General features: G+C 64.8%; 44 protein-coding genes (1 of these 44 running past the window's edge). 19 read left to right on the top strand and 25 right to left on the bottom strand.

From position 1 onward, the window contains the following. Positions 1-203 precede the first annotated feature (203 nt). From E3U47_RS12355 to E3U47_RS12340, 4 genes are all read left to right on the top strand, one after another. Entirely contained in the window at positions 204-851 is a 648-nt protein-coding gene (locus tag E3U47_RS12355; protein WP_134691720.1) for a FadR/GntR family transcriptional regulator, read from the top strand. 13 nt (positions 852-864) lie between these two features. After that, complete coding sequence (locus E3U47_RS12350) at positions 865-2,145, top strand: MFS transporter (protein WP_134691719.1); 1,281 nt, start codon at positions 865-867, stop codon at positions 2,143-2,145. A 105-nt stretch (positions 2,146-2,250) separates the two neighbouring features. Then, the gene (locus tag E3U47_RS12345) at positions 2,251-2,709 is read left to right on the top strand and encodes a nuclear transport factor 2 family protein (RefSeq protein WP_134691718.1); all 459 of its coding nucleotides are present in this window, start codon (positions 2,251-2,253) and stop codon (positions 2,707-2,709) included. 43 nt (positions 2,710-2,752) lie between these two features. Next, entirely contained in the window at positions 2,753-3,049 is a 297-nt protein-coding gene (locus E3U47_RS12340) for a GIY-YIG nuclease family protein (protein ID WP_134691717.1), read from the top strand. A gap of 37 nt (positions 3,050-3,086) precedes the next feature. On the opposite strand, the gene yejK is transcribed toward E3U47_RS12340, so the two are convergent. Then, positions 3,087-4,094 carry a nucleoid-associated protein YejK gene (yejK, locus tag E3U47_RS12335; RefSeq protein ID WP_134691716.1) on the bottom strand — a complete coding sequence of 336 codons (1,008 nt, stop codon included), beginning with the start codon at positions 4,092-4,094 and terminating at the stop codon, positions 3,087-3,089. A 391-nt stretch (positions 4,095-4,485) separates the two neighbouring features. Here yejK and E3U47_RS12330 point away from each other — a divergent pair, with 391 nt between their 5' ends. Then, positions 4,486-4,767, top strand: coding sequence for an HU family DNA-binding protein (locus E3U47_RS12330; protein ID WP_134691715.1), 282 nt, complete (start codon positions 4,486-4,488; stop codon positions 4,765-4,767). 47 nt (positions 4,768-4,814) lie between these two features. Here the strand turns inward: E3U47_RS12330 and rlmF are convergent, their stop codons facing one another. The 5 genes from rlmF to E3U47_RS12305 all read right to left on the bottom strand — a co-directional run bounded on the left by rlmF (position 4,815) and on the right by E3U47_RS12305 (position 11,306). Further along, positions 4,815-5,765 (bottom strand): 23S rRNA (adenine(1618)-N(6))-methyltransferase RlmF, encoded by a 951-nt coding sequence (gene rlmF / locus E3U47_RS12325; protein WP_134691714.1) that lies wholly within the window; start codon positions 5,763-5,765, stop codon positions 4,815-4,817. Between the two features lie 163 nt (positions 5,766-5,928). Continuing rightward, a complete protein-coding gene (locus E3U47_RS12320; RefSeq protein ID WP_134691713.1) occupies positions 5,929-8,775 on the bottom strand; it encodes a valine--tRNA ligase in 2,847 nt (948 codons plus the stop codon). 188 nt (positions 8,776-8,963) lie between these two features. Next, entirely contained in the window at positions 8,964-9,326 is a 363-nt protein-coding gene (locus E3U47_RS12315; RefSeq protein ID WP_134691712.1) for a DNA polymerase III subunit chi, read from the bottom strand. 5 nt (positions 9,327-9,331) lie between these two features. Beyond that, positions 9,332-9,760, bottom strand: a complete 429-nt coding sequence (locus tag E3U47_RS12310) for a DNA polymerase III subunit chi (RefSeq protein WP_134691711.1) — start codon at positions 9,758-9,760, stop codon at positions 9,332-9,334. 52 nt (positions 9,761-9,812) lie between these two features. Next, positions 9,813-11,306: a leucyl aminopeptidase gene (locus E3U47_RS12305; RefSeq protein ID WP_134691710.1), complete on the bottom strand. Its 1,494-nt coding sequence runs from the start codon at positions 11,304-11,306 to the stop codon at positions 9,813-9,815. A gap of 291 nt (positions 11,307-11,597) precedes the next feature. On the opposite strand from E3U47_RS12305, the gene lptF reads away from it, so the two are divergent. Both lptF and lptG read left to right on the top strand, forming a co-directional pair. Continuing rightward, positions 11,598-12,713: an LPS export ABC transporter permease LptF gene (lptF, locus tag E3U47_RS12300; RefSeq protein WP_134691709.1), complete on the top strand. Its 1,116-nt coding sequence runs from the start codon at positions 11,598-11,600 to the stop codon at positions 12,711-12,713. Beyond that, positions 12,706-13,767, top strand: a complete 1,062-nt coding sequence (gene lptG, locus E3U47_RS12295) for an LPS export ABC transporter permease LptG (protein WP_134691708.1) — start codon at positions 12,706-12,708, stop codon at positions 13,765-13,767. Before lptF ends, lptG begins: the two co-directional genes overlap by 8 nt. Positions 13,768-13,890: 123 nt before the next feature. Here lptG and E3U47_RS12290 read toward each other — a convergent pair whose 3' ends face one another. From E3U47_RS12290 to arcD (E3U47_RS12235), 12 genes are all read right to left on the bottom strand, one after another. Next, positions 13,891-14,379: an RDD family protein gene (locus E3U47_RS12290; protein WP_134691707.1), complete on the bottom strand. Its 489-nt coding sequence runs from the start codon at positions 14,377-14,379 to the stop codon at positions 13,891-13,893. 100 nt (positions 14,380-14,479) lie between these two features. Next, positions 14,480-14,692, bottom strand: coding sequence for a cold-shock protein (locus E3U47_RS12285; protein WP_134691706.1), 213 nt, complete (start codon positions 14,690-14,692; stop codon positions 14,480-14,482). A gap of 348 nt (positions 14,693-15,040) precedes the next feature. Beyond that, a complete protein-coding gene (gcvT, locus tag E3U47_RS12280) occupies positions 15,041-16,162 on the bottom strand; it encodes a glycine cleavage system aminomethyltransferase GcvT (RefSeq protein ID WP_134691705.1) in 1,122 nt (373 codons plus the stop codon). Positions 16,163-16,188: 26 nt separating this feature from the next. Then, positions 16,189-17,565, bottom strand: a complete 1,377-nt coding sequence (locus E3U47_RS12275) for an L-serine ammonia-lyase (protein ID WP_134691704.1) — start codon at positions 17,563-17,565, stop codon at positions 16,189-16,191. Positions 17,566-17,707: 142 nt separating this feature from the next. Continuing rightward, entirely contained in the window at positions 17,708-20,563 is a 2,856-nt protein-coding gene (gcvP, locus tag E3U47_RS12270; RefSeq protein WP_134691703.1) for an aminomethyl-transferring glycine dehydrogenase, read from the bottom strand. Positions 20,564-20,574: 11 nt separating this feature from the next. Continuing rightward, positions 20,575-20,958 (bottom strand): glycine cleavage system protein GcvH, encoded by a 384-nt coding sequence (gcvH, locus tag E3U47_RS12265; protein ID WP_134691702.1) that lies wholly within the window; start codon positions 20,956-20,958, stop codon positions 20,575-20,577. Positions 20,959-21,239: 281 nt separating this feature from the next. Continuing rightward, positions 21,240-22,748, bottom strand: a complete 1,509-nt coding sequence (locus tag E3U47_RS12260) for a sigma-54-dependent transcriptional regulator (RefSeq protein ID WP_134691701.1) — start codon at positions 22,746-22,748, stop codon at positions 21,240-21,242. 169 nt (positions 22,749-22,917) lie between these two features. Then, positions 22,918-23,283, bottom strand: a complete 366-nt coding sequence (locus tag E3U47_RS12255; RefSeq protein ID WP_134691700.1) for a DUF5064 family protein — start codon at positions 23,281-23,283, stop codon at positions 22,918-22,920. Between the two features lie 56 nt (positions 23,284-23,339). Beyond that, a complete protein-coding gene (arcC, locus tag E3U47_RS12250) occupies positions 23,340-24,269 on the bottom strand; it encodes a carbamate kinase (RefSeq protein WP_046854306.1) in 930 nt (309 codons plus the stop codon). 118 nt (positions 24,270-24,387) lie between these two features. Then, positions 24,388-25,398, bottom strand: a complete 1,011-nt coding sequence (locus tag E3U47_RS12245; protein ID WP_134691699.1) for an ornithine carbamoyltransferase — start codon at positions 25,396-25,398, stop codon at positions 24,388-24,390. Between the two features lie 71 nt (positions 25,399-25,469). Beyond that, positions 25,470-26,726, bottom strand: a complete 1,257-nt coding sequence (gene arcA / locus E3U47_RS12240; RefSeq protein ID WP_134691698.1) for an arginine deiminase — start codon at positions 26,724-26,726, stop codon at positions 25,470-25,472. A 33-nt stretch (positions 26,727-26,759) separates the two neighbouring features. Beyond that, positions 26,760-28,187: an arginine-ornithine antiporter gene (gene arcD / locus E3U47_RS12235; protein WP_134691697.1), complete on the bottom strand. Its 1,428-nt coding sequence runs from the start codon at positions 28,185-28,187 to the stop codon at positions 26,760-26,762. A 425-nt stretch (positions 28,188-28,612) separates the two neighbouring features. Between arcD (E3U47_RS12235) and arcD (E3U47_RS12230) the strand changes: the two genes are divergently transcribed. Next, positions 28,613-30,040, top strand: a complete 1,428-nt coding sequence (gene arcD, locus E3U47_RS12230; protein ID WP_134691696.1) for an arginine-ornithine antiporter — start codon at positions 28,613-28,615, stop codon at positions 30,038-30,040. A 29-nt stretch (positions 30,041-30,069) separates the two neighbouring features. Here the strand turns inward: arcD (E3U47_RS12230) and E3U47_RS12225 are convergent, their stop codons facing one another. The 7 genes from E3U47_RS12225 to gap form a co-directional block, all read right to left on the bottom strand. Then, complete coding sequence (locus E3U47_RS12225; protein ID WP_134691695.1) at positions 30,070-31,404, bottom strand: CoA transferase; 1,335 nt, start codon at positions 31,402-31,404, stop codon at positions 30,070-30,072. A 58-nt stretch (positions 31,405-31,462) separates the two neighbouring features. Further along, positions 31,463-31,876 carry a YbaN family protein gene (locus E3U47_RS12220; RefSeq protein ID WP_134691694.1) on the bottom strand — a complete coding sequence of 138 codons (414 nt, stop codon included), beginning with the start codon at positions 31,874-31,876 and terminating at the stop codon, positions 31,463-31,465. A 49-nt stretch (positions 31,877-31,925) separates the two neighbouring features. Next, on the bottom strand, positions 31,926-32,531 hold the full coding sequence (locus tag E3U47_RS12215) for a biliverdin-producing heme oxygenase (RefSeq protein WP_134691693.1): 606 nt from the start codon (positions 32,529-32,531) through the stop codon (positions 31,926-31,928). 189 nt (positions 32,532-32,720) lie between these two features. Beyond that, complete coding sequence (locus tag E3U47_RS12210) at positions 32,721-35,330, bottom strand: TonB-dependent receptor (RefSeq protein ID WP_134691692.1); 2,610 nt, start codon at positions 35,328-35,330, stop codon at positions 32,721-32,723. 125 nt (positions 35,331-35,455) lie between these two features. Next, positions 35,456-36,418 carry a FecR family protein gene (locus E3U47_RS12205; RefSeq protein ID WP_134691691.1) on the bottom strand — a complete coding sequence of 321 codons (963 nt, stop codon included), beginning with the start codon at positions 36,416-36,418 and terminating at the stop codon, positions 35,456-35,458. A gap of 93 nt (positions 36,419-36,511) precedes the next feature. Continuing rightward, positions 36,512-37,024 carry an RNA polymerase sigma factor gene (locus tag E3U47_RS12200; protein ID WP_134691690.1) on the bottom strand — a complete coding sequence of 171 codons (513 nt, stop codon included), beginning with the start codon at positions 37,022-37,024 and terminating at the stop codon, positions 36,512-36,514. A gap of 239 nt (positions 37,025-37,263) precedes the next feature. Then, positions 37,264-38,265 carry a type I glyceraldehyde-3-phosphate dehydrogenase gene (gene gap, locus E3U47_RS12195; RefSeq protein WP_134691689.1) on the bottom strand — a complete coding sequence of 334 codons (1,002 nt, stop codon included), beginning with the start codon at positions 38,263-38,265 and terminating at the stop codon, positions 37,264-37,266. Between the two features lie 265 nt (positions 38,266-38,530). On the opposite strand from gap, the gene edd reads away from it, so the two are divergent. The 11 genes from edd to E3U47_RS12140 form a co-directional block, all read left to right on the top strand. Continuing rightward, positions 38,531-40,357: a phosphogluconate dehydratase gene (gene edd / locus E3U47_RS12190; RefSeq protein WP_134691688.1), complete on the top strand. Its 1,827-nt coding sequence runs from the start codon at positions 38,531-38,533 to the stop codon at positions 40,355-40,357. Then, complete coding sequence (locus tag E3U47_RS12185; RefSeq protein WP_134691687.1) at positions 40,354-41,310, top strand: glucokinase; 957 nt, start codon at positions 40,354-40,356, stop codon at positions 41,308-41,310. The genes edd and E3U47_RS12185 overlap by 4 nt, the downstream gene beginning before the upstream one ends. A gap of 95 nt (positions 41,311-41,405) precedes the next feature. Then, positions 41,406-42,101 (top strand): response regulator, encoded by a 696-nt coding sequence (locus E3U47_RS12180; RefSeq protein ID WP_267967174.1) that lies wholly within the window; start codon positions 41,406-41,408, stop codon positions 42,099-42,101. Beyond that, positions 42,085-43,539 (top strand): ATP-binding protein, encoded by a 1,455-nt coding sequence (locus E3U47_RS12175; RefSeq protein ID WP_134691686.1) that lies wholly within the window; start codon positions 42,085-42,087, stop codon positions 43,537-43,539. The genes E3U47_RS12180 and E3U47_RS12175 overlap by 17 nt, the downstream gene beginning before the upstream one ends. A 122-nt stretch (positions 43,540-43,661) precedes the next feature. Then, a complete protein-coding gene (locus E3U47_RS12170; protein WP_134691685.1) occupies positions 43,662-44,879 on the top strand; it encodes an AGE family epimerase/isomerase in 1,218 nt (405 codons plus the stop codon). Positions 44,880-44,994: 115 nt separating this feature from the next. Beyond that, the gene (locus E3U47_RS12165; protein WP_134691684.1) at positions 44,995-46,281 is read left to right on the top strand and encodes an ABC transporter substrate-binding protein; all 1,287 of its coding nucleotides are present in this window, start codon (positions 44,995-44,997) and stop codon (positions 46,279-46,281) included. A 202-nt stretch (positions 46,282-46,483) separates the two neighbouring features. Then, positions 46,484-47,392, top strand: a complete 909-nt coding sequence (locus tag E3U47_RS12160) for a carbohydrate ABC transporter permease (protein ID WP_023630395.1) — start codon at positions 46,484-46,486, stop codon at positions 47,390-47,392. Then, positions 47,385-48,230, top strand: coding sequence for a carbohydrate ABC transporter permease (locus E3U47_RS12155; protein WP_023630394.1), 846 nt, complete (start codon positions 47,385-47,387; stop codon positions 48,228-48,230). The genes E3U47_RS12160 and E3U47_RS12155 overlap by 8 nt, the downstream gene beginning before the upstream one ends. A 3-nt stretch (positions 48,231-48,233) precedes the next feature. Next, positions 48,234-49,388, top strand: coding sequence for an ABC transporter ATP-binding protein (locus E3U47_RS12150; protein WP_134691683.1), 1,155 nt, complete (start codon positions 48,234-48,236; stop codon positions 49,386-49,388). Positions 49,389-49,431: 43 nt separating this feature from the next. Beyond that, positions 49,432-50,775, top strand: coding sequence for a carbohydrate porin (locus E3U47_RS12145; protein WP_134691682.1), 1,344 nt, complete (start codon positions 49,432-49,434; stop codon positions 50,773-50,775). 117 nt (positions 50,776-50,892) lie between these two features. After that, positions 50,893-51,544 carry the 5' portion of a D-hexose-6-phosphate mutarotase gene (locus E3U47_RS12140; protein WP_134691681.1) on the top strand. Its footprint extends 203 nt past the window's final position, so the window shows 652 of its 855 coding nt (coding positions 1-652); it begins with the start codon at positions 50,893-50,895; its stop codon lies beyond the right edge, outside the window.

Raw genomic sequence — 51,544 nt, 5'->3', positions numbered from 1 at the left:
CAGCGGTTTTTGCCTACTTTTGCCCGCGTGCAAAAGTAGGTCGCCGTAAGGGCGAAAAGGTGACTAACTGTCGACATAATCTTCGAATGATCATAAAAAAATCAAAACAATCGCTGTCGAACCCAAACCCAAACCCTTGCCTCCTCCCCCCCAACCCGCTATCGTCCCAAAAAATTCATCCGATGACTGGACGTTCCCGCTAAGTGTCTCAACTAACCAAGCGCTCCCTGGTAGAACAAGCCGTAGACCAGCTCCGCGACCGCATCGCCATGGGCACCTGGTCGGTAGGTCAACGTCTGCCCACCGAACCCGAGCTGGCCAGCGACCTGGGCATCAGCCGCAACACCGTGCGTGAAGCCATGCGCGTCCTGGCCTTCAGCGGCCTGGTGGAAATCCGCCAGGGCGACGGCAGCTACCTGCGTACCGTCTCCGACCCGCTGCAAGCCGTCCAGGCCATGTCCCGCTGCACCGTCGAACACGCCCGCGAAACCCGCCACATCCTCGAGGCCGAAGCCATCGGCCTGGCCGCCCTGCGCCGCACCGAGCACGACCTACAGCAACTGCGCGAAGCCCTGCAACACAGCGCCGCGCATTTTCACAGCGATATCCCCGCCTACGTCGCCTGCGACATCCAGTTTCACCAGCTGCTGGTCGACGCCGCCCACAACCCCGCGCTGAGCGAGCTCTACCGCTATTTCTCCGGCGTGGTGGCCGCCGCCCTGCAACACAACATGTCCACCGTTCCCCGCTGCCAGGCCGTGTTCGACCTGCACGCAGAGATCGTCGACGCCCTCGAACAACGTGATCCGGAACGGGCCAAGCACCTTAGCCGGACCCTCATCGAATCCTGACAGCGAGAAGGCCATGGCCGAACGAACGAACCACGACACCGCCCAGCGCGAGGCGGAACTTGAAGAGCTGTTGATCGACGCCGAAGCCGACGACGAGCAGGTCCAGCAGCAACCCGTTGTGCTGCGCCGGCCCTGGTTGCTGCTGCTGGGGCTGGTGCTGGTGGCGCTGAACCTGCGCCCGGCACTGTCGAGCATGGCGCCCGTGCTCGGCCAGGTCAGCGCGGGCTTGGGCCTGAATGCCTCGCAAGCAGGCCTACTGACCACCCTGCCAGTATTGTGCCTGGGGCTTTTCGCACCGCTGGCGCCGGTCCTGGCGCGGCGTTTCGGCAGCGAGCGGGTGATCCTCGGCATCCTCCTGACCCTGGCCCTGGGCATCCTGGTGCGCAGCACGCTGGGGAGCGCCGGGGTTTTCCTCGGCAGCCTGATGGCCGGGGCCAGTATCGGCATCATCGGCGTGCTATTGCCCGGTATCGTCAAGCGCGACTTCCCGCAGCACGCCGGTACCCTGACCGGGGTCTACACCATGGCGCTGTGCCTGGGCGCGGCCATGGCTGCCGGCGCCACCGTGCCCTTGACCCGGCACTTCGACGATAGCTGGGCCATTGGCCTGGGCTTCTGGCTGCTTCCGGCCTTGCTGGCGATGCTGGTGTGGTTGCCCCAGGCGCGCCAGGGCCACGGGCTGCACAAGGCCGCCTACCGGGTGCGTGGGCTGTGGCGCGACCCGCTGGCCTGGCAGGTCACCCTGTACATGGGGCTGCAGTCGTCGCTGGCCTATATCGTGTTCGGCTGGCTGCCGTCGATCCTCATCGGTCGTGGCCTGAGCCCGACCGAGGCAGGACTGGTACTGTCGGGGTCGGTGATCGTGCAATTGGTCAGCGCCTTGAGCGCGCCTTGGTTGGCGACGCGCGGCAAGGACCAGCGGCTGGCCATCGTGATCGTGATGCTGGTGACCCTGGCTGGGCTGTTCGGCTGCCTGTATGCACCGATCGAGGGCCTGTGGGGCTGGGCGATTCTGCTCGGGCTGGGGCAGGGCGGTACCTTCGCCCTGGCACTGACCCTGATCGTGCTGCGCTCCAAGGACGCTCATGTGGCGGCGAACCTGTCGAGCATGGCCCAGGGCGTGGGCTATACGCTGGCATCCATGGGGCCATTCGCGGTGGGGCTGGTGCATGATCTGACCGGTGGCTGGAGCGCGGTGGGCTGGATCTTCGCGGTGCTGGGTATCGGCGCGATCCTGTTCGGTCTCGGCGCCGTGCGAGCACTGCATGTGCAGGTCAGCAGCGAGCACGTTTAAGGAACTGGCTTGCCCCGTGATCGTCATTCACGAGGCGAATGGGCATGGTGTTGCGGGCATCCAGACAGTATCTTGCGGGTTTCGCACCTTGCGCAGGAACAGTCCATGAGCGATGCCAACAGCGCCCTGATCACCCGTTTCTACCAGGCCTTCCAATGCCTGGACGCCGAGGCCATGGTGGCCTGCTACAGCGATGATGTCGTCTTCAGCGACCCGGTCTTTGGCACTCTGCGCGGGCACGACGCGGGCGACATATGGCGGATGCTCACCACCCGCGCCAAGGACTTCACCCTGACCTTCGACGACGTGCGCAGCGATGGCGCGCACTGGGTGGCCACCTACCTGTTCAGCCAGACCGGGCGGGTGGTGGTCAACGATATCCAGGCACGCTTCGTGATTCGCGACGGGCTGATTTGCCAGCACGACGATACCTTCGACCTGTGGCGCTGGTCGCGCCAGGCACTGGGCATGCCGGGCGTGCTGCTGGGCTGGACGCCGATGTTACAGAACAAGGTGCGCCAGCAGGCGTTCAAGGGGCTTCGCGCATTCCAGCAGGCGCGCTGAGGCGTTAAGCTGGCGACCTTCTTCCGTTGCACCGAACCGAGCCGTGAGCGAAACAGCGCCTTCCCCCGACTGCAAACCCTGGTACGTCTACCTGGTGCGTGCCGCCAATGGCTCGCTGTACTGCGGTATCAGCGATGACCCGCAGCGGCGATTCATCAAGCACCAGAAAGGGCAGGGCGCCCGATATTTCAAGACCAGCCCGGCACAAGCGCTGGTTTACGTCGAGCAGTGGCCCGACAAGGGCGAGGCGCTGCGCCAAGAGCGGTTGGTGAAGAAGCTGCGCAAGGCGGCGAAGGAGGCGTTGGTGGTTGCTTTCGCCCAGACGCAGGACACCTTGTAGGAGCCAGCTGGCTCCCACAGGAACGGCAAGCGTCAGCTCAGTCCTTGCGGCGCTTGAGCTGGTCGATCAACTGGGTTGGCAGGCCCTTGATCACCAGCGTGCCGGCCTCTTCGTCATATTCCACCTTCGAGCCCAGCAGATGTGCCTCGAAACTGATCGATAGCCCTTCTGCGCGCCCGGTGAAGCGGCGGAACTGGTTGAGGGTGCGCTTGTCGGCCGGGATCTCCGGCGACAGGCCATAGTCACTGTTGCGAATGTGGTCGAAAAACGCCTCGGGGCGGTCCTCGTCGATCAGGCTGGAGAGCTCCTCCAGCGCCATGGGTTCGCCCAGTTTGGTCTGTGTGGTGGCGTAGTCGACCAGGGTCTGGGTCTTCTCCCGGGCGGCTTCTTCCGGCAGGTCTTCCTTTTCGACGAAATCGCTGAACGCCTTGAGCAGGGTCCGGGTTTCACCCGGGCCGTCGACGCCCTCCTGGCAGCCGATGAAGTCGCGGAAGTAGTCCGAGACCTTCTTGCCGTTCTTGCCCTTGATGAACGAGATGTACTGCTTGGAGTGCTGGTTGTTCTTCCACTCCGAAAGGTTGACCCGCGCCGCCAGGTGCAACTGGCCCAGGTCCAGATGGCGCGATGGGGTGACGTCCAGCTCGGCGTTCACCGCCACGCCTTCGCTGTGGTGCAGCAGGGCGATGGCCAGGTACTCGGTCATGCCTTGCTGGTAATGGGCGAATAGCACGTGCCCGCCGGTGGACAGGTTGGACTCTTCCATCAGTTTTTGCAGGTGCTCGACAGCGACACGGCTGAAGCTGGCGAAGTCCCTTTCCCCGTCCTGGTACTGCTTGAGCCAGCCACTGAACGGGTAGGCGCCGGACTCGCCATGGAAAAAGCCCCAGGCCTTGCCCTGTTTGGCGTTGTAGCTGTCGTTGAGGTCGGCCAGCAGGTTCTCGATGGCGTCGGAGGCTACCAGTTCGCTGTCGCGGGCATGGAGCACGGCGGGGCTGCCATCGGGCTTCTTGTCGATCAGGTGAACGATGCAATGACGGATTGGCATGGAATTCTCGGGGTAAAGGGCGGCATGGGGCCGCGCTGCAAAAGGCGTTAAGTTTACCTCAGGGGGAGGGCGGTGCAGTGGCCAGATGTTGGCGGAAATGCCGGTTGTTCGTTTTTTGTTCAACTTTTTGCGGTTTTTTCTGAAACCCCCGAAAAACCTGCACAAAATCAGTGTCGATAGCGGATATTTATCGATTCCTGTGGTAGCTTTGCGCGGTCTTGCGCCCCTTGGGTGGCGCATTGCTGGCAGATCGCTTGCGGGGTGTCGAACCAAACGCCGATTTGCGTATCTACATACGCGATCGACGCGGCCTCTGGAATGTCCCGGGCTGGCCCGACCACCGACAAGCACGCTGCACAACCTCTGAATTTGATAGGGAAGGAACACCACCATGGCACTGACCAAAGACCAACTGATTGCCGATATCGCTGAATCCATCGACGCGCCGAAAACCACCGCGCGTGCTGCACTGGAGCAACTGGGCCAGATCGTCGCCGACCAACTGGAAAACGGCGCTGAAATCACCCTGCCAGGCATCGGCAAACTGAAAGTCACCGAGCGTCCTGCCCGCACTGGCCGCAACCCTTCGACTGGCGCCGCCATCGAAATCGCTGCCAAGAAAGTCGTCAAGTTCGTTCCAGCCAAAGTGCTGACCGACTCGATCAACAAGTAATTGTTGATTTGACGAAACCGCGCCCGGCTTGCCCGGGCGCGGTTTTTTCATGCCTGCGATTTACGCAAGGCATGCCATTGCTGGCGTGCCGCGTCGTCATGGAAGCTCCAGGCGACCATGCGGCTCTGCTTCTGCCCCTGGCCCATCTCGACGATGCGCAGGGCCTTCACCCCGGTCTTCTTCAGGGCCGCCTCGATGCCCGGCAGGTTGCTGGCCTTGGATACCAGGCTGGTGAACCACAGCACCTGGGCCGCGTACTGCGCGCTTTCGGCGACCAGTTGGCTGACGAAGCGGATCTCGCCGCCTTCGCACCACAGTTCATTGTTCTGCCCGCCAAAGTTCAGTACCGGCAGCTTGCGCTTGGGGTCCTGCTTGCCGAGGTTCTTCCACTTGCGTTGGCTGCCGCGGGTGGCTTCCTCGCGCGAGGCGTGGAAGGGCGGGTTGCACAGGGTCAGCTCAAAGCGCTCGTCGGCCTGCAGCAGGCCGCTGAGGATGTACTTGCGCTCAGGTTGCAGGCGCAGGCCAATGGCCTTGTCGAGCTTGTTGGCCTGGACGATGGCCTTGGCCGACGCCAGGGCGACGCTGTCGATGTCCGAGCCCAGGAAGCGCCAGCGATAGTCACTGTGGCCAAGCAGCGGGTAGATGCAGTTGGCGCCGACGCCGACATCCAGCGCGCGGACCTGGGAGCCACGGGGGATTTCGCCGCGATTGTCCTCGGCCAGCAGGTCGGCCAGCACGTGGATGTAGTCGGCGCGGCCAGGGATCGGCGGGCACAGGTAATCGGCGGGGATGTCCCAGTGCTGGATGGCGTACTGGGCTTTGAGCAGGGCGCGGTTGAACACCCGCACGGCTTCGGGGTTGGCGAAGTCGATGCTGGGCTTGCCGTGGGGGTTGGTGATGGTGAAACGGGCGAGGTCCGGGTGGGCCTTGATCAGTGCCGGGAAATCGTAGCGGCCCTGGTGGCGGTTGCGTGGGTGCAGGGTGGGTTTGTTGGTCATGGTCGGATCCGGTGTTGCAGGCCCTGGGGCTGCTTTGCAGCCCTTTCGCGACACAAGGCCGCTCCTACAGGATAGCGGCGCCTCTCGATCCGGCGCCGTTCCTGTAGGAGCGGCCTTGTGTCGCGAAAGGGCCGCAACGCGGCCCCAGCGGTCTATCAGGTTGTTACAGCGTTGCAATCCGCGCGTGCTGCTCGGTGAAGTTGGCCAGGGCCTGCTCCGACTCGGCCAGCTTGGCACGTTCCTTCTCGATTACCGCCGGCGGGGCCTTGTCGACGAAGGCGGCGTTGGACAGCTTGCCGCCGACGCGCTGGACTTCACCCTGCAGGCGCTGGATCTCCTTGCTCAGGCGCGCCAGTTCCGCGTCCTTGTCGATCAGCCCGGCCATCGGCACCAGCACTTGCAGGTCACCCACCAGGGCGGTGGCCGACAGCGGCGCTTCGTCCTGTTCGCTGAGCACGGTGAACGATTCGACCTTGGCCAGCTTCTTGAGCAGGGCTTCGTTTTCCTGCAGGCGACGCTGGTCGTCGGCGTTAGCGTTCTTCAGGAACAGCGGCAGCGGCTTGCCTGGGCCGATGTTCATCTCGGCACGGATGTTGCGCAGGCCGACCATCAGCTCCTTGAGCCACTCGATGTCGCCTTCGGCGGCGGCGTCGATGCGCGCCTCGACGGCTACCGGCCACGGCTGCAGCATGATGGTCTTGCCGTCGATGCCGGCCAGCGGCGCGATGCGCTGCCAGATCTCTTCGGTGATGAACGGCATGAACGGATGGGCCAGGCGCAGGGCCACTTCCAGCACGCGCACCAGGGTGCGCCGGGTGCCACGGGCGCGCTCTACCGGGGCGTTCTCGTCCCACAATACCGGTTTGGACAGCTCCAGGTACCAGTCGCAGTACTGGTTCCAGATGAACTCGTACAGCGCCTGGCTGGCCAGGTCGAAGCGGAACTGCTCGAGCTGGCGGGTTACCTCGGCTTCGGTACGCTGCAACTGCGAGATGATCCAGCGGTCGGCCAGCGACAGCTCGTAGGCCTCGCCGTTCTGGCCGCAGTCCTCGCCCTTGTCCAGCACGTAGCGGGCGGCGTTCCAGATCTTGTTGCAGAAGTTGCGGTAGCCTTCGACGCGGCCCATGTCGAACTTGATGTCACGACCGGTGGACGCCAGCGAGCAGAAGGTGAAGCGCAGGGCATCGGTGCCGTAGCTGGCGATGCCCTCGGGGAACTCCGCCTTGGTCTGCTTGGCGATCTTTTCGGCCAGCTTGGGCTGCATCATGCCGCTGGTGCGTTTTTCCAGCAGGGCATCGAGGGTGATGCCGTCGACGATGTCCAGCGGGTCCAGCACGTTGCCCTTGGACTTGGACATCTTCTGGCCCTGGCCGTCGCGCACCAGGCCGTGCACGTACACGGTCTTGAACGGTACCTGCGGGGTGCCATCCTCGTTCTTGATCAGGTGCATGGTCAGCATGATCATGCGTGCAACCCAGAAGAAGATGATGTCGAAGCCGGTCACCAGCACGTCGGTGCTGTGGAACTTCTTAAGGAACTCGGTCTGTTCCGGCCAACCGAGGGTGGAGAAGGTCCACAGGCCCGAGCTGAACCAGGTGTCGAGGACGTCGTCGTCCTGGCGCAGCGCTACGTCGGCGCCCAGGTTGTGCTTGGCGCGCACTTCGGCCTCGTCGCGGCCGACATAGACCTGGCCGGCCTCGTCGTACCAGGCCGGGATACGGTGGCCCCACCACAGTTGGCGGCTGATGCACCAGTCCTGGATGTCGCGCATCCAGGAGAAGTACATGTTCTCGTACTGCTTGGGCACGAACTGGATTCGGCCGTCTTCCACGGCAGCAATGGCAGGTTCGGCCAGCGGCTTGGTGGAGACGTACCACTGGTCGGTCAGCCACGGCTCGATGACGGTGCCGGAGCGGTCGCCCTTGGGCACCTTCAGGGCGTGGTCGTCGATGCTGACCAGCAAGCCCTGGGCGTCGAGGTCGGCAACCATTTGCTTGCGCGCGACGAAGCGGTCGAGGCCGGCGTACTGGGTCGGCAGCGAGGTATCGACGTTCTCGTTGACGCTGCCGTCGAGGTTGAACGCCTGGACCGCCGCCAGCACGGTGGCGTTCTTGTCGAAGATGTTCAGCAGCGGCAGGTTGTGGCGTTTGCCGACTTCGTAGTCGTTGAAGTCGTGGGCCGGGGTGATCTTCACGCAGCCGGTGCCGAATTCGGGGTCGCAGTAGTCGTCGGCGACGATCGGGATGCGGCGGCCGACCAGCGGCAGTTCGACGAACTTGCCGATCAGGGCCTGGTAGCGCTCGTCGGTCGGGTTGACGGCAACGGCGACGTCACCGAGCAGGGTTTCCGGACGGGTGGTGGCGACTACCAGGTGGTCCTTGCCTTCGGCGGTCTTGGCGCCGTCGGCCAGCGGATAGCGCAGGTTCCACAGGTGACCCTTCTCGTCGTGGTTTTCCACTTCGAGGTCGGAGATCGCCGTGTGCAGCTTGGTGTCCCAGTTGACCAGGCGCTTGCCGCGGTAGATCAGGCCGTCTTCGTGCAGGCGCACGAAGGCTTCCTTGACCGCCTCGGAGAGGCCGTCGTCCATGGTGAAGCGCTCGCGGCTCCAGTCCACCGACGAGCCCAGGCGGCGGATCTGGCGGCTGATGTTGCCGCCCGATTGATCCTTCCACTCCCAGACCTTCTCCAGGAACTTGTCGCGGCCCAGATCGTGGCGATTCTGGCCCTTGGCTTCAAGTTGGCGTTCCACCAGCATCTGGGTGGCGATACCGGCGTGGTCGGTGCCCGGCTGCCACAGGGTGTCGCGACCCTGCATGCGGCGGAAGCGGATCAGGGCGTCCATGATCGCGTTGTTGAAGCCGTGGCCCATGTGCAGGCTGCCGGTGACGTTCGGCGGCGGGATCATGATGGTGTAGGACTCGCCTGCACCTTGTGGGGCGAAATAGTTCTCGGACTCCCAGGTGTTGTACCAGGAAGTTTCGATGGCGTGCGGCTGGTAGGTCTTGTCCATGCGCGGCGGGACCCTATGGCATTTGTTCGGGAAAGCCGGGAAGTATAACCAACGCAGGAGGTTGAGGCGACAGGCGCCGGGGCTGCTTTGCAGCCCTTTCGCGGCACAAGGCCGCTCCTACAGGGGAACGCGATCTCCTGTAGGAGCGGCCTTGTGCCGCGAAAGGGCCGCGAAGCGGCCCCAGAGAGTCACTCGGAACGCTTGAGCAACCGCTCCAGCCGCGCATCGAGGCGGCGCTTGATCTCGGTTTCGATATGCGGGGTGAAGTCGTTGATCACGTCCTGCATGATCTGCTGTGCGGCGGTGCGCAGCTCGGCGTCCAGGTGCAGCAGGGTGTCCTGGCGGCGGGTCTGGGCATCTTCTTCGGGCGCGGGTGCTGGCGTGGCGACCGGCGCAGTGCCGGCGGGTTCGTCGAGCAACAACGGGATCTGCTCCACCGTTTCGGTCAGCAGGGGCGGTTGCAGGTCGGCGTCACCCAGCAGCTCGCGAATCGATTCGAGGTCGTCGAGCAGGTGGGCGGAATGGGTGAGGGAGTTCAGCTGCTTGTCCATCGTCGTCAAAGTCGCTGTAAGCGGTGGTCTTGCAGAGCATAGCCCTGTTCGCGGTAGAAACGGAATCGCTCGCGGGCGGCCAGGCGGATGGCCGAGTCCTCGACGACGATCTCGGCGACCCGTTCGAACTGGCCGACGAAGGTGGGGACAGCGCCGCCCAGGTTGATCAGCAGGTCACGGTGTTCGCCGGCATCGCTGCCGATGCCCAGCGCGACAATGGCGTCCGGGTGTTGCTCGGCGGGGTCGTGCGGCACGAAGGCCTCGCCCTTGAACTGCCACAGGCGCAGGTCGAGTTCGCTGCGTTGCGCCTCGTCCTGGCAATGCAGGTAGACCCGATGGCCGAGGCGCCAGGCCTTTTCACACAATTTGCAGGCGAAATCCAGCCGCGCCGACAGGGCGTCGGTGGGCAGGATGTAGAAATCGACTTGGCTCATGATCGGTCAGTGCCCGCCACTGGCGCGCGAGGGCGCCAGCGGTGGGGCGCCATCAGGCGCCGGCGCGGTCCAGCAGGTACTGGGTGAGCAGCGGTACCGGGCGGCCCGAGGCGCCCTTGTCCTTGCCGCCGCTGATCCAGGCGGTGCCGGCGATGTCCAGGTGCGCCCAGTTGTATTGCTTGGCGAAGCGCGACAGGAAGCAGCCGGCGGTGATGGCGCCACCTTTCGGCCCGCCGATGTTGGCGATATCGGCGAACGGGCTGTCCAGTTGCTCCTGATACTCGTCGAACAGTGGCAGTTGCCAGGCGCGGTCGTCGGCGCGCTTGCCGGCGTCCAGCAGTTGGCCGATCAGCTCGTCGTTATTGCCCATCAGGCCCGAAGTGTGGCCGCCCAGGGCGACGACGCAGGCGCCGGTCAGGGTGGCGATATCGATGACGGCTTGCGGCTTGAAGCGCTCGGCGTAGGTCAGTGCATCGCACAGCACCAGGCGCCCTTCGGCGTCGGTATTGAGGATCTCGACGGTCTGCCCGCTCATGGTGGTGACGATGTCACCCGGGCGGCTGGCACCACCGCTCGGCATGTTTTCGGCGCAGGCCAACAGGCACACCAGGTTGATCGGCAGCTGCAATTCGAGCACCGCGCGCAGGGTACCGAACACGCTGGCGGCACCGCCCATGTCGTACTTCATCTCGTCCATGCCGGCACCTGGCTTGAGGCTGATGCCGCCGGTGTCGAAGGTGATGCCCTTGCCAACCAGCACGAACGGCTTCTCGCTCTTCTTGCCGCCCTGGTAGCTGAGCACGATCAGCCGTGGCGGCTGGTCGCTGCCCTGGCCCACGGCGTAGAACGCGCCCATGCCCAGGTCCTTGATCTTCTTCTCATCCAGCACCTCGACCTTCAGGCCCTTGTGCGCCTTGCCCAGGTCCTTGGCCTGCTCGGCGAGGAAGCTTGGGTGGCAGACGTTCGGCGGCAGGTTGCCCAGGTCGCGGGTGAAGGCCATGCCGGTGGCGATGGCGCTAGCGTGCTTGACGGCGCGCTCGACCTCGGCCTGGCCGGCCTTGGCGGTGAGCAGGGTGATTTTCTTCAGGGCGCGCGGTTCGGCCTTCTGGCTCTTGTAGCGGTCGAACAGGTAGTTGCTGTCGAGCAGGGTTTCGGCCAGCAGGCGGTACTTGCCGTAGTGGCCGTCACGGCCGCTGACGGCCAGGTCGTCCAGGGCCAGCACTGCGTCGCTGCCGCCCAGGCCCTTGAGCACACCGGCGACGCTGGCGGCCAGCTTGCGCCAGGTGCGGTCGCCGAGGGCTTCGTCCTTGCCGCTGCCCACCAGCAGCACGCGCTCGGCCTTCAGGCCCGGCAGGCTGTGCAGCAGCAGGGTCTGGCCCGGCTTGCCGGCCAGGTCGCCGCGCTTGAGCAGGGTGCTGATGGCACCGCCGCTGGCGTCGTCCACGGCCTTGGCAGTAGTGCCCAGCTTGCGGTTTTCGCCCACCGGCACGACCAGGGTGGCGGTCTTGACGGATACAGCGGCTACGCTTTTTACAACCAGTTCCATGTCTGGGGTCCCCGAATGATCTGTCAGTTGGCGCTGTCTTGTGAACGCGCCCGGAAAACCGCCCCGGCGACCTTCTGCCGGCCTGCGGAAAAGCTGCCAGTTTGAGCCTGCGGCGACCTTCATGACAACCCCGACATGCGGCGTCATGCGCCGCCAAGTGACAGGCGCCGTCAATCACAGGATAATGCGCGCACTTTTACATGGAGGTTCGCCTTGGCGAACCGGCATGGGGCTTGGCTGCCCGCATCGTTCGTCTGGCTTTGAGCCCCTGACAACCCAGGAGTGTCTGGTTTGATCGTCTTTCGTTATCTGTCCCGCGAGGTCCTGGTGACCTTGAGCGCCGTCAGCGCCGTGCTGCTGGTGATCATCATGAGCGGGCGCTTCATCAAATACCTGGCCCAGGCGGCCCAGGGCGTGCTCGACCCGAGCGTGCTGTTCATGATCATGGGCTTCCGCCTGCCGGGGTTCCTGCAACTGATCCTGCCGCTGGGGCTGTTCCTCGGCATCCTGCTGGCCTATGGCCGGCTGTATCTCGAAAGCGAGATGACCGTGCTCTCGGCGACCGGCATGAGCCAGCAGCGCCTGCTGGCGATGACCATGGCGCCAGCGGCGTTGATCGCCCTGCTGGTGGCCTGGCTGAGCCTGAGCCTGGCCCCCCTGGGCGTGGCCCAGGTGCAGAAGATCATCGCCCAGCAGGACGCCCTGACCGAGTTCGACACCCTGGTGCCGGGGCGTTTCCAGACCCTGCGTGACGGTTCGCGGGTGACCTACACCGAGCAACTGTCCGATGACCGCGTCAACCTGGCCGGGGTGTTCATCTCCGAGAAGCGCTTCAACCAGGACAAGACCAAGGACCGCGCGCCTTCGGTGCTGGTCGCCGAGAAGGGCCACCAGGAAGTGCAGGCCGACGGCAACCGCTACCTGGTGCTGGAAAACGGCTACCGCTACGACGGCAACCCCGGCCAGGCCGACTACCGCGCGATCAAGTACGACACCTACGGCGTGCTGCTGCCCAAGCCTGAGGTCGCCCAGGAGGTGACCGAACGCGAGGCGATCCCGACCCGCGACCTGATCGGTCATGACGGCGTGCGCGAGCGTGCCGAGTTGCAGTGGCGCCTATCGCTGCCGCTGCTGGTGTTCGTGGTCACCCTGCTGGCCGTGCCGCTGTCGCGCGTCAATCCCCGCCAGGGCCGCTTCCTCAAGCTGCTGCCGGCGATCCTCCTGTACATGGCTTATCTGACAATGCTGATTTCCGTGCGCGGCGCCCTGGAGAAGGGCAAGCTGCCCCTCTCGTTGGGTATCTGGTGGGTCCATGCCCTGTTCTTGCTGATCGGCCTCGGGTTGATGTACTGGGAGCCGCTGCGCCTCAAGCGCGCCGCGCGTCGTGCGGAGGTGGCCCGTGGTTAAACTGGACCGCTACATCGGCCAGAGCGTGCTGCTGGCGATTCTCGCCGTGCTCGGCATCATCCTCGGCCTGGCTTCGCTGTTCGCCTTCATCGACGAGATGAGCGACCTGAGCAATACCTACACGGTGATGGACGCCAGCGCCTATGTGCTGCTCACGGCACCGCGTCGGCTCTACGACATGCTGCCGATGGCGGCGTTGATCGGCTGCCTGATTGGCCTGGGCAGCCTGGCCAGCAGCAGCGAACTGACCATCATGCGCGCTGCCGGGGTGTCCATCGGTCGTATCGTCTGGGCGGTGATGAAGCCGATGCTGGTGCTGATGCTGGTCGGCCTGCTGATTGGCGAATACGTCGCCCCGGTCACCGAGAACAAGGCCCAGGCCGACCGTTCCCTGGCCCAGGGCGGTGGCGAGGCGCAAAGCTCCAAACGCGGCATGTGGCATCGCCAGGGCGAGGAGTTCGTGCACATCAACTCGGTGCAGCCCAACGGCCTGCTACTGGGCGTGACCCGCTACCGTTTCGACGACGAGCGCAAGATCCAGACCTCCAGCTTCGCCCGCCGGGCGCAGTATCAGGACGGCAAGTGGATACTGAACGATGTCGCCACCACCTATTTCCGTGGCGACCACACCGAAGTGGTCAACGCGCCTGAAGAAGTCTGGGATGTTTCGGTGACTCCGGAATTGCTCAATACCGTGGTGTTGGCACCGGAGTCGCTGTCTATCACCGGGTTGTGGGACTACATCCACTACCTGTCCGACCAAGGCCTGAACAACTCCCGTTACTGGCTGGCGTTCTGGACCAAGGTGCTGCAGCCGGCGGTGACCGCGGCGCTGGTGTTGATGGCGATTTCGTTCATCTTCGGCCCGCTGCGTTCTGTGACTCTCGGCCAGCGCGTGTTCACCGGCGTACTGGTGGGCTTCGTGTTCCGTATCGCGGGTGATCTGCTGGGGCCGTCGAGCCAGGTGTTCGGCTTCCCACCGTTGCTGGCGGTGGTGATACCCGCTGGCATCTGTGCGCTGGCCGGTTTGTGGTTGATGCGCAGGGCGGGTTGATCCGCCAAACAAGAAGCCGACCCCAGGGTCGGCTTTTTTGTGCCTGTAGGAGCCAGCCTTGCTGGCGAACCGGGGGGCCGGGGTTCGCCAGCAAGGCTGGCTCCTACAGGGGATCTGTGGCGGCTATTTCTTGCGTTTGGGCAGGCGTACCAGTTGGGTCTCGGAGTAGATGTCGTGCCAGCTGCGTTTGCGTTTGTCGAACAACGACCAGATGAAGCCCAGCCCCAGGCACAGCCACGACGCGATCGACACCACGAAACGTAGCAATGCCTGCCAGAGGCTGATGGCGCTGCCATCAGCGTTCTGTACGCGCACTCCCCACACCTGCATGCCCAGGGTTTGGCCGCCATGGGTCCAGAACTTGGCGAAGAAGCCGAACAGCGCGAACAGCAGGATCGTCGACAGCAAGGGGTCGCCGTCCAGCGCGCCGGCCTCGGTCAGCTCGCGCATGCGGGCCTCGCCGATGATCGCCATCTGGATCATCTTGTAGGCGCCGGCAGTCACGATCAGCAGGGCGGTGCACAGCAGGAAGTCATAGAACATCGCGGCCAGGCGACGGCCCAGGCCGACCGGTGGAAAATCACCCTGGGGAATGAGCAAAGGCTTGGACATGCATGGCAGCTCCGGATGGCAAAGGCCCATTCTATGAAATTACAGGCACAAAAAAGCCCCTGTGCGTCAACACAGGGGCTCTTTTGAGGCGGATTCAGTCTTATTCAGCGACTTGAACTTCGTCAGCCTGCATGCCTTTCTGGCCCTGGACTGCAACGAAGGTGACTTTCTGGCCTTCTTTCAGGCTCTTGAAGCCGTTGCCTTGAATGGCGCGGAAGTGAACAAACAGATCAGCACCGCTTTCTGGGGTGATGAAGCCGTAACCTTTTTCGTCGTTAAACCACTTGACGGTACCGTTCTGACGAGTCGACATTGTCTTTCTTCCTATGGAACTCAATTTTAATGACAGTTACTTTCGCATCATTTTGTAAGCGAAAGATTACTGGGCTGGGTTGCAGGAAAGTAAGAGACGTCGAACGGGTTGTAGCAGATTGCAGCTACTGGCCCAGGTCACGAACTGTTGCGACCCATGCAAACACAGTGCTGTGACTCTACGCCAACTGCCGAGCGAAAAACAAGCCCTCGCGATGGGTGAAAATCAGGCTTTTCCCGATCACCGAGCGATTTGTCGGAAACGGCGTGGCGCCTGGCCTGGCGCTATGTTCAGAAGTTATTGGGCAGGTTCGAAAACGAATATGTCGAGCCTGCCCGATCCACTCATTCAGCCACGGTAGTAACGCTGCGCCACGAAAGGCATTTTGCTGACTTTGAGGGCAACTTGCTTACCGCGCACAACGGCAAACAAAGCGGTATCCAGCGCGGCATGTTCGTTATCGACATAGCCCATCGCCACGGGGGCGCCGAGCGTCGGGCCGAAGCCGCCACTGCACACTTCGCCGACCACCTTGCCAGCCTGGTCGACGATCTGCGCGCCCTCACGCACAGGCGTGCGTTCCTGGGGCAGCAGGCCGACACGCTTGCGCGCCACGCCAGCCTGTTGCTGGGCGAACACGCTGTCCGCGCCTGGGAAGCCACCGGCGCGCGCGCCATCGGCGCGGCGCACCTTGGAGATCGCCCACAACAGGCTGGCTTCGATAGGCGTGGTGGTGGTGTCCATGTCGTGGCCGTACAGGCACAGGCCGGCTTCCAGGCGCAGCGAATCGCGCGCGCCCAGGCCGATCGGCAGCACTTCGGGCTCGGCCAGCAGGCGGCGCGCCAGGGCCTCGGCCTTGTCCGCCGGCACGGAAATCTCGAAACCGTCCTCGCCGGTGTAGCCCGAGCGGCTGACGAAGCAATCGTTGCCCAGCAGGCTGACCGGGCGGAACTGCATGAAAGTCATGCCGGCCACTTCCGGGGCCAGGCGCTCCAGCACCTTGACCGCCGCCGGGCCTTGCAGGGCGAGCAGCGCGCGTTCCTCGAACAGCGGCTGGATCTCGCAGCGGTCGCCGATATGCTGGCGCAGGTGCGCCAGGTCCTGGTCCTTGCAGGCGGCGTTTACCACCAGGAACAACGTGTCGTCACCCAGGTTGGCGACCATCAGGTCGTCGAGGATGCCGCCCTCGGCGTTGGTGAACATGGCGTAGCGCTGCATGCCCAGCGGCAGGTCGACGATGTCCACCGGCACCAGGGTTTCCAGGGCGCGGGCGGCGTCGCTGCCGCGCAGGATGATCTGGCCCATGTGCGAGACGTCGAACAGGCCAGCCTGCTCGCGGGTGTGCAGGTGCTCCTTGAGCACGCCCAGCGGGTACTGCACGGGCATGTCGTAGCCGGCGAACGGCACCATGCGCGCGCCCAGTTCCAGGTGCAGGGCGTGCAGCGGGGTCTTGTGCAGTGTTTCGGACATCGGTGACTCCTTGGTTTTTATTCGGGTCAACATTCGATGATGTTGACGGCCAGACCGCCGCGGGCGGTCTCCTTGTATTTGCTTTTCATGTCGGCGCCGGTCTGGCGCATGGTGCGGATGACCTTGTCGAGGGACACGTAGTGCTGCCCGTCGCCGCGCAGGGCCATGCGCACCGCGTTGATCGCCTTCACCGAGCCCATGGCGTTGCGCTCGATACAGGGCACCTGGACCAGCCCGCCGATGGGGTCGCAGGTCAGGCCCAGGTTGTGTTCCATGCCGATCTCGGCGGCGTTCTCCACCTGTTGTGGGGTGCCGCCCATCACTTCGCACAATGCGCCAGCAGCCATCGAGCAGGCTACGCCAACCTCGCCCTGGCAACCGACCTCGGCGCCGGAGATCGAGGCGTTTTCCTTGTAGAGGATGCCAATGGCCGCAGCGGTGAGCAGGAAGCGCACCACGCCGTCCTCGCTGGCGCCGGGGACGAAGCGCATGTAGTAGTGCAGCACCGCCGGCACGATGCCCGCCGCACCGTTGGTCGGCGCGGTGACCACGCGTCCGCCATAGGCGTTTTCCTCGTTCACCGCCAGGGCGTAGAGGTTGACCCAGTCGAGCACCGACAGCGCATCGCGCAGGCTGGCCTCCGGGTGGCGGCTGAGCTGGCGGTACAGCGCTGGGGCGCGGCGCTTGACCTTCAGCCCGCCGGGCAGGATGCCCTCGTGCCGGCAACCGGCCTCGACGCAGTCCTGCATTACCTGCCAGATGCGCAGCAGGCCGGCACGGGTCTCGGCCTCGGGGCGCCAGGCCGCCTCGTTGGCCAGCATCACCTGGCTGAACGACAGCTGTTGCGTGGTGCAATGGGCCAGCAGCTCCTTGGCGGTTTTGAACGGGTAGGCCAGCACGGTGCTGTCCTCGACGATGCGGTCGTGGCCCGCGGCCTCTTCGTCGACCACGAAGCCGCCGCCCACTGAATAGTACTCGCGGCTGCGGATCTGCAGGCCGGCGGCGTCGAAGGCACGAAAGATCATGCCGTTGGGGTGATAGTCCAGCGGCTTGCGGATCATCGCCAGGTGCTGTTTTTCGACGAAGTCGATGGCGTGCTCGCCGAGCAGGCTGAGCCGGCCGCTGTCGCGAATGGCCTGCAGGCGCGCGGGAATGGCTTCGGTGTCGACGCTGTCGGGGTGCTCGCCCTCCAGGCCGAGCAGCACCGCCTTGTCGCTGCCGTGACCCTTGCCGGTCGCGCCGAGCGAGCCATACAGCTCGGCCTTGACGCTGGCCGTGCTGGCCAGCAGGCCATCGCGACGCAGGCCTTCGGCGAAGCGCGCGGCGGCGCGCATCGGCCCGACCGTGTGTGAGCTGGAGGGGCCGATGCCGATCTTGAACAGGTCGAAGACGCTCAGGGACATGGTACTTCTCCTGAAGAATCTGGGCCCGCTTTGCAGGCCTTTCGCGGCACAAGGCCGCTCCTACAGAGGCCAGCGCCGTCCTGTAGGAGCGGCCTTGTGCCGCGAAAGGGGCGCAAAGCACCCCTGATGACGACACTCGCTATCAAACGTCCTGGTAGCTCTCGATCGACGGGCAGGCGCAGACCAGGTTGCGGTCGCCGAACACGTTGTCGACCCGGCCCACCGGTGGCCAGTACTTGCCTTCCACCAGGCTCGGCAGCGGGTAGACCGCTTGCTCGCGGCTGTAGCCGTGGGCCCACTCGCCGGCCAGTTCCGCCGCGGTGTGCGGTGCGTTCTTCAGCGGGTTGTCGTCCTTGTCCAGGCTGCCAGTCTCCACCGCACGGATCTCCTCGCGGATCTGGATCATGGCAGCGCAGAAACGGTCCAGTTCCTCCTTGGACTCGCTCTCGGTCGGTTCGATCATCAGCGTGCCGGCCACTGGGAAGGACATGGTCGGGGCGTGGAAACCGAAGTCGATCAGGCGCTTGGCGACGTCGTCGACGCTGATGCCGCTGGTGTCCTTGAGCGGGCGCAGGTCGAGGATGCACTCATGCGCCACCAGGCCGTTGCCGCCGGTGTACAGCACAGGATAGTGCTCTTCCAGGCGACGGGCGATGTAGTTGGCGTTGAGGATCGCCATCTGCGAGGCGCGCTTGAGGCCGGCGCCACCCATCATGCGAATGTACATCCAGGTGATCGGCAGGATGCTCGCGCTGCCGAACGGCGCGGCGCACACGGCGCCTGTGGTGTTCTCCAGCGTCGCGTGGCCAGGCAGGAACGGTGCCAGGTGCGCCTTGACGCCGATCGGGCCGACCCCCGGGCCGCCACCGCCGTGGGGGATGCAGAAGGTCTTGTGCAGGTTCAGGTGCGAAACGTCGCCGCCGAACTTGCCTGGGGCGCACAGGCCGACCATGGCGTTCATGTTGGCGCCGTCGATGTACACCTGGCCGCCGTTGTCGTGAATGATCGCGCAGATCTCGCCGATGGCCTCCTCGAACACGCCGTGGGTCGACGGGTAGGTGATCATGATCGCCGCCAGGCGCTCACGGTGCTCGATGGCCTTGGCGCGCAGGTCGTCGATGTCGACGTTGCCGCGCGCGTCGCAGGCGGTCACCACCACGCGCATGCCGGCCATGTGCGCGGTGGCGGGGTTGGTGCCGTGGGCCGAGGACGGGATCAGGCAGATGTCGCGGTGGCTGTCGCCGCGGCTGCGGTGGTAGGCGCGGATCGCCAGCAGGCCGGCGTACTCGCCCTGGGAGCCGGCGTTGGGCTGCAGCGACACGGCGTCGTAGCCGGTGGCGGCGCAGAGCATGGCTTCCAGTTCGCTGGTCATCTGCCGGTAGCCCTGGCTTTGCGCGGCGGGGGCAAACGGGTGCAGGTTGCCGAACTCGGCCCAGGTCACCGGGATCATCTCGCTGGCGGCGTTGAGCTTCATGGTGCACGAGCCCAGCGGAATCATGCTGCGGTCCAGCGCCAGGTCCTTGTCGGCCAGGCGGCGCAGGTAGCGCATCAGCTCGGTTTCGCTGTGATAGCGGTTGAACACCGGGTGCTCGAGGATGGCCGACTGGCGCAGCAGCTTGGCTGGCAGGCGCTGGGCGACGGTGGCGGCCAGGGTGGCGAAGTCCGGGGCTGTCTGGCCGTCGGCGAACAGCTGCCACAGGGCCTGGACATCGGCCTGGCTGCTGGTTTCGTCCAGCGACAGGCCCAGATGGGCAGTGTCGATTTGGCGCAGGTTGATGCCTTGGGCGCGGGCCTTGTCGTGCAGCTTGCTGGTGTTGGCGCCGGTGGCCAGGGTCAGGGTGTCGAAGAACTCGCCGGTGACGACCTTGACGCCCAGCTTGGTCAGGCCGGTGGCGAGGATCGCGGTCAGTGCGTGGGTGCGCTCGGCGATGCGCTTGAGGCCCGCCGGGCCGTGGTACACGGCGTACATGCTGGCGATGTTGGCCAACAGCACCTGGGCGGTGCAGATGTTGCTGGTGGCCTTCTCGCGGCGGATGTGCTGTTCGCGGGTCTGCATGGCCAGGCGCAGGGCGCTCTTGCCGAAGCGGTCGATCGACACACCGACCAGGCGGCCCGGCATGTCGCGCTTGAACGCGTCGCGGGTGGCGAAGTAAGCCGCGTGCGGGCCACCGAAGCCCAGCGGCACACCGAAGCGCTGGGCGCTGCCGATGGCCACGTCGGCGTCGAACTCGCCAGGTGGCGTCAGCAGGGTCAGGGCCAGCAGGTCGGCGGCCACGGCCACCAGGGCGCCCGCGCCGTGGAAGCGCTGCACCACTTCGCGGTAGTCGAACAGGTCACCGTTGCTTGCCGGGTATTGCAGCAAGGCGCCGAAGTAGGCGCTGACGTCGCCCAGTTCACGCTCGTCGCCTACCACTACCTCGATGCCCAGTGGCTCGGCACGGGTACGCAGCACGTCGAGGGTCTGCGGGTGGCAGTGCACGGAGGCGAAGAAGGCATGGCTGGCCTTGTTTTTCGAAAGGCGCTTGCAGAAGGTCATGGCTTCTGCGGCGGCGGTGGCTTCGTCGAGCAGCGAGGCGTTGGCGATTGGCAGGCCGGTGAGGTCGCTGATCAGGGTCTGGAAGTTCAGCAGCGCTTCCAGGCGGCCTTGGGAGATCTCTGGCTGGTACGGGGTATAGGCGGTGTACCAGGCCGGGTTTTCCAGGAGGTTGCGCAGGATCGGCGCTGGCGTGTGGGTGTTGTAGTAGCCCTGGCCGATGTAGCTCTTGAACAGCTGGTTCTGGCCGGCGATGGCTTTCAATGCGGCGAGGGCGTCGGCCTCGCTCTGGCCGTCTTCGCTGCCGAGCACGCTGGTGCCCTTGATGCTGTCGGGGATGACTGCGGCGGTCATTGCTTCCAGCGAGTCGAAGCCCAGCGCGTTGAGCATGGCCTGCTCGTCAGCGGCGCGCGGGCCGATGTGACGGGCGATGAATTCGTTGGCGGTGCCGAGGTTGATGGTCATGGTGCGGTACCTCAGGCGTCGTCGTTGGCTTTGAGCAGACGGTCGTAGGCGTCCTGGTCGAGCAGGGCGGCCACTTGGCTCATGTCGGCGGGGATGAAGCGGAAGAACCAGCCTTCGCCCAGCGGGTCTTCGTTGACCAGCTCGGGGCTGTCGTTGAGGCCTTCGTTGACCGCGACCACTTCACCGGTCAGTGGCATGTACACGCCGCTGGCGGCTTTGACCGATTCCACGGTGGAGGCTTCGGTGCCCTTGTCGTACTGCTGCAGCTCCGGCAGTTGCACATAGACCACATCACCCAGCGCGTTCTTGGCGTAGGCGGTAATGCCCACGGTGACGCTGCCATCGGCTTCGACGCGCAGCCATTCGTGATCTTCGGTGAAACGCAACTCGCTCATGGGAATTCCTCGGGAAGCAGGGGCGTTGGGCGCGGTAGGCTCCGCGCTCTTAAGGTTGGAATTCCCTTAGCAATAATGCGGCCAGCTGTTAAAAAACCTTATTAATCAGATAGTTGAAGATTTTTTTATGGTTTTTTGTCATTTTCGTGGAACGAAATCGATACGGGTGAGCGGGGAATCAAAAGCGTCGAGGGATCAAACCCTTGCAAAGACGCATGCAAATGGGTGTGTAACGATATCGATACGCTGTATTTAAATCGATACGATCGGTGCCGGTTGAGTCAAGCTTTGCTTGGAATTCCATATTTGCGCAAGCGCTGGGCGATGGCTGTGTGCGAAGTCTGCAAGCGCCCCGCCAGCTGTCGGGTCGAGGGGTAGCTGGCATACAGCCGCTGCAACAGTTCGCGCTCGAAATCCCCCACCGCCTGTTCCAGGCTGGCGACCTCGCCATCCTGGCCGCGTGCCACCGAGGTGCCGGCGATATCCAGGTCGCCGATATCCACCAGGTTGCTTTCGCAGATGGCCGCGGCGCGGAAGATCACGTTCTGCAACTGGCGCACGTTGCCCGGCCAGGGGTTGGCCAGCAGCGCCGGGTGCGTGGCCGGGGCCAGGCGGCAGGCCGGGCGCTGGATCTGGGTGCAGGCTTGCTGCATGAAGAAGTGCGCCAGTGACAGGATGTCCTGGCCGCGCTCGCGCAGGGGCGGCACCTGCAGGTTGAGTACATTGAGGCGGTAGAACAGGTCTTCGCGGAAGGTGCCCTCGGCGACCATGCGCTCGAGGTTGCGGTGGGTGGCGCTGATGATGCGCACATCCACTTTCACCTCGCGGTCGCCACCGACCCGGCGGAAGCTGCCATCGCTGAGAAAACGCAGGAGTTTGGCTTGCAGGTACGGCGACATCTCGCCGATCTCGTCGAGGAACACCGTGCCCTGGTTGGCCAGCTCCATCAAGCCGGGTTTGCCGCCACGTTGCGCGCCGGTGAAGGCGCCCGGGGCATAGCCGAACAGCTCGCTCTCGGCCAGGCTCTCGGGCAGCGCCGCGCAGTTCAGCGCCAGGAACGGCGCGGCATGGCGGCTGCTGATGGCGTGACAGGCGCGGGCCACCAGTTCCTTGCCGGTGCCAGTCTCGCCATGCACCAGCAGCGGCGCGTCGAGGGCAGCCACACGCAGGGCGCGAGCCTTGAGGGTGCGAATCGCCGGGGAATCGCCAAGCATGGCGTCAAAGCCTTCGGCGTGGTCGTGGTGTAGCGCCGACAGGCGCTCGCCCATACGGTTCGGTGGGTAAAGGGTCAGCAGGCCGCCGGCGTGGGTGATCGGCGTGGCATCGAGCAGCAGGCTCTGGCCGTTGAGCTGCATCTCGCGCATGGGCAGGTGGAAATTGTTGTCCAGCAGGGCCTGGAGCAGGTCGGGGTCGGCGAACAGCTCGCCTACCGAGCGTCCGGCCGATTCGCGCCCGCACAGGGCAATCAGTGCTGGGTTGGCCAGCAGCACCTTGCCAGCGCTGTCCACCGCCAGTACTGGGTCGCTCATGGCGGCGAGCAGAGCGTCGAGCTGCAGGTGCCGGCGCTGGCCGGGGAGGATGTCGACCACTTCCACCGATTGCACGCCGCGCACCTCGAACAATGCGTCGTGCAGCTCTTCGAGCACGGCAGGGCTCAGGGTCGGGGCGTCGATGTAGACGTTCGGCGGGACCATCTCCACGGCATCGAGGTTGAGGTTGCGGGCGCCGAGCAGGGCCAGGACTTCCTGGGTGATGCCGACGCGGTCGATGAAGCTGACGTGGATGCGCATGATGAGCGAGGGTTTGGCCGGAATGGGCGTCAGTATGCCTTGCGATGTCGTTCTAGCCCACTATTGCCGGGGCTGCTGCGCAGCCCTTTCGCGGCACAAGGCCGCTCCTACAGGGATCGTACGTACCTGTAGGAGCGGCCTTGTGCCGCGAAAGGTCCCTCGAGGATCACTAAAGATGCTCAGGTTTGATCGGGTCGCCCGATTTAACATCCAGCTTGGCGCGGATGTCTTCGAACATATAGTCATACAGCTTGTGCGGCGAGCCGAGGTTCTCGAACTTCTTCGGCGCTGGCAGGTACGACTGGGCCTTGCGGCTCAACTGCATCAGAAAGCTGGGCAGCACCTGGTCCTTGGCCAGGAAGAACTTCTCATCGACGGCCTTGCCCTCGATGTGGCCATGCATGCGGAACTGGATGCCGCGGCCTTCGCTGGGGTCGGACACGGCCTCGTAGTCGATGCACAGGTCGTAGCTGTGGTCGTTGGTGTTCAGCGCAGTGCGCTCGATATGCACGTGACCGGGTTGATACTGGGCCATGGCGAGGTCCTCCGGAAGGTTGAAAACGGCCGGTGCCAGGCACCGGCCAACTGCGTTCAACGGTAGCTGATTCCCGGCTTGGCGGTGGAAACGCGGGTACCGGCGGTGCCTTTGACGATGTCCTCGATGTTCTCCAGCGAGCTGATTACCGCGACCTTGCCGGTATGCCGGGCGAAATCGCAGGCGGCCTGCACCTTGGGCCCCATGGAGCCGGCGGCAAAGCCCAGCTTCTCGAGCTCGTCGGGGTGCGCCTGGGCGATGGCCTTCTGTGTCGGCTTGCCGAAATCGATGTACGCCGCGTCAACGTCGGTGGCGATGATCAGCAGGTCGGCATCCAGCTGTTCGGCCAGCAGCGCCGAGCACAGGTCCTTGTCGATCACCGCCTCGATGCCCTTGAGCTTGCGGTTTTCGTCGTACATGGTGGGGATGCCGCCACCGCCGGCGCAGATCACGATGCTGCTTTTTTCCAGCAGCCACTTGATCGGGCGGATCTCGAAGATGCGCTTGGGTTTCGGGCTGGCCACCACCCGGCGGTACTTGTCGCCATCGGGCTTGACCACCCAGCCTTTTTCCTTGGCCAGGCGCTCGGCTTCGTCCTTGGCGTACACGGGGCCGATGAACTTGGTCGGATCCTTGAACGCCGGGTCGTTGGCGTCCACTTCAACCTGGGTGAGCAGCGTGGCGAACGGCACCTCGAAGTCCAGCAGGTTGCCCAGCTCCTGTTCGATCATGTAGCCGATCATGCCTTCGGTCTCGGCGCCGAGCACGTCCAGCGGGTAGGCTTCGTCGGGCTTGTAGGACAGGCCCTGGAGAGACAACAGGCCAACCTGCGGGCCGTTGCCGTGGGCGATGACCAGTTCGTTGCCGGGGTGGATCTTGGCGATCTGTTCGGTGGCGGTGCGGATATTGGCGCGCTGGTTGTCGGCGGTCATCGGCTCGCCGCGGCGCAGCAGGGCGTTGCCGCCCAATGCAACAACGATACGCATGGGGAATGTCCTTCTGATGGTGACGCGGTCCCTGCAGGAGCCGGCTTTACCGGTGAATGCCATTGGCATCGGTGGACCGGTTCGCCAGCAAGGCTGGCTCCTACAGGGGAGCGTGGACTTACAGGTCGGCCAGGGTCGACACCAGGATCGCCTTGATGGTGTGCATGCGGTTTTCCGCCTGCTCGAAGGCGATGCACGCTGGCGACTCGAACACGTCATCGGTCACTTCGATACCGTTGGCCAGGTGCGGGTACTGTTCGGCGATCTGCTTGCCGACCTTGGTGTCGGAGTTGTGGAACGCCGGCAGGCAGTGCATGAACTTGGTGCGAGGGTTGCCAGTGGACTTCATCAGCTCCTTGTTCACCTGGTACGGCAGCAGTTGCTGGATACGCTCGCCCCAGGCCTCGACCGGCTCGCCCATCGATACCCACACGTCGGTGTGGACGAAGTCGACGCCCTTGACCGCGGCTTTCGGGTCTTCGGTCAGGGTGATGCGCGCGCCGCTTTCTTCTGCGTACTTTTTGCAGCGCTCGACCAGGTCGTCATGCGGCCACAGCGCCTTGGGCGCGGCGATGCGCACGTCCATGCCGAGCTTGGCGCCGATCAGCAGCAGCGAGTTGCCCATGTTGTTGCGGGCGTCGCCCAGGTAGGCGTAGCTGATGTCGTGCAGCGGCTTGTCGCTGTGCTCGCGCATGGTCAGCACGTCGGCGATCATCTGGGTCGGGTGGTACTCGTCGGTCAGGCCGTTGAACACCGGCACGCCGGCGAACTTGGCCAGTTCCTCGACGATTTCCTGCTTGAAGCCGCGGTATTCGATGGCGTCGTACATGCGCCCTAGCACGCGGGCGGTGTCCTTCATGCTTTCCTTGTGGCCGATCTGCGAGGAGTTGGGGTCGATGTAGGTGACGTTGGCGCCCTGGTCATAGGCGGCGACTTCGAAGGCGCAGCGGGTGCGGGTCGAGGTCTTCTCGAAGATCAGGGCGATGTTGTTGCCCTTCAGGTGCTGCTGCTCGGTGCCGGTGTACTTGGCCCGCTTGAGGTCGCGGGACAGGTCGAGCAGGTAGCGCAGCTCGCGGGTGCTGTGGTGTTCGAGGCTGAGCAGGTTGCGGTTGTGGATGTTGAACGCCATGACGGTTCTCCTTGGATTCGGTGAGGTATGCCCGGCCGCTGTCTGTTGGACGCGACCGGGTGCAATGGGCGTTAGTAGTCGATAGGGTCGCGGATGATCGGGCAGGTCATGCAGTGGCCGCCGCCGCGGCCCCGGCCCAGTTCGCCGGCGCTGATGGTGATGACCTCGACCCCGGCCTTGCGCAGCAGGGTGTTGGTGTAGGTGTTGCGGTCGTAGCCGATGACCACGCCGGGCTCCACGGCCACCACGTTGTTGCCGTCATCCCACTGTTCGCGCTCGGCGGCGAAGCTGTTGCCGCCGGTCTCGACCACGCGCAGCTTGACCCCCAACTGCTCGCCAACCACCTCGATGAACGACTTGTTCTCGCGGCGCACGTCCATGCCGTAGGGCTTGCTTTCGTCCGGGCGGATGATGAACGGCACGATCTCTCTCACCACTTCCGGGAAGACCGTGACCAGGTCGCGGTCGCAGAAGCTGAACACGGTGTCCAGGTGCATGGCGGCGCGAGACTTGGGCAGGCCGGCGACGATGACTTTCTCCACCGCGCCCTTGGCGAACAGGTTCTGCGCCAGCTGGCCGATGGCCTGGCGCGAGGTGCGCTCGCCCATGCCGATGAGCACGATGCCCTTGCCGATCGGCATCACGTCGCCGCCCTCGAGGGTGGCGTTGCCGTGGTCCTTGTCCGGATCGCCGTACCAGACCTGGAAATCGCCTTTTTCGGTGAACTCCTTGTGGAACTTGTAGATCGCGGTGGTCAGCAGGGTTTCCTGGCGTCGCGCCGGCCAGTACATCGGGTTGAGCGTCACGCCGCCGTAGATCCAGCAGGTGGTGTCGCGGGTGAACTGGGTATTGGGCAACGGCGGCAGGATGAAGCTGGAGTGGCCCAGGTAGTCGTTGTACATCTTGACCACGCTGGCACCCTCGCTTTCCGGCAGGTCCTGGCCGGCCACGCCGCCGATCAGGAATTCGGCCAGGTGGCGCGGGTCGAGGCCTTCGAGCCAGCTGCGTACTTCATTGGTGAGGCCAACGCCGACGGTGTCGGAGGTGATCTTGCGGTCGAGAATCCACTTTAGCGCTTCAGGTTGCTGGACGATGTCGGTCAGCAGGTTGTGCATCTCCAGCACATCGACGCCGCGCTCGCGCATCTTGGTGACGAAGTCGAAGTGGTCGCGCTTGGCCTGGTCGACCCAGATCACGTCGTCGAACAGCAGCTCGTCGCAATTGCTCGGGGTCAGGCGCTTGTGCGCCAGGCCCGGGCTGCAGACCATCACTTTGCGCAGTTTGCCGGCTTCGGAATGGACGCCGTATTTCTGTTTCTCAGTGGACATGGTGAATCCTCCTGTAAAGCGAAGACGTTGGGTTCAGAGAGTCAGGAAGCCGTCGTAGAGCCCGTAGGCCGCCACCAGGGCGCCTAGCACCACGGCGGCGAAGATCAGTTTCTCGACGTTGGTGAAGATTGGTTGGCCGACCTCGCGCTTGGCCTTGGCGAATAGAATCGCGCCAGGGGCGTAGAGCAGGGCCGACAGCAGCAGGTATTTCACTCCGCCGGCGTACAGCAGCCAGATGGCATACAGCAGGGCGATGCCGCCGATGATCAGGTCTTTCTTGCGCTCGGCCAGGGCCTGTTCGTAGGTCTCGCTGCGCACCGCCAGGAGCACCGCATAGGCGGCCGACCACAGGTAGGGCACGAGGATCATCGAGGTGGCGAGGTAGATCAGCGACAGGTAGGTGCTGTTGGAGAACAGGGTGATGACCAGGAAGATCTGCACCATGGCGTTGGTCAGCCACAGGGCATTGGCCGGTACATGGTTGGCGTTCTCGCGGCGCAGGAACTCCGGCATGGTATGGTCCTTGGCCGCGGCGAACATGATCTCGGCGCACAGCAGCACCCAGGAGAGCAGGGCCCCGAGCAGCGAGATGATCAGGCCGACGCTGATCAGCACCGCGCCCCAGTGGCCGACCACGTGTTCGAGCACCGCGGCCATCGACGGGTTCTGCAGCTTGGCCAGTTCCGGTTGGGTCATCACCCCCAGCGACAGCACGTTGACCAGCACCAGGAACAGCAGCACGGTGACGAAGCCGATGACCGTGGCCTTGCCCACGTCCGAGCGTTTTTCCGCCCGCGAGGAAAAGATGCTCGCGCCCTCGATGCCGATGAACACCCACACGGTGACCAGCATCATGTTGCGCACCTGGTTCATCACGCTGCCCAGTTCCGGCGTGCCCAGGGCCCAGATATCCGCGGTGAAGATGTCGAGCCTGAAGGCGAACAGGCAGATCAGGGCGAACAGTGCCAGCGGCACGACCTTGGCCACGGTGGTGACCAGGTTGATGAACGCCGCTTCCTTGATACCGCGCAGCACCAGGAAGTGCACCGCCCACAGCAGGATCGACGCGCCGATCACCGCCGCCGGGGTATTGCCTTCACCGAACACCGGGAAGAAGTACCCCAGGGTGCTGAACAGCAACACGAAGTAGCCGACGTTGCCCAGCCAGGCGCTGATCCAGTAGCCCCAGGCCGAGGAGAAGCCCATGTAGTCGCCGAAACCGGCCTTGGCGTAGGCATATACCCCGCCGTCAAGGTCTGGCTTGCGGTTGGCCAGGGTCTGGAATACGAAGGCAAGGGTGAGCATGCCCACCGCGGTGATGGCCCAGCCGATCAGCACGGCGCCGACGCCCGCGCTGGCAGCCATGTTTTGTGGCAACGAGAAGATCCCGCCGCCGATCATCGAGCCGACGACAAGTGCAACAAGTGCACCCAGTTTTAGTTTTCCGGGAGAATCAGACATTTAACGACTCCGTACCAGGAGAAAGTTGACCTCAGAATAAATCTGACGCCTGGATCATTCGCTGACTTAGATCAGTTCATGCCCGCATGAAGGTAAGAAAAATCCCTCACGCGTCTCCTGGAGGATGCCGACAGCTTCGTCGCAGGCCTTGTGCGCTGGCACCTCCATGTCCTTCTAGAGCAAACGCTCCGTTTCGCCTGCGAAATGAGAAGTTAGTCTCTTTTAGGGGTTTCGCAAATTTTTCACAGTAAATAGCGACAGGTTTAGGCGAGCCGCGAGGCACTTCGCACTGTCATGTTTAACAGCGGGGCGGCTATAGACATTTCGGTTATGAGTGCTATAGGTTTAATGGCTCTATTCAATAAAAAACTTGTAACATTTATGTTGGTTAATACGTTCACGCGCACGCGCGCACGAGGAGCCCCATGAGCGAACCGGGACAGAAACTGCGCCTTGGCGCGCTGATCGCGCTGGTGGTCGGATCGATGATTGGCGGCGGGATCTTTTCGTTGCCACAGAACATGGCGGCCCGGGCGGACGTAGGGGCGGTGCTGATCGGCTGGGGCATCACCGCGGTGGGCATGCTGGCGCTGGCCTTCGTGTTTCAGAGCCTGGCCAACCGCAAGCCCGAGCTGGACTCGGGGGTGTATGCCTATGCCAAGGCCGGTTTCGGCGAGTACATGGGCTTTTCCTCGGCCTGGGGTTACTGGATCAGCGCCTGGCTGGGCAACGTCGGTTACTTCGTGCTGCTGTTCAGCACCTTGGGCTTCTACTTCCCGGTGTTCGGCCAGGGCAATACCCCGGTGGCCATCGGCTGCGCCTCGCTGTTGCTGTGGGCCGTGCACTTTCTGGTGTTGCGCGGCATCAAGGAGGCGGCGTTCATCAACCAGGTGACCACCGTGGCCAAGGTGGTGCCACTGCTGATCTTCATCGTCATCGCCGCTGCTGCCTTTCGCGCCGACATCTTCACCCGGGACATCTGGGGCATGAGCAATCCGCAATTCGGCAGCGTCATGGAGCAGGTGCGCAACATGATGCTGGTGACCGTGTTCGTGTTCATCGGCATCGAGGGGGCCAGTGTCTATTCGGGGCGTGCGCTACACCGTTCGGATGTGGGCAAGGCCACGGTGATCGGTTTTCTTGGGGTGCTGGCCCTGCTGGTGCTGGTCAACGTGCTGTCGCTGGGAGTGATGACCCAACCGGAGCTGGCCGGGTTGCAGAACCCGTCGCTGGCCTCGGTGCTGGAGCATATCGTCGGGCCCTGGGGCGCGTTGCTGATCAGTATCGGCTTGGCGGTCTCGCTGCTGGGGGCGTTGCTGTCCTGGGCGCTGCTGTGTGCCGAGATCCTGTTCGCCACCGCGCGTGACAAGACCATGCCGCAGTTCCTGGCGCAGGAGAACGCCAACCATGTGCCGGCCAACGCCTTGTGGCTGACCAACGTGATGATCCAGGGCTTCCTGCTGATCACCCTGTTCTCGGCCGGTACCTACACCAGCCTGATCTACCTGGCCTCGTCGATGATCCTGGTGCCGTACTTCTGGTCGGCGGCTTATGCGGTGTTGCTGACGTTCAAGGGCGAAAGCTACCAGGGGCAGCCGGGGTTGCGGCGCAAGGACATGCTGGTGGCGTTGATCGCGCTGCTATATGCGGTGTGGCTGCTGTATGCCGGTGGGCTCAAATATGTGCTGTTGTCGGCGCTGCTGTACGCCCCGGGGGTGATCCTGTTCGCCCAGGCCAAGCGTGAGCAGGGGCAGATGTTGTTCACCGCCTGGGAGAAGCTGATCTTCGCGGCGGTGCTGGCGGGGGCGGGGTTGGCGGCATATGCCCTGTACTCGGGGTTGTTGAGCCTGTGATCAGGCCGCTCCTACAGGGGATCCGGCAGTCACCACTGGGCAGGCGTTGAGCCAAGCTCGCAGGCTCCACGCGCCCAGCCCATGGTGGCCTCACCCACCTTCAACGGCGCCCTGATGCGCTGTGCTGCGCCCCAAGGTGTGTGTTCGATGCGAGGATTGATGTCCAGCGCCGACTCCGTGGCCAGTGTCAGGTCCTCTTCCACGGTGCCTCGTTCGATCAGCAATGCCGCCGTGCGTGCCAGTGACAGCCTCGACCGGCATCCCTTGCCTCGCCCCAGCGCCCGTATCACTTCGGCCGCCATCAGGTATCCGCTGGCGTGATCCAGCGCCTGCACCGGTAGCGGTACAGGCCGATCCGCCTGGCGCCAGCGCATGCCTTCGCGGGCGATGCCGGTGCTCATCTGCACCAGGCTGTCGAATCCGCGACGGTCTTGCCATGGTCCGCTCCAGCCATAGGCGTTCAGGCTCACATCGATCAGCCCGGGGTTGAGCTGGCGTCGTCGTTCGACACCCAGGTCGAGCCGTTCGAGGGCATCGGCGCGGTAACCGTGTACCAGTACATCGGCCTCGGCCAGCAAGCGCTCGAAGCATTGACGCCCGGCAAGAGTGCGCAGGTCCAGGCGGGCGCAGCGCTTGCCCAGGGTAACCTCGGCGGCCACCGCGGGCTCTTCCCATTCGGGTGGGTCTATCCGTAGCACGTCGGCACCAAAAGCGGCCAGCAGGCGGGTGGCAATGGGGCCGGCGAGGATGCGGGTGAGGTCGAGGACCTTGATGCCGGCCAACGGTCGATCTGCGCTGCCGCGCCAGGCCAGGGTGGTTGCGGTGAATACCTGGCGCAGGATCAGCGGTTCCTGGTTCACTGCCAATCCCTGGGGATGCGCGCACCATTCGGGCCAACTGCACATCCGCGCCGCGCAGCCACCGGCTCTCACTACCGCAGCTTCCAGTGCATCGGCGTCCCAGCGGGCGACCTTGTTGGCGACACTGGCGCGGTCGGCTTGGGCACCCAGTACCTGCAGGGCGGCGGTGCGGTGGTGCGCCGCGTTGGTGTGCAGGCGGATCCAGCCGTCGCGGGCCTGATAGTCGCCGGCGATGGCATCCCACAGCGGCGGTGGCTCCCAGCCGCAAGGCCGCAGGCTGGTGGCGAACCAGAAGGACGCCAGGCGGCGGTCGATGTGCACCAGGGGGCAGTGGCCCGTCTGGCCTTGGAGCAGATCGGCCAGGGCCAGGCCGCAGGCGGCGAGACTGGCGGCGGCCAGTTCGGTTACTGCAAATGTGGAGGGCAGGGCGCCGATGCCGTGCCAGCTTACGGCGGTGGGGGAGAGTTGTAGTGAATGGGCGATGCTGTCGAGCAATGGCTGCATGCCGGATCCTCCTTCGTGGATCCCATTGCAGTACATCCGGCGCCGCAGCGCAAATGAATCAACCTTGCAGTTCGACAGCGGCTGGTGGCGTCGGACGTTCCGGGCGCGACCAGATCCAAAGGTTGCCCAGGGCCATGCCACTGATGGCCAGGAACACCGGCCAGCGGTGTTCGAGGACGGTCAGCATCAACCCGGCGCACAGCAGCATGCTGATCGTCGCGCTGACCTTGGCGCGGCGCTGGATCACCTTGCCGTTGCGCCAGTTGTACAGGATCGGCCCGAATAGCCGGTGGTTCTCCAGCCAGGCCGACAGGCGCGGCGAGCTGCGGGTGGCGGCCCAGGCGGCAAGCAGGATGAATTCGGTGGTCGGCAGCCCGGGGATGACGATGGCGACCAGGCCGATCCCCAGGCTGACATAGGCCAGGATCGCATACAGCAGGCGGGATACTTTGGAGCGGGCGATTCGGGTCATGGTCTCACTGCAACGGTGCGGCCGCCCGCAGGCGGCCGGGTAAAGCGTATCAGGCCAGCGCCGCGTCGGCCGCATAGGCATGCTTGAGCAGCTCGGTGAAGCGCTCGAAGGCAGCGACCGCGCCACGTTCGGCGGCGGCGTCTTCCTCGGGCGACAGTTCCAGGCTGTCGAGAATGCGGGTGAACTGCTTCCAGCCCTCGGCACGGCCACCGGCCGGCTCGCCCAGGTGGCGGGCGCCGAAGGTCTCGGACAGCTCCAGGGCCACGGCGCGCTTGATCAGGAACGCGGCGCCCAGTTTGGAGCCTTCGGAGACGAAGATCCAGCCCAGGGCTTCACCCAGGCTGGGTTTGCCCAGCGCGCCGGCGAAAGGTGCCGGGACTTCGGTGTCCAGATCGGCCAGGTCCAGGCGGGCCTGCTCGGCGCGGCAGCGCTCGGCGAGGTCGGGCACGATGGCGATCAGCTGTGGGTCGGTGTACAGCGCCTGCAGCTCGGACTGGAACAGGTACTGGGCGACGACGAAGCGGGCGAAGCTCTCGCGGCTGTCGAACGGCTTGTGCGACTTGACCAGGGCGTCCAGCTCGGTGTGCGGAGCGTGGGTCACCTGGTTGAGGCGCTGGGAGCGCAGGGCGGCGCGTTCGGAAGAAGGGGCGGTCATGGGGGCATCCTTGGAAAATGGGGCTGTCTAGTGACAAGACGAAAGAGAAGACGCGGAACAGTAAAAAAACCTCACCTGCGAAGTGAAATCATTCTCACCGGGTTTGGCGCAGCGCGCAGCAAGCCTGCTCCCACAGGTGGCCCGAGGGCCGAGGGAGCGGGCTTGCCCCGCGACGACGAACTCAATCGGTCAGATATCCCACACCAGGTTGATGGCGAAGTTGCGGCCAGGCGCGGTCAGGCGATCGAGGTTGGCCGGTTGGGTGACCGCGGCCTCGCTTACTCCCGTGTTGTTGCCGACGCTCGCGTACTTGCGTACGTCGTCCCATTGCCAGTACTTCTTGTCGGTCAGGTTGTACAAGCCGCCGTTGATGGTCAGGTCGTCGCTGATCCGATAGAACCCGGTCAGGTCGAGCACGCCATAGCCTGGGGTGCGGAACTCGGAGCTGGAGCCATCGGGGGCGAAGAACTGAGTGTCGTCCACGCGGTTCTTGCGCTTGACCACTGTCCAGTTCAGTTGGGTGCCGTAGTCCACCTGTTCGTAGCCTAGGCCGAACACCCCGGTCAGCGGATTGACGCTGTTCAGCGGCTGGCCGGTATCGTCGTTACGGCCGTAGGCGTAGGCCACCGAGGCGATCGAGTACAGGCCTTGGGGGGCGCCGAATCGGTCCAGGTTCAGGCGGCCTTTGATCTCCGCGCCCTTGATGGTGGCGTGCTTGATGTTGTTGGCCTGGAAGGTCGAGCCCAGGTTGGAGGACTGCACGGCATCTTCGTTGATGAAGTCGCGGTACTTGTTGTAGAAGACCGCCACGTCGAAGTTGCCGGCGTCGAAGTTACCGCGCAGGCCGGTTTCGTAGCTTTTGCTTTTTTCCGGCTCCAGGTTCGAGTTGGGCTCGACCACGTAGCCGCCGGCGAGGTTCTCGAAGCGTCCATACAAGGCTTTGGCGGTCGGCGTGCGGAAACCTTCGGCGTATTGGCCGTACCAGGTGTAGTGGTCATCGAAGGCGTAGGTGACGCCAAGCTTGGGCGAGACGCGGTGCCACTTCTTCTCGGAATCATCCACGCGGTTCGCTGGCGCGCTAGCGCCGTTCTGCAGCCCCAGCAGGTAGGCGTCGGTCATGCGCGGGTCGAGCCGGGTGTAGTCGTAGCGAAGGCCGGGCAGGAAGGTCCACTGGTTCCAGCGGATTTCGTCCTGGGCGAACAGGCTATAGGTATCGACGGTCGGGTCCGGGAAGTCGCTCACGCGCGCCTGGGTGTCGTCCGCGCTGACCTGGCCGATCGCGCGGCATGATCCGCCGACATTCAGGCAGGTACCGGTGCCGCTGCGCGAACCGGTGATCTTCTCGTGCTTGAGGGTAGTGCCGTAGGTCAGCAGGTGATCGGTCGCGCCGATGCTGAAGGCTTTGTCCAGTTGCGCGTCGAGCACCCACTGGCGGTCCTTGTAGGTGGTCTGGCGATCCCGGGCGACCTGGCGGCCGCGAGCGAAGTAGAGTTCGTCGGTAGTTTGGTCGGTCTTGGCGATCTGGTAGTTCAGGCTCCACTTCATGTTGTCGGCCAGCAGGCTGTCCAGCCCGAACTCATGATTGATGCCGAAGCGCTCACGGGTGACGGTATCGTTGCCCTGGCGTGCACGGTAGGCGTTCATCGCCGGGAAACCGGGAACGAACGGCCCGCCAACGGCGCTCAGGACGTTCTGGTCGCGGTCGTCCTTGTAGCGCTCGTACGTCAGCCCCAGGCGCGCGTCATCGGCGTAGTTCCAACCCATCTTGGCCAGGACGTTGGTGGTGCGGACATCCTCGGGGTTGGCCTCGCTGCGGGCAAGGCCGGTACCGCCGTGCTCACCATAGGCGTCGGTCTCGTGGCCGTTGCGCTGGCTCAGGTGCAGCAAGCCGTCGAAATCACCGTGGCGGCCTGCGACGGTGGCCGACGTGAGCCAGCTTTCGTCGGCCGAGCTGTAGCCGGTTTTCAAGCGCGCGCCAACATCCTTGCCGGGTTTGATGATGTCCTCAGGGTCGAGGGTGAAGTAGCTGACCGCGCCGCCGATGGCATTGCTGCCGTACAGGACCGAAGCCGGACCACGCAGGATCTCCACGCGCTTGACGATCTCGGGGTCGACGTAGTTGCGCTGGGTCTGGGCATAGGGCCCGTAGAAGAAGCTGTCGGGTACCGACACGCCGTCAACCTGGGTCAGCACCCGGTCGCCGTCGATGCCACGGATGTTGTAACCGTTCAAGCCGCTACGCTGGCCGGTGCCGGATACCGACACGCCGGGCTCGTAGCGCACCAGTTGCTTGATGTCGTTGACGTTCTGCCGGTCCAGTTGCTCGCGGGTCTGCACGCTGACGCTGCTTGGCACCTGGCTGACGTCCTGGGCGCTGCGGGTGGCGCTGACAGTTACCTGCTGCAGGGCGATGACGTTGCTCGCCGCCTGGCGTTCGAGCACCACATTGGCGTTGCCGATCTTCCGATAGCCCAGGCCGGTGCCGCGCAACAGGCGCTGCAACGCCGCTTCCGGCGCCAGTGCGCCCTGTACGCCGGGCGAGGCTATGCCGTCGGCTAGCTCGGCGCTGAAGCCCACCTGCCAGCCGGTGACCTTGCTGAAGGCATTGATCGCTTCGACCAGCGGCTGCTGGCCGATGGCGAAGCGGTAGTCGCCCATGCGCGGGCTGCTGGCCTGGGCCGGCTCCACGGCCAGGGCCGGCAGGCTGCAGGCGCCGCTGGCGAGCAAGGCCAGGGTCAACAGGGACAATTGCCCGCGGCGGCGGGAAGAAGAGGACGGGCGTGTTTGACCTGTGGGCATCGAGAGCGCTCCCTGTCGCGCGAAGTGTTATAGGCAGTGGCTGTTCTCGTTTTCGAACGAGAATCAATCGTATTGGCTATAACGAGACGGGCCAGGGCAGGCGATCGCGTAAAAAAACTTTTGCGTCAGTTGAGAATGACCAGTGCCGGGTATTCGTGCAGCTGTGCCGAAGTGATGTGGGCGAGGGCACGCAGGGTTTCCAGCGGCTGGTCGAGGCGGTAGTTGCCGGTGACCGCGACCTGCTCCAGGTGCGCGTTGCGGCTGATGATCCAGCCGGGGTAGTAGCGGCGTACCTCGGCGAGCACCTGGCTCAGCGGGCAGTTCTCGAATACCAGGCGGCCCTCGACCCAGGCCAGGTCCTTGTGCAGGTCGGGACGCTGGGGCTGGCTGAAACCCTGGGGGCCGACGCTAATGCTGTCGCCGGCGCGCAGGCGGATGCGCTGGTCGCTTGCGCCTTGCAGGTCGACATCGCCGCGCTGCACGCGTACCTGGGCCTCGCCGTCGAGGTAGCGCACGGCGAAATCGGTGTCGCGCACGCTGGCGCGCAACGGCCCGGCCTGCACCTCAAGCGCTGGCTGGCTGCTGGCCGGCACCTGGAAATACGCCTCGCCTTGCAACAGCCGGGCGACCTGGCGGCCATCGCGCACATCGCTGGCGAAGGCCGAGTTGGTGTTGAGCAACACCTGGGCGCCATCGTCCAGTTGCAGGCGCTGGCGTTCGCCGACCACGGTCAGGTGGTCGGCCTGCAAGCGCACTGGCAGGTTGCCGAAGGTGAACAGCCCGACCAGCAGCACGGCGGCGCTGGCCAGCGGTTTCCAGTGGCTGCGCAGGCGCCCGCCCAGCGAACGCTTGCGCTGCTGGTGCAACTGGCCGGCGGCCTGGCGCAACGCAGCGCCGTTCCATAGCGCTTCGGCCTCGACATAGGCTTCGGCGTTTTCGGCATTGGCGCCGAGCCACTGCTCGAAGGCTTGGGTGTCGTCGGGTTCGGCACATTGCAGGCGGATCAACCAGTCCAGCGCTTCTTCGCGGGCACGGGCGCGAGCGTCGGGCGCGGCGGCTGTCGGGCGAGGCGGGGACGGGTCGGTCACGGGGGATCCTTGCGGGGTGCGTTTTTTGCGCATGATCTGCGCAGGCCTGGCGCATGGCAAGAGCTTTGCGCACGTCAGCGGCGAGCGGTCGCATCACTGGTGACGGTCGGCCACGCCCATGCAGATGGCCATGATCAGTTTCAGTTCCTTCTGCACCGTACTGGCCGAAACCTGCAACTGCTCGGCAATTTCCAGGTAGCTGGCGCCATGCAGGCGGCTGAGGATGAAGATGCGTTGCTGGCGTTGGCTGAGCTGGCCCAGGCTCACGCTCAGGTGCTTGAGCAATTGCTCGGCGTGGGCGGCGTCCTCGCTGCTGCCCACGGGGGCGGCGATGTTGTGCAGCACCTGGTCGGGCACGTCGTCGACCAGGGTGCGGGCCTGCACCCGGCGTGCGCGCAGGTGGTCCAGCGCGAGGTTGCGCGCGGTCTGGAAGACGAACGGCTCGAGGTGCTCGATGGGGCGCTCGCCCAAGGCGCGGGTCACCCGCAGGTAGGTTTCCTGCAGCAGGTCCTCGGCCGTACTGGGGTTGCCCACCATGCGCTGCAAGGTACGCAGCAGGCTGAGGCGCTGGACGAGGAAAACTGAGTTGAACCGGGACTGACTCACGGGGAAACCTGGCCGCTGTGGGGTGAATGATAATGCTTATCATCCATGCCTCGGGTCAAGCGTGGAAATGTCACGAGCAGGTAAATATTGCAACCAACGCGATCCCTGTAGGAGCGGCCTTGTGCCGCGACAGGGCTGCATAGCAGCCCCAGGATTTCAGCTACGCAGCTTTTATTGCCGGGGCCGCTTTGCGGCCCTTTCGCGGCACAAGGCCGCTCCTTCAGGGGACACGCAAGCATTCACCTGGCGTTGAACAGCGCCAGGCAGTTGTCGAGCATGCGGTTGGAGAAGCCCCATTCGTTGTCGTACCAGGCCAGCACCTTGAGCATGCGCCCGTTGGCGCGGGTATGGTTGGCGTCGAAGATCGACGATAGCGGGTTGTGGTTGAAGTCGCACGAGACCAGCGGCAGGGTGTTATAGCCCAGCACCCGCGAATGGCGGCTGGCCTCGAGGAACAGCTGGTTGACTTCCTCGGCGCTGGTTTCGCGTTGCAGGTTGACGGTGAGGTCGACCAGCGACACGTTGATCACTGGCACCCGTACGGCCATGCCGGTGAGCTTGCCGGCCAGTTCCGGCAATACCAGGCCGACGGCCTCGGCGGCGCCGGTCTTGCTCGGGATCATCGATTGGGTGGCCGAGCGGGCGCGGTAGGGGTCGCCGTGGTAGACGTCGGTGAGCACCTGGTCGTTGGTGTAGGCGTGGATGGTGGTCATCAGCCCCTGCTCGATGCCGAACTCGCGGTGCAGCACCTGGGCGATCGGCGCCAGGCAGTTGGTGGTGCACGAGGCGTTGGAGATGATCTGGTGCGAGGCGCGCAGCACATCGTGGTTGACCCCGTAGACCACGGTGGCGTCGACCCCCTTGGCCGGGGCGCTGACGATCACCTTGCCGGCCCCGGCGCTCAGGTGCGCGGCGGCCTTGGCGCGTTCGGTGAACAGCCCGGTGCATTCGAACACCACGTCGATGGCCAAGGTTTTCCAGGGCAGCTCGGCAGGGTTGCGGATGGCGCTGACGGCGATGCGGTCGCCATTGACGGTGAGGCTTTCGTGGTCGGCCTCGACAGCGGCGTCGAAGGTGCCGTGGACGCTGTCGTACTTGAGCAGGTGGGCGTTCATCGCGCTGTCGCCCAGGTCGTTGATGGCGACGACCTGCAGGTCCTGGCGGTAGCCCTGCGTGTACAGTGCGCGCAGGACGTTGCGTCCGATGCGGCCGAATCCGTTGATGGCGATGCGTAGGGTCATGGTATTACCTCTGGCAGTCGGGTGAAGCCTGTGGCACAAAGGACAGCTTCACTGAAACGGTTTTGTTGTTGGAATTACAAGATTATTCACCGAGAGATAGAAAACAAGCCTTTTTGCTGGCAGTATTTTGTTTAAACATACAACGAGTGGTTGGGTTGTCTCCTTCTCGAGCGGTGCTGGCGCCTTTTCCTAGAGACTAGGTCGCAATCGTTTGGAGGGAAAATGCCCCAGTAAGCCGCCCCACAGTTAGCCTGGAGTCCAGTACATGCACCCGCGCATCCTTGAGGTCACCGAACGGCTCATCGCCCGCAGCCGCCGCACCCGTGAACGCTACCTTGAGCTGATCCGCGGCGCGGCCAGTGACGGACCCATGCGCGCCCAGTTGCAGTGCGCCAACTTCGCCCATGGCGTGGCCGGCTGCGGTGGGGACGACAAGCAGACCCTGCGGCTGATGAACGCCGCCAACGTGGCCATCGTCTCGGCCTACAACGACATGCTCTCGGCGCACCAGCCGTACCAGCACTTCCCCGAACAGATCAAACAGGCGCTGCGCGAAGTCGGTTCGGTCGGCCAGTTCGCCGGCGGCGTGCCGGCCATGTGCGACGGCGTCACCCAGGGCGAGCCGGGCATGGAGCTGGCCATCGCCAGCCGTGAAGTGATCGCCATGTCCACTGCCATCGCGCTGTCGCACAACATGTTCGACGCCGCGCTGATGCTGGGCATCTGCGACAAGATCGTGCCCGGCCTGATGATGGGCGCCCTGCGCTTCGGCCATCTGCCCACCGTGTTCGTGCCGGGCGGGCCGATGGTCTCCGGCATTTCCAACAAGGAAAAGGCTGATGTGCGCCAGCGCTACGCCGAGGGCAAGGCGAGTCGCGAGGAATTGCTCGAATCGGAAATGAAGAGCTACCACGGCCCGGGTACCTGCACCTTCTACGGCACTGCCAACACCAACCAACTGGTGATGGAGGTGATGGGCTTGCATCTGCCGGGCGCCTCGTTCGTCAATCCCTACACGCCGCTGCGCGATGCCCTTACCGCCGAGGCTGCGCGCCAGGTCACGCGCATGACCAAGGCCAGTGGCAGTTTCATGCCCATTGGCGAGATCGTCGACGAGAAGGCGCTGGTCAACTCGATCGTCGCCCTGCACGCCACTGGTGGCTCGACCAACCACACCCTGCATATCCCGGCCATCGCCCAGGCCGCCGGCATCCAGCTGACCTGGCAGGACATGGCCGACCTGTCCGAGGTGGTGCCGACGCTGTCCCACGTCTACCCCAACGGCAAGGCCGACATCAATCACTTCCAGGCCTCTGGCGGCATGGCCTTCCTGATTCGCGAGCTGCTCGACGCGGGCCTGCTGCACGAGGACGTCAACACCGTGGCCGGGCATGGCCTGCGCCGCTACACCCAGGAGCCGTTCCTCGAGGATGGCCGCCTGGTCTGGCGCGAAGGGCCGCAGCACAGCCTCGACGAAAGCATCCTGCGCCCGGTGGCGCGGCCGTTCTCCGCCGAGGGCGGTTTGCGGGTAATGGAAGGCAACCTTGGCCGTGGCGTGATGAAGGTTTCCGCCGTGGCGCCCGAGCACCGGGTAGTCGAGGCGCCCGCCCGGGTGTTCCACGACCAGCAGTCGCTGGCCGATGCGTTCAAGGCCGGTGAGCTGGAGCGTGATTTCGTCGCCGTGGTGCGTTTCCAGGGGCCGCGCTGCAACGGCATGCCCGAGTTGCACAAGCTGACGCCGTTCCTCGGCGTGTTGCAGGATCGCGGCTACAAGGTGGCGCTGGTCACCGACGGACGTATGTCCGGCGCCTCGGGCAAGATCCCGGCGGCCATCCATGTGTGCCCGGAGGCTTTCGATGGTGGCCCGCTGGCGCGGGTACGCGATGGTGATATCGTGCGCGTCGATGGTGCCGAAGGCACGCTGCAGATCATGGTCTCGGCCGAGGAGCTGGCCGACCGTGAACTGCCTGCGCCACCCAAGGGTAACGACCTGGGCTGCGGGCGTGAGCTGTTCGGTTTCATGCGTGTGGCGTTCAGTTCCGCCGAGCAAGGCGCGAGCGCCTTCACCTCGGCTCTGGAGAACCTCGAATGAAGGCCTTGCTGGTCGGCGACATCGGCGGCACCAACGCGCGTTTCGCCGTGTGGCGCGACAATGAACTGCAGGCGGTCCAGGTGCTGGCCACCGCCGACTACACCTGCCCCGAACAGGCCATCGAGGCCTACCTGGCCGACCAGGGTATCGCCCGTGGCGGCCTGGCGGCGGTGTGCCTGGCGGTGGCAGGCCCCGTGGACGGCGACGAATTCCGCTTTACCAACAACCACTGGCGCCTGAGCCGCAGCGCGTTCTGCCAGGCACTGCAGGTCGATCGCCTGTTGCTGATCAACGATTTTTCCGCGATGGCGCTGGGCATGACCCGCCTGCGCGCAGGCGAATTTCGTGAAGTCTGCGCAGGCCAGCCCGATCCATCGCGCCCGGCGCTGGTGATCGGCCCCGGTACCGGCCTCGGCGTGGGCAGCCTGCTGCGCCACGGTGAGCACTGGCTGGCGCTGCCGGGGGAGGGCGGGCATGTCGACCTGCCGGTGGGCAATGCCCGCGAAGCGGCGATTCACCAGGAAATCCATCGGCAGATCGGCCATGTAAGTGCCGAGACCGTGCTCAGTGGCGGTGGGCTGGTGCGCCTGTACCAGGCCATCTGTGCGCTCGATGGTGCTGCGCCGACGCACAAGACCCCGGCGCAGATCACCGACGCGGCGCTGGCCAACGAGCCACGGGCGCTGGCGGTGGTCGAGCAGTTCTGCCGGTTTCTCGGCCGGGTGGCGGGCAACAATGTGCTCACCCTGGGGGCGCGGGGTGGCGTCTACATTGTCGGTGGCGTGATTCCCCGTTTCGCCGAATTGTTCCTGCGCAGCGGCTTTGCCGCGAGCTTCGCCGACAAGGGCTGCATGAGCGGGTATTTCGCCGGGGTGCCGGTATGGCTGGTGACGGCGGAGTTTTCCGGGTTGCTGGGGGCCGGGGTGGCTCTGCAGCAGGCGCTGGACCTCTAATAGCCGGGGCCGCAAAGCGGTCCCCACAGCAGGCATCAAGATCTGCGTTTACAAAAGGACTGACCATTGTGACCACTGCCGGCAAATCGATCCTGATGGTCGACGACGACCAGGACATCCGCGAACTGCTGCAGACCTACCTCGCCCGCTGCGGCCTGCAGGTGCACGCCGAACCTGACGGCCAGGGCTTTCGCCGCGCCCTGGACGCCAACCCTTACGACCTGGTGATCCTCGACGTGATGCTGCCCGACGAAGACGGCTTCAGCCTGTGTCGCTGGGTTCGCCAGCACCCGCGCCAGGCGCGGGTGCCGATCATCATGCTTACCGCCAGTTCCGATGAAGCCGACCGGGTCATCGGCCTGGAGCTGGGCGCCGATGACTACCTCGGCAAACCCTTCAGCCCGCGTGAGTTGCAGGCGCGGATCAAGGCCTTGTTGCGCCGTGCCGATTTCGGCCAGGCGGCGCCGGCCAGTGCGGTGCTGGCCTTCGATGACTGGCGCCTGGACACGATCAGCCACCGCCTGTTCCACCGCGACGGCGAAGAGGTGATCCTCTCTGGCGCCGACTTCGCCCTGCTCAAACTGTTTCTCGACCACCCGCAGCAGATCCTCGACCGCGACACCATCGGCAACGCCACCCGGGGCCGCGAGCCGATGCCGCTGGACCGTATCGTCGACATGGCGGTCAGCCGCCTGCGCCAGCGCCTGCGCGACACGGAAAAACCCCCCCGGCTGATCCGCACCGTGCGTGGCAGCGGCTACCTGCTGGCGGCCAATGTCTGCCCGGCCTGACGAGCGTCGCTGGCGCCTGCTGCCGCGCTCGCTGCTGGGGCGCATGCTGCTGCTTACCTTGCTGGTGGTGTTGCTGGCCCAGGGCCTGTCCAGCGTGATCTGGGTCGCGCAGCTGCGCGCCAGCCAGCTGCAGGGCTTGCGCGCCAGCGCCAGCAGCCTCGCGCATTCGATGAGTGCCAGTGTCAGTTACTTCCGCTCGCTGCCGGTGGCCTACCGGCCCATGGTGCTGGACCAGTTGCGCAGCATGGGCGGCACGCGCTTCTTCGTCTCGCTCAACGTCAAGCCGTTGGAAATGCCGGTGTTGCCGATCACCCCGCGCAAGCAGGCAGTGATCGAGGTATTCCAGGAGGTGCTGCACGAGCGCCTTGGCCAGCAGATGGAGATCTCCGTGGAGTTCGTCAGCCCCGACGATCTGCGCATCTTCAACAGCGGCCTGAAACTCGATGAGCTACCCCGCTCCTGGGCGCACTATTCGCTCACCCTCGAGCCGCTCAACCCGCCGGTGCTGGTGACCCAGATCCGCCTCGGCGAGGGCGAGTGGCTGTACATCGCCTCGCTGCTGCCCGAGCCCTACACCAGCCTCGAGGCCGAACGCCTGCCGCGTCAGCAGATCGGCTTCATTGCCCTGACCACCGTGCTGTTGCTGCTGTTCATCGGCCTGCTGGTGCACTGGCAGAGCCGACCGCTCAAGCGCCTGGCACGGGCGGCGCGGGAAATGTCGCTGGGCGCCGATGTGGCCCCGGTGGCCGAAGGCGGCGGCAGCGAGGTGGTCGAGGTGGGGCGGGCGTTCAACAGCATGCGCGAGCGGATCAGCCGCTACCTGACCGAGCGTTCCCAGCTGTTCAGCGCCATTTCCCATGACCTGCGCACACCGATCACGCGCCTGCGCCTGCGCGTGGAACTGCTCGAGGACGAAAAGCTGCAGGCCAGGTTCAGCCGCGATCTCGACGAGCTGGAGCTGCTGGTCAAGGGCGCGCTGCAATGCGTCAAGGACACCGATATCCACGAGAACATCGAGCCGATCGATCTCAACCAGGTGTTGGAGATGCTGGCCGAGCCTTATCTCGGCGATGGGCGCATCACCGTGGAGGGGCAGGCATTGGCACCGTACCCCGGCAAATCGCTGGCGTTGCGCCGCTGCATCGGTAACCTGATCGACAACGCCATCAAGTACGGCGAGCGCGCGCAGCTGCGTATCATCGATACCGCCGAGAGCTTCGTGCTGCAGGTGGACGACCAGGGGCCGGGGGTGCCGGAACAGCGCCTGGAACAGGTATTCGAACCGCACTTCCGCCTGGCCGGGCAGCAGCAGGGCTATGGGTTGGGGCTGGGGATCGCGCGCAACATCGCTCACAGCCATGGTGGCGAGGTGAGCCTGGTCAACTTGCGTGAAGGGGGATTGCGGGTGACCTTGTACCTGCCGCGTACAGCCGAATGAGCCCTTGCCCCGCGATAAGGACTTGGATGTAACGATGTGGTGACAATCGAGTCGGTCTTCGTGACATGCCAGCCAGGACGGCTGACTAGAATCGGCTGACAACAACAAGGAAGACCTCGCCCATGGCCAACCGCTGGATCGACTCCCCGACACACCATGCATGGCTCGACGCCGAGGCCCTGCGCCTGCTCGCCTTCGCCAGGGCCTCGCGCCTGCCCCAAGGTTTCGGCAACCTCGATGACCAGGGCCGGCTGCCCCGTGGGGCCCTGGCCGAAACCATGAACACCGCGCGCATGAGCCACAGCTTCGCCCTGGCGCATATCCAGGGTGTTCCGGGTTGCCGCGAGCTGGTCGAACATGGCATCGGCGCCCTGCAAGGCCCGTTGCGCGACCTGGAGCATGACGGCTGGTACGCGCAGCCCGAAGGTCATGGCGACACCGGCAAGGCCGCCTACCTGCATGCCTTCGTCGCCCTTGCCGCCAGCTCGGCGGTGGTGGCGGGCATCAGCCAGGCGTCGGCGTTGCTGGAGGCGGTCACCCAGGTCATCGAGCAGCGCTTCTGGTGCGAAGAGGAGGGCGCCCTGCGCGAGTCGTTCTCCCGCGACTGGCTGCACGCGGAGGCCTACCGGGGCGCCAACAGCAACATGCACGGCGTCGAGGCCTTCCTCGCCCTGGCCGACGTCACCTGCGACACGCAGTGGTTGCTGCGCGCCCAACGGATCGTCGAGCGCTTGATCCTGGCCCGAGCCGCCGACGACAGTATGCGCGTCACGGAGCATTTCGATGCGCAGTGGCAGGCGCTCCCCGACTACAACCGCGAAAACCCCGCCGATGGCTTCCGTCCCTACGGGACCACGCCGGGCCACGCCTTCGAATGGGCGCGCCTGTTACTGCACCTGGAGGCGGCCCTGCAAAGGGCGCGACTGCCTGCGCCCGCGTCCTTGCTGCCAGCCGCCCGGAGCCTGTTCGACAGCGCCTGTCGCCACGCCTGGCAGGCAGATGGCATGCCGGGGCTGGTCTACACCCTGGACTGGCACGATCGCCCGGTGGTGCGCGAGCGCCTGCACTGGGTGCATGCCGAGGCCTGTGCCACTGCCGCGGCGCTGTTGCGACGTACCGGTGAAGCCCAGTACGAACACTGGTACCGCTGCTTCTGGGACTTCATCGCCAGCCACTTCATCGACCGCGCCCACGGCGGCTGGCACCACGAACTCGACCCGGCCCTGCTGCCCAGTGCGCGCATCTGGGGCGGCAAGCCTGACCTCTACCACGCCTACCAGGCCCTGCTGCTGCCACGCCTGCCGCTGGCGCCGAGCCTGGCCACGGCTCTGGCTTTGTAACCAGACGATGACATTCGCGCATCCGTTCGTTACCTGGCGCCGGGCGCGAGCTCCCTACACTCCATGCCATGCAAGCGACAGTCTTGCCTCGTATAACAACAAGAAAGGTAATCCCATGCATCCGACGCTTCGTCTCGCCGCCGCGATCTCCTTCGCTTCCCTGTTCTCCCTCAGTGCCCAGGCCGCCGATTCCAAAGGCAGCGTGGAAGTCGTCCATTGGTGGACCTCCGGCGGCGAGAAGGCCGCGGTGGATGTGCTCAAGGCCCAGGTCGAGAAAGATGGCTTCACCTGGAAGGACGGCGCCGTGGCTGGCGGCGGTGGCGCCACCGCCATGACCGTGCTCAAGAGCCGCGCCGTGGCCGGCAACCCGCCCGGGGTCGCGCAGATCAAGGGCCCGGATATCCAGGACTGGGCCGCCACCGGGCTGCTCGATCCCGACGTGCTCAAGGGCGTGGCCAAGGACGAGAAATGGGACGGCCTGCTCGACAAGAAAGTCGCCGACACCGTGAAGTACGACGGCGACTACGTGGCCGTGCCGGTGAACATCCACCGTATCAACTGGCTGTGGATCAACCCGGAAGTGTTCAAGAAGGCCGGTATCGACAAGGCCCCGACTACCCTCGATGAATTCTACGCCGCCGCCGACAAGCTCAAGGCTGCTGGCTTCATCCCACTGGCCCACGGCGGCCAACCATGGCAGGACAGCACTGTGTTCGAGAATGTGGTGCTCTCGGTGATGGGCGTCGAGGGCTACAAGAAGGCCCTGGTCGAGCTGGACGAAAAGGCCCTGACCGGCCCCGAGATGGTCAAGGCGCTCACCGAGCTGAAGAAGGTCGCCACCTACATGGACCCGGACGGCAAGGGCCAGGACTGGAACCTTGAAGCGGCCAAGGTCATCAACGGCAAGGCCGGCATGCAGATCATGGGCGACTGGGCCAAGAGCGAATGGACCCTGGCGAAGAAGGCCGCCGGCAAGGACTACCAGTGCGTGGCCTTCCCAGGCACCGACCAGGCCTTCCTCTACAATATCGACTCGCTGGTGGTGTTCAAGCAGCAGGACAAGGGTACCGCGGCAGGCCAGCAGGACATCGCCCGAAAGGTCCTGGGCGAGGACTTCCAGAAGGTCTTCAGCATCAACAAGGGCTCGATCCCGGTGCGTAACGACATGCTCGCCGACATGGGCAAGTACGGCTTCGACAGCTGTGCCCAGACAGCAGCCAAGGACTTCCTGGCCGACGCCAAGTCCGGCGGCCTGCAACCGAGCATGGCGCACAACATGGCCACCACCCTGGCGGTACAGGGGGCGTTCTTCGATGTGGTGACCAACTACATCAACGATCCCAAGGCCGATCCGGCGGATGCGGCGAAGAAACTCTACTCGGCGGTGAAGGCGGCTCAATAGTCCTTGTCTGGCGAGGCTTCCTGTAGGAGCGGCCTTGCGTCGCGAAAGGACCGCGTAGCGGTCCCGGAACCCAGCAGGAAAGTCCTTCCGGTTTAGCTCATCAGGCCCCGGGGCTGCTGCGCAGCCCTTTCCGACCGGTCCGACGCCTCGGCAAGGCCGCTCCTACAGGGCTCCGTGTCGTTCTCGAAACGAGATCTGAACCATGACCACAGCAACCGCCCGCCTGCGGGCCTCACCCCTGGACGCGCTGCAGCGCTGGCTGCCGAAACTGGTGCTGGCGCCGAGCATGTTCATCGTCCTGGTGGGTTTCTACGGCTACATCCTGTGGACCTTCGTCCTCTCGTTCACCACCTCGACCTTCCTGCCCACCTACAAGTGGGCAGGCCTGGCGCAGTACGCCCGGCTGTTCGACAACGACCGCTGGTGGGTCGCGAGCAAGAACCTGCTGCTGTTCGGCGGGCTGTTCATCGGCATCACCCTGGCCATCGGCGTGTTCCTTGCCGTGCTGCTCGACCAGCGCATCCGCCGCGAAGGCTTCATCCGCACCATCTACCTGTACCCCATGGCGCTGTCGATGATCGTCACCGGTACCGCCTGGAAGTGGCTGCTCAACCCCGGCATGGGCCTGGACAAGCTGCTGCGTGACTGGGGCTGGGAAGGCTTTCGCCTGGACTGGCTGATCGACCCCGACCGGGTGGTCTACTGCCTGGTGATCGCGGCCGTGTGGCAGGCCTCGGGCTTCATCATGGCGATGTTCCTCGCCGGCCTGCGCGGCGTCGACCAGTCGATCATCCGCGCCGCCCAGCTCGATGGCGCCAGCCTGCCGCGCATCTACTGGACCGTGGTGCTGCCCAGCCTGCGCCCGGTGTTCTTCAGCTCGCTGATGATCCTCGCGCACATCGCGATCAAGAGCTTCGACCTGGTGGCGGCGATGACTGCGGGCGGGCCGGGCTACTCCTCGGACCTGCCGGCGATGTTCATGTATTCGTTCACCTTCAGCCGTGGGCAGATGGGCATGGGCTCGGCCAGCGCCATCCTCATGCTGGGCGCGATCCTGGCGATCATCGTCCCCTACCTGTACTCCGAACTGCGGGGCAAACGCCATGACTAGTCCTGTCGACAAACCCGCGCTGAACCTCAGCCGCATCGCCATCCACGCGGTGCTGCTGCTGGCGGTGCTGCTGTACCTGGTGCCACTGGTGGTCATGCTGCTGACCAGCTTCAAGACCCCCGAGGACATCGGCAGCGGCAACCTGCTGAGCTGGCCGGCGGCGTTCACCGGCATCGGCTGGGCCAAGGCCTGGGCCACGGTCAACGGCTACTTCCTCAACTCGATCCTGATCACCGTGCCGGCGGTGCTGATCTCCACGGCCATCGGCGCGCTCAACGGCTATGTGCTGTCGATGTGGCGCTTCCGTGGCTCGCAGCTGTTCTTCGGCCTGCTGCTGTTCGGCTGCTTCCTGCCGTTCCAGACCGTGCTGCTGCCGGCCTCGTTCACCCTCGGCAAGCTCGGCCTGGCCAGCACTACCAGCGGCCTGGTGCTGGTGCATGTGGTGTACGGCCTGGCCTTCACCACATTGTTCTTCCGCAACTACTACGTGAGCATCCCCGAGGCGCTGGTCAAGGCCGCGCGCCTGGACGGCGCCGGATTCTTCACCATCTTCGGGCGGATCATCCTGCCGATGTCGACGCCGATCATCATGGTCTGCCTGATCTGGCAGTTCACCCAGATCTGGAACGACTTCCTGTTCGGTGTGGTGTTCTCCAGCGGTGACTCGCAACCTATCACCGTGGCCCTGAACAACCTGGTCAACACCAGCACCGGGGCCAAGGAGTACAACGTCGACATGGCCGCGGCGATGATCGCCGGGCTGCCGACGCTGCTGGTCTACGTGATTGCGGGCAAGTATTTCGTGCGCGGGCTGACCGCCGGCGCGGTCAAGGGGTAAGTCATGGCAACACTCGAACTTCGCAATGTGCACAAGACCTACGGCGCGGGCCTGCCGGACACGCTCAAGGACATCCAGCTGGCGATCAAGGACGGCGAGTTCCTGATCCTGGTCGGGCCCTCGGGCTGCGGCAAGTCGACGCTGATGAACTGCATCGCCGGCCTGGAAAGCATCAGCGGCGGGGCGATTCTCATCGACGACGAGGATGTCAGCGGCATGAGCCCCAAGGATCGCGACATCGCCATGGTGTTCCAGTCCTACGCGTTGTACCCGACCATGAACGTGCGCGACAACATCGCCTTTGGCCTGAAGATCCGCAAGCTGCCCCAGGCGGCCATCGACGAGGAGGTGGCGCGGGTCGCCAAGCTGCTGCAGATCGAGCACCTGCTGGGGCGCAAGCCCGGGCAGCTGTCCGGCGGCCAGCAGCAGCGCGTGGCCATGGGCCGGGCGCTGGCGCGGCGGCCGAAGATCTACCTGTTCGACGAACCGCTGTCGAACCTCGACGCCAAGCTGCGGGTGGAGATGCGCACCGAGATCAAGCTGATGCACCAGCGGCTGAAGACCACCACGGTGTATGTCACCCATGACCAGATCGAGGCCATGACCCTGGGCGACAAGGTGGCGGTGATGAAGGACGGCATCATCCAGCAGTTCGGCACCCCGCAGCAGATCTATAACGACCCGGCCAACCTGTTCGTCGCCAGCTTCATCGGTTCGCCGCCGATGAACTTCATCCCGGTGCGCCTGAGCCGCCAGGAAGGCCGGGTGCTGGCCCTGCTCGACAGCGGCCAGGCGCGCTGCGAGCTGCCGCTGGGCGTGGCGGCGGATGAGCTGGAGGGGCGTGAGGTGATCCTTGGCGTGCGTCCGGAGCAGATCAGCCTGGGCACGGCGCAGGGCAATGGCCTGCCGGGTATCCGCGCCGAGGTGCAGGTTACCGAGCCCACCGGGCCGGACCTGCTGGTGTTCGTCACCCTCAACCAGACCAAGGTCTGCTGTCGCCTGGCGCCCGATGTGGCATGCCAGGTCGGTGACAGCCTCAACCTGCAATTTGACCCGGCACGGGTGCTGCTGTTCGACGCAGCCAGTGGCGAACGCCTGGATCTGAGGGCCGATGACAATGCGGTGAAGGACAACGTGGCTCGCTTCAAGGGCCGTTGAATCGTCTACAACAATGCATAACAAGAAAAGAGGACGTTAAGGGATGGAACAGCGCAATCGCATCACAACCCTGGGCTCGCTGGCGCTGCTGGCGGTGGTCGGTAGCAGCGGGGCCCAGGCCGCCGAGGCTTTCTCGTCGGAGTCCAAATGGATGACCGGCGACTGGGGCGGCACCCGCACCGAGCTGCTGGAGAAGGGCTACGACTTCACCCTCGACTATGTGGGGGAGGTGGCTGGCAATCTGCACGGCGGCTACAACGATGACAAGACAGCCCGCTACAGCGACCAGTTCGCCCTGGGCGCGCACCTGGACCTGGAGAAGATCTTCGGCTGGAAGGACACCGAGTTCAAGCTGGCAATCACCGAACGTAGCGGCCGCAACCTGTCCAACGACCGCATCAGCGACCCACGTGCCGGGCAGTTCAGCTCGGTGCAAGAGGTCTGGGGCCGTGGCCAGACCTGGCGCCTGACCCAGATGTGGATCAAGCAGAAGTACTTCGATGGGGCCCTGGATGTGAAATTCGGCCGCTTCGGCGAGGGCGAGGACTTCAACAGCTTCCCCTGCGACTTCCAGAACCTGGCGTTCTGCGGCTCGCAGGTAGGCAACTGGGTTGGCGGCATCTGGTACAACTGGCCGGTCAGCCAGTGGGCGCTGCGGGTCAAGTACAACATCACCCCGGAATTCTTCGTCCAGGTCGGCGCCTTCGAGCAGAACCCGTCGAACCTGGAGACCGGCAACGGCTTCAAGCTCAGCGGTAGCGGCACCAAGGGCGCGATCCTGCCGGTGGAGGCGGTGTGGTCGCCCAAGGTCAACGGTCTGCCCGGCGAGTACCGCTTGGGTTACTACTACAGCACCGCCAAGGCCGACGACGTGTACGACGACGTCAACGGCAACCCGCAGGCGCTGACCGGAGCGGCGTTCAAGTCGCGCTCCAGCAAGCATGGCTGGTGGGTGGTGGCGCAGCAGCAAGTCACCGCCCAGGCCGGCGACGTCAACCGCGGCCTGAGCCTGTTCGCCAACTTCACCGTGCACGACAAGGCCACCAACGTGGTCGACAACTACCAGCAGGTCGGCCTGGTCTACAAGGGCGCCTTCGATGCCCGGCCCAAGGACGACATCGGTTTCGGCATCGCCCGTATCCACGTCAACGACGACGTGAAGAAGCGTGCCGAACTGCTCAACGCCCAGTCCGGCATCAACGACTACGACAACCCAGGCTTCGTGCCGCTGCAACGCACTGAATACAACGCCGAGCTCTACTACGGCTTCCATGTCACCAACTGGCTGACCGTGCGCCCCAACCTGCAGTACATCAAGAGCCCAGGCGGGGTCGACGAGGTGGACAACGCGCTGGTCGCGGGCTTGAAGATTCAGTCGTCATTCTGAGAAAAATTGTTGTAAATTTACGCCATCCATTTGGCCTCCCACTCACCACTGGTCAGCAGTGGTGAGTGGGACCAGGCCAAGACAGCGCTATCTCGAACAACAAAAGAGCTTGGAACCATGCCTGAACATCCGCTACATCGCTTCTTCACTGGGCAAAGGCCCCGGCCAACCTTCGAGTGGGAGCGTTACCAGCAGCGCGATGTCCTGATCATCGATCATCCCCGTTGCCAGGCGGTGTTCAGCCGCCAGGGCGGGCAGTTGCTGCATTTCCAGCCGGCCGGTGAAAAGCCCTGGCTGTGGTGCGCCGAGCAATGGCCGCAGGTTGGCGCCATACGTGGCGGCGTGCCGGTATGCTGGCCCTGGTACGGTCGCCATCCCAGCGAGGACCTGTGGCCGGCCCACGGTTGGGCGCGGCTTCTGGACTGGAAGCTGGTCGACAGCCGCGAGGATGAGGAGGGCGTGAGCCTGACCTGGCGCCTGGACCTGTGCGACTGGCAGGTCGACTTGCACGCCCGCCTGGGCGCGAGCATGGAACTGAGCCTCTGCACCGAGCACCAGGACAGCGAGCCCTGTCAGCTGAGCCATGCGCTACTGGCCTATTGGCGCATCAGCGACGTGTCGAAGATAGCGCTGTCTGGGCTCGAGGACATCGACGGCTATGATCGCCTCAATCGGCAGGCCTGCCGCGAAGATGGCGCGCTGACGCTCAAGGGCGGCTGCCAGAAGGTCTACCCGGGCACGCCGCGGGTGCAGTTGCAGGATCCGGCCT

The organism is Pseudomonas sp. RIT623, from assembly GCF_004519305.1.
Classification (GTDB): Bacteria; Pseudomonadota; Gammaproteobacteria; order Pseudomonadales; family Pseudomonadaceae; genus Aquipseudomonas.
This window is presented reverse-complemented; position numbering and strand designations above follow the sequence as displayed.

Excerpts from the sequence above, each read along its gene's own strand:
- E3U47_RS12350 (WP_134691719.1), top strand. The coding sequence starts at position 865 with ATGGCCGAACGAACGAACCACGACACCGCCCAGCGCGAGGCGGAACTT.
- E3U47_RS12345 (WP_134691718.1), top strand. The coding sequence starts at position 2,251 with ATGAGCGATGCCAACAGCGCCCTGATCACCCGTTTCTACCAGGCCTTC.
- yejK (WP_134691716.1), bottom strand. The coding sequence starts at position 4,094 with ATGCCAATCCGTCATTGCATCGTTCACCTGATCGACAAGAAGCCCGAT.
- E3U47_RS12330 (WP_134691715.1), top strand. The coding sequence starts at position 4,486 with ATGGCACTGACCAAAGACCAACTGATTGCCGATATCGCTGAATCCATC.
- rlmF (WP_134691714.1), bottom strand. The coding sequence starts at position 5,765 with ATGACCAACAAACCCACCCTGCACCCACGCAACCGCCACCAGGGCCGC.
- E3U47_RS12320 (WP_134691713.1), bottom strand. The coding sequence starts at position 8,775 with ATGGACAAGACCTACCAGCCGCACGCCATCGAAACTTCCTGGTACAAC.
- E3U47_RS12315 (WP_134691712.1), bottom strand. The coding sequence starts at position 9,326 with ATGGACAAGCAGCTGAACTCCCTCACCCATTCCGCCCACCTGCTCGAC.
- E3U47_RS12310 (WP_134691711.1), bottom strand. The coding sequence starts at position 9,760 with ATGAGCCAAGTCGATTTCTACATCCTGCCCACCGACGCCCTGTCGGCG.
- E3U47_RS12305 (WP_134691710.1), bottom strand. The coding sequence starts at position 11,306 with ATGGAACTGGTTGTAAAAAGCGTAGCCGCTGTATCCGTCAAGACCGCC.
- E3U47_RS12290 (WP_134691707.1), bottom strand. The coding sequence starts at position 14,379 with ATGTCCAAGCCTTTGCTCATTCCCCAGGGTGATTTTCCACCGGTCGGC.
- E3U47_RS12285 (WP_134691706.1), bottom strand. The coding sequence starts at position 14,692 with ATGTCGACTCGTCAGAACGGTACCGTCAAGTGGTTTAACGACGAAAAA.
- gcvT (WP_134691705.1), bottom strand. The coding sequence starts at position 16,162 with ATGTCCGAAACACTGCACAAGACCCCGCTGCACGCCCTGCACCTGGAA.
- E3U47_RS12275 (WP_134691704.1), bottom strand. The coding sequence starts at position 17,565 with ATGTCCCTGAGCGTCTTCGACCTGTTCAAGATCGGCATCGGCCCCTCC.
- gcvP (WP_134691703.1), bottom strand. The coding sequence starts at position 20,563 with ATGACCATCAACCTCGGCACCGCCAACGAATTCATCGCCCGTCACATC.
- gcvH (WP_134691702.1), bottom strand. The coding sequence starts at position 20,958 with ATGAGCGAGTTGCGTTTCACCGAAGATCACGAATGGCTGCGCGTCGAA.
- E3U47_RS12260 (WP_134691701.1), bottom strand. The coding sequence starts at position 22,748 with ATGCGCATCCACGTCAGCTTCATCGACCGCGTCGGCATCACCCAGGAA.
- E3U47_RS12255 (WP_134691700.1), bottom strand. The coding sequence starts at position 23,283 with ATGGCCCAGTATCAACCCGGTCACGTGCATATCGAGCGCACTGCGCTG.
- arcC (WP_046854306.1), bottom strand. The coding sequence starts at position 24,269 with ATGCGTATCGTTGTTGCATTGGGCGGCAACGCCCTGCTGCGCCGCGGC.
- E3U47_RS12245 (WP_134691699.1), bottom strand. The coding sequence starts at position 25,398 with ATGGCGTTCAACATCCACAACCGCAACCTGCTCAGCCTCGAACACCAC.
- arcA (WP_134691698.1), bottom strand. The coding sequence starts at position 26,726 with ATGTCCACTGAGAAACAGAAATACGGCGTCCATTCCGAAGCCGGCAAA.
- arcD (WP_134691697.1), bottom strand. The coding sequence starts at position 28,187 with ATGTCTGATTCTCCCGGAAAACTAAAACTGGGTGCACTTGTTGCACTT.
- arcD (WP_134691696.1), top strand. The coding sequence starts at position 28,613 with ATGAGCGAACCGGGACAGAAACTGCGCCTTGGCGCGCTGATCGCGCTG.
- E3U47_RS12225 (WP_134691695.1), bottom strand. The coding sequence starts at position 31,404 with ATGCAGCCATTGCTCGACAGCATCGCCCATTCACTACAACTCTCCCCC.
- E3U47_RS12220 (WP_134691694.1), bottom strand. The coding sequence starts at position 31,876 with ATGACCCGAATCGCCCGCTCCAAAGTATCCCGCCTGCTGTATGCGATC.
- E3U47_RS12215 (WP_134691693.1), bottom strand. The coding sequence starts at position 32,531 with ATGACCGCCCCTTCTTCCGAACGCGCCGCCCTGCGCTCCCAGCGCCTC.
- E3U47_RS12210 (WP_134691692.1), bottom strand. The coding sequence starts at position 35,330 with ATGCCCACAGGTCAAACACGCCCGTCCTCTTCTTCCCGCCGCCGCGGG.
- gap (WP_134691689.1), bottom strand. The coding sequence starts at position 38,265 with ATGACCCTACGCATCGCCATCAACGGATTCGGCCGCATCGGACGCAAC.
- edd (WP_134691688.1), top strand. The coding sequence starts at position 38,531 with ATGCACCCGCGCATCCTTGAGGTCACCGAACGGCTCATCGCCCGCAGC.
- E3U47_RS12185 (WP_134691687.1), top strand. The coding sequence starts at position 40,354 with ATGAAGGCCTTGCTGGTCGGCGACATCGGCGGCACCAACGCGCGTTTC.
- E3U47_RS12180 (WP_267967174.1), top strand. The coding sequence starts at position 41,406 with ATGGTCGACGACGACCAGGACATCCGCGAACTGCTGCAGACCTACCTC.
- E3U47_RS12175 (WP_134691686.1), top strand. The coding sequence starts at position 42,085 with ATGTCTGCCCGGCCTGACGAGCGTCGCTGGCGCCTGCTGCCGCGCTCG.
- E3U47_RS12170 (WP_134691685.1), top strand. The coding sequence starts at position 43,662 with ATGGCCAACCGCTGGATCGACTCCCCGACACACCATGCATGGCTCGAC.
- E3U47_RS12165 (WP_134691684.1), top strand. The coding sequence starts at position 44,995 with ATGCATCCGACGCTTCGTCTCGCCGCCGCGATCTCCTTCGCTTCCCTG.
- E3U47_RS12160 (WP_023630395.1), top strand. The coding sequence starts at position 46,484 with ATGACCACAGCAACCGCCCGCCTGCGGGCCTCACCCCTGGACGCGCTG.
- E3U47_RS12155 (WP_023630394.1), top strand. The coding sequence starts at position 47,385 with ATGACTAGTCCTGTCGACAAACCCGCGCTGAACCTCAGCCGCATCGCC.
- E3U47_RS12150 (WP_134691683.1), top strand. The coding sequence starts at position 48,234 with ATGGCAACACTCGAACTTCGCAATGTGCACAAGACCTACGGCGCGGGC.
- E3U47_RS12145 (WP_134691682.1), top strand. The coding sequence starts at position 49,432 with ATGGAACAGCGCAATCGCATCACAACCCTGGGCTCGCTGGCGCTGCTG.